Annotated in this window: 65 protein-coding genes (1 of these 65 cut by a window edge); 5 read left to right on the top strand and 60 right to left on the bottom strand. The window is 69.8% G+C overall.

The features are described from left to right. The 4 genes in view from ACFWUQ_RS13630 to tsaB are tightly spaced (at most 29 nt apart) and all read right to left on the bottom strand, a layout consistent with a single transcriptional unit that may run on beyond the window. Positions 1 to 75, bottom strand: the start of a protein-coding gene (locus ACFWUQ_RS13630; protein WP_384537145.1) for a hypothetical protein. Its footprint begins 204 nt before the window's first position; 75 of the gene's 279 nt are visible here — the first part of the coding sequence; it begins with the start codon at positions 73 to 75; its stop codon lies beyond the left edge, outside the window. Further along, positions 72 to 1,220 (bottom strand): tRNA (adenosine(37)-N6)-threonylcarbamoyltransferase complex transferase subunit TsaD, encoded by a 1,149-nt coding sequence (tsaD, locus tag ACFWUQ_RS13625; RefSeq protein ID WP_384537142.1) that lies wholly within the window; start codon positions 1,218 to 1,220, stop codon positions 72 to 74. Before tsaD ends, ACFWUQ_RS13630 begins: the two co-directional genes overlap by 4 nt. Then, entirely contained in the window at positions 1,213 to 1,692 is a 480-nt protein-coding gene (gene rimI, locus ACFWUQ_RS13620) for a ribosomal protein S18-alanine N-acetyltransferase (protein ID WP_384537183.1), read from the bottom strand. Before rimI ends, tsaD begins: the two co-directional genes overlap by 8 nt. Positions 1,693 to 1,721: 29 nt before the next feature. Next, positions 1,722 to 2,384, bottom strand: coding sequence for a tRNA (adenosine(37)-N6)-threonylcarbamoyltransferase complex dimerization subunit type 1 TsaB (tsaB, locus tag ACFWUQ_RS13615; RefSeq protein WP_384537139.1), 663 nt, complete (start codon positions 2,382 to 2,384; stop codon positions 1,722 to 1,724). A 191-nt stretch (positions 2,385 to 2,575) separates the two neighbouring features. Between tsaB and ACFWUQ_RS13610 the strand changes: the two genes are divergently transcribed. Next, positions 2,576 to 3,133, top strand: coding sequence for a hypothetical protein (locus ACFWUQ_RS13610; protein ID WP_384537137.1), 558 nt, complete (start codon positions 2,576 to 2,578; stop codon positions 3,131 to 3,133). 54 nt (positions 3,134 to 3,187) lie between these two features. On the opposite strand, the gene ACFWUQ_RS13605 is transcribed toward ACFWUQ_RS13610, so the two are convergent. The 8 genes from ACFWUQ_RS13605 to ACFWUQ_RS13570 form a co-directional block, all read right to left on the bottom strand. Next, positions 3,188 to 3,406 (bottom strand): hypothetical protein, encoded by a 219-nt coding sequence (locus ACFWUQ_RS13605; protein ID WP_384537134.1) that lies wholly within the window; start codon positions 3,404 to 3,406, stop codon positions 3,188 to 3,190. Positions 3,407 to 3,522: 116 nt separating this feature from the next. Beyond that, positions 3,523 to 4,071 carry a tRNA (adenosine(37)-N6)-threonylcarbamoyltransferase complex ATPase subunit type 1 TsaE gene (gene tsaE / locus ACFWUQ_RS13600; protein ID WP_384537131.1) on the bottom strand — a complete coding sequence of 183 codons (549 nt, stop codon included), beginning with the start codon at positions 4,069 to 4,071 and terminating at the stop codon, positions 3,523 to 3,525. After that, positions 4,022 to 5,149, bottom strand: coding sequence for an alpha/beta fold hydrolase (locus tag ACFWUQ_RS13595; protein ID WP_384537181.1), 1,128 nt, complete (start codon positions 5,147 to 5,149; stop codon positions 4,022 to 4,024). Before ACFWUQ_RS13595 ends, tsaE begins: the two co-directional genes overlap by 50 nt. A gap of 86 nt (positions 5,150 to 5,235) precedes the next feature. Continuing rightward, a complete protein-coding gene (gene alr / locus ACFWUQ_RS13590) occupies positions 5,236 to 6,372 on the bottom strand; it encodes an alanine racemase (protein ID WP_384537128.1) in 1,137 nt (378 codons plus the stop codon). Positions 6,373 to 6,649: 277 nt separating this feature from the next. Continuing rightward, positions 6,650 to 8,077, bottom strand: a complete 1,428-nt coding sequence (locus ACFWUQ_RS13585) for an NAD(P)H-hydrate dehydratase (RefSeq protein WP_384537126.1) — start codon at positions 8,075 to 8,077, stop codon at positions 6,650 to 6,652. 106 nt (positions 8,078 to 8,183) lie between these two features. After that, positions 8,184 to 8,552, bottom strand: a complete 369-nt coding sequence (locus ACFWUQ_RS13580) for a holo-ACP synthase (protein ID WP_384537123.1) — start codon at positions 8,550 to 8,552, stop codon at positions 8,184 to 8,186. Positions 8,553 to 8,568: 16 nt separating this feature from the next. Next, positions 8,569 to 10,416 carry a glutamine--fructose-6-phosphate transaminase (isomerizing) gene (glmS, locus tag ACFWUQ_RS13575; protein ID WP_384537120.1) on the bottom strand — a complete coding sequence of 616 codons (1,848 nt, stop codon included), beginning with the start codon at positions 10,414 to 10,416 and terminating at the stop codon, positions 8,569 to 8,571. Between the two features lie 107 nt (positions 10,417 to 10,523). Beyond that, on the bottom strand, positions 10,524 to 11,276 hold the full coding sequence (locus ACFWUQ_RS13570; RefSeq protein ID WP_384537118.1) for a hypothetical protein: 753 nt from the start codon (positions 11,274 to 11,276) through the stop codon (positions 10,524 to 10,526). Between the two features lie 212 nt (positions 11,277 to 11,488). Between ACFWUQ_RS13570 and coaA the strand changes: the two genes are divergently transcribed. Both coaA and ACFWUQ_RS13560 read left to right on the top strand, forming a co-directional pair. Continuing rightward, the gene (gene coaA / locus ACFWUQ_RS13565; protein ID WP_384537115.1) at positions 11,489 to 12,538 is read left to right on the top strand and encodes a type I pantothenate kinase; all 1,050 of its coding nucleotides are present in this window, start codon (positions 11,489 to 11,491) and stop codon (positions 12,536 to 12,538) included. 18 nt (positions 12,539 to 12,556) lie between these two features. Continuing rightward, positions 12,557 to 13,504, top strand: a complete 948-nt coding sequence (locus ACFWUQ_RS13560) for a DUF389 domain-containing protein (RefSeq protein ID WP_384537114.1) — start codon at positions 12,557 to 12,559, stop codon at positions 13,502 to 13,504. A gap of 83 nt (positions 13,505 to 13,587) precedes the next feature. On the opposite strand, the gene glmM is transcribed toward ACFWUQ_RS13560, so the two are convergent. The 44 genes from glmM to rfbB form a co-directional block, all read right to left on the bottom strand. After that, the gene (gene glmM / locus ACFWUQ_RS13555; RefSeq protein WP_384537111.1) at positions 13,588 to 14,946 is read right to left on the bottom strand and encodes a phosphoglucosamine mutase; all 1,359 of its coding nucleotides are present in this window, start codon (positions 14,944 to 14,946) and stop codon (positions 13,588 to 13,590) included. 135 nt (positions 14,947 to 15,081) lie between these two features. Continuing rightward, the gene (gene rpsI, locus ACFWUQ_RS13550; protein ID WP_384537109.1) at positions 15,082 to 15,603 is read right to left on the bottom strand and encodes a 30S ribosomal protein S9; all 522 of its coding nucleotides are present in this window, start codon (positions 15,601 to 15,603) and stop codon (positions 15,082 to 15,084) included. A gap of 42 nt (positions 15,604 to 15,645) precedes the next feature. Continuing rightward, positions 15,646 to 16,089: a 50S ribosomal protein L13 gene (rplM, locus tag ACFWUQ_RS13545; RefSeq protein ID WP_073912858.1), complete on the bottom strand. Its 444-nt coding sequence runs from the start codon at positions 16,087 to 16,089 to the stop codon at positions 15,646 to 15,648. A 232-nt stretch (positions 16,090 to 16,321) separates the two neighbouring features. Further along, the gene (locus ACFWUQ_RS13540) at positions 16,322 to 17,623 is read right to left on the bottom strand and encodes a glycosyltransferase family 87 protein (protein ID WP_384537107.1); all 1,302 of its coding nucleotides are present in this window, start codon (positions 17,621 to 17,623) and stop codon (positions 16,322 to 16,324) included. Positions 17,624 to 17,689: 66 nt separating this feature from the next. Continuing rightward, positions 17,690 to 19,309 carry an ATP-binding cassette domain-containing protein gene (locus ACFWUQ_RS13535; protein ID WP_384537104.1) on the bottom strand — a complete coding sequence of 540 codons (1,620 nt, stop codon included), beginning with the start codon at positions 19,307 to 19,309 and terminating at the stop codon, positions 17,690 to 17,692. A 67-nt stretch (positions 19,310 to 19,376) separates the two neighbouring features. Then, complete coding sequence (truA, locus tag ACFWUQ_RS13530) at positions 19,377 to 20,228, bottom strand: tRNA pseudouridine(38-40) synthase TruA (protein WP_384537101.1); 852 nt, start codon at positions 20,226 to 20,228, stop codon at positions 19,377 to 19,379. 124 nt (positions 20,229 to 20,352) lie between these two features. Beyond that, positions 20,353 to 20,832, bottom strand: coding sequence for a 50S ribosomal protein L17 (gene rplQ, locus ACFWUQ_RS13525; protein WP_384537100.1), 480 nt, complete (start codon positions 20,830 to 20,832; stop codon positions 20,353 to 20,355). Positions 20,833 to 20,931: 99 nt separating this feature from the next. Next, the gene (locus ACFWUQ_RS13520) at positions 20,932 to 21,954 is read right to left on the bottom strand and encodes a DNA-directed RNA polymerase subunit alpha (RefSeq protein WP_008739666.1); all 1,023 of its coding nucleotides are present in this window, start codon (positions 21,952 to 21,954) and stop codon (positions 20,932 to 20,934) included. Positions 21,955 to 22,103: 149 nt separating this feature from the next. After that, entirely contained in the window at positions 22,104 to 22,508 is a 405-nt protein-coding gene (rpsK, locus tag ACFWUQ_RS13515; protein ID WP_003956432.1) for a 30S ribosomal protein S11, read from the bottom strand. Positions 22,509 to 22,562: 54 nt separating this feature from the next. Then, positions 22,563 to 22,943 (bottom strand): 30S ribosomal protein S13, encoded by a 381-nt coding sequence (gene rpsM, locus ACFWUQ_RS13510; protein ID WP_214936437.1) that lies wholly within the window; start codon positions 22,941 to 22,943, stop codon positions 22,563 to 22,565. Between the two features lie 200 nt (positions 22,944 to 23,143). Beyond that, positions 23,144 to 23,257 (bottom strand): 50S ribosomal protein L36, encoded by a 114-nt coding sequence (rpmJ, locus tag ACFWUQ_RS13505; protein WP_003956441.1) that lies wholly within the window; start codon positions 23,255 to 23,257, stop codon positions 23,144 to 23,146. Between the two features lie 74 nt (positions 23,258 to 23,331). Beyond that, the gene (gene infA / locus ACFWUQ_RS13500) at positions 23,332 to 23,553 is read right to left on the bottom strand and encodes a translation initiation factor IF-1 (protein ID WP_003956442.1); all 222 of its coding nucleotides are present in this window, start codon (positions 23,551 to 23,553) and stop codon (positions 23,332 to 23,334) included. Positions 23,554 to 23,740: 187 nt separating this feature from the next. Next, the gene (gene map, locus ACFWUQ_RS13495) at positions 23,741 to 24,592 is read right to left on the bottom strand and encodes a type I methionyl aminopeptidase (RefSeq protein ID WP_384537097.1); all 852 of its coding nucleotides are present in this window, start codon (positions 24,590 to 24,592) and stop codon (positions 23,741 to 23,743) included. Positions 24,593 to 24,760: 168 nt separating this feature from the next. Beyond that, positions 24,761 to 25,408, bottom strand: coding sequence for an adenylate kinase (locus ACFWUQ_RS13490; RefSeq protein ID WP_384537095.1), 648 nt, complete (start codon positions 25,406 to 25,408; stop codon positions 24,761 to 24,763). After that, a complete protein-coding gene (secY, locus tag ACFWUQ_RS13485) occupies positions 25,408 to 26,721 on the bottom strand; it encodes a preprotein translocase subunit SecY (RefSeq protein ID WP_384537093.1) in 1,314 nt (437 codons plus the stop codon). The genes ACFWUQ_RS13490 and secY overlap by 1 nt, the downstream gene beginning before the upstream one ends. A 187-nt stretch (positions 26,722 to 26,908) precedes the next feature. Further along, entirely contained in the window at positions 26,909 to 27,364 is a 456-nt protein-coding gene (gene rplO / locus ACFWUQ_RS13480) for a 50S ribosomal protein L15 (RefSeq protein WP_053682613.1), read from the bottom strand. Position 27,365: 1 nt separating this feature from the next. After that, a complete protein-coding gene (rpmD, locus tag ACFWUQ_RS13475) occupies positions 27,366 to 27,548 on the bottom strand; it encodes a 50S ribosomal protein L30 (RefSeq protein WP_053682614.1) in 183 nt (60 codons plus the stop codon). Continuing rightward, on the bottom strand, positions 27,548 to 28,153 hold the full coding sequence (rpsE, locus tag ACFWUQ_RS13470; protein WP_030298218.1) for a 30S ribosomal protein S5: 606 nt from the start codon (positions 28,151 to 28,153) through the stop codon (positions 27,548 to 27,550). The genes rpmD and rpsE overlap by 1 nt, the downstream gene beginning before the upstream one ends. Before the next feature lie 45 nt (positions 28,154 to 28,198). Beyond that, positions 28,199 to 28,582 (bottom strand): 50S ribosomal protein L18, encoded by a 384-nt coding sequence (gene rplR, locus ACFWUQ_RS13465; protein ID WP_030008471.1) that lies wholly within the window; start codon positions 28,580 to 28,582, stop codon positions 28,199 to 28,201. Between the two features lie 2 nt (positions 28,583 to 28,584). Beyond that, the gene (gene rplF, locus ACFWUQ_RS13460) at positions 28,585 to 29,124 is read right to left on the bottom strand and encodes a 50S ribosomal protein L6 (RefSeq protein WP_384537090.1); all 540 of its coding nucleotides are present in this window, start codon (positions 29,122 to 29,124) and stop codon (positions 28,585 to 28,587) included. Between the two features lie 20 nt (positions 29,125 to 29,144). After that, on the bottom strand, positions 29,145 to 29,543 hold the full coding sequence (rpsH, locus tag ACFWUQ_RS13455; protein WP_007265911.1) for a 30S ribosomal protein S8: 399 nt from the start codon (positions 29,541 to 29,543) through the stop codon (positions 29,145 to 29,147). A gap of 222 nt (positions 29,544 to 29,765) precedes the next feature. After that, positions 29,766 to 29,951: a type Z 30S ribosomal protein S14 gene (locus tag ACFWUQ_RS13450; protein WP_003956452.1), complete on the bottom strand. Its 186-nt coding sequence runs from the start codon at positions 29,949 to 29,951 to the stop codon at positions 29,766 to 29,768. Positions 29,952 to 29,956: 5 nt separating this feature from the next. Next, positions 29,957 to 30,508 carry a 50S ribosomal protein L5 gene (gene rplE / locus ACFWUQ_RS13445; RefSeq protein ID WP_030388859.1) on the bottom strand — a complete coding sequence of 184 codons (552 nt, stop codon included), beginning with the start codon at positions 30,506 to 30,508 and terminating at the stop codon, positions 29,957 to 29,959. Then, entirely contained in the window at positions 30,508 to 30,831 is a 324-nt protein-coding gene (gene rplX, locus ACFWUQ_RS13440) for a 50S ribosomal protein L24 (protein ID WP_214946845.1), read from the bottom strand. Before rplX ends, rplE begins: the two co-directional genes overlap by 1 nt. 2 nt (positions 30,832 to 30,833) lie before the next feature. Continuing rightward, positions 30,834 to 31,202: a 50S ribosomal protein L14 gene (gene rplN, locus ACFWUQ_RS13435; protein WP_008739701.1), complete on the bottom strand. Its 369-nt coding sequence runs from the start codon at positions 31,200 to 31,202 to the stop codon at positions 30,834 to 30,836. 106 nt (positions 31,203 to 31,308) lie between these two features. Further along, positions 31,309 to 31,614, bottom strand: a complete 306-nt coding sequence (rpsQ, locus tag ACFWUQ_RS13430) for a 30S ribosomal protein S17 (RefSeq protein WP_384537088.1) — start codon at positions 31,612 to 31,614, stop codon at positions 31,309 to 31,311. Beyond that, positions 31,614 to 31,838: a 50S ribosomal protein L29 gene (gene rpmC, locus ACFWUQ_RS13425; protein ID WP_008739703.1), complete on the bottom strand. Its 225-nt coding sequence runs from the start codon at positions 31,836 to 31,838 to the stop codon at positions 31,614 to 31,616. Before rpmC ends, rpsQ begins: the two co-directional genes overlap by 1 nt. Next, the gene (gene rplP, locus ACFWUQ_RS13420; protein WP_008739704.1) at positions 31,838 to 32,257 is read right to left on the bottom strand and encodes a 50S ribosomal protein L16; all 420 of its coding nucleotides are present in this window, start codon (positions 32,255 to 32,257) and stop codon (positions 31,838 to 31,840) included. Before rplP ends, rpmC begins: the two co-directional genes overlap by 1 nt. 5 nt (positions 32,258 to 32,262) lie before the next feature. Next, on the bottom strand, positions 32,263 to 33,105 hold the full coding sequence (gene rpsC, locus ACFWUQ_RS13415; RefSeq protein ID WP_008739710.1) for a 30S ribosomal protein S3: 843 nt from the start codon (positions 33,103 to 33,105) through the stop codon (positions 32,263 to 32,265). Beyond that, a complete protein-coding gene (rplV, locus tag ACFWUQ_RS13410; protein ID WP_136213228.1) occupies positions 33,105 to 33,452 on the bottom strand; it encodes a 50S ribosomal protein L22 in 348 nt (115 codons plus the stop codon). The genes rpsC and rplV overlap by 1 nt, the downstream gene beginning before the upstream one ends. A 43-nt stretch (positions 33,453 to 33,495) precedes the next feature. Further along, on the bottom strand, positions 33,496 to 33,777 hold the full coding sequence (gene rpsS, locus ACFWUQ_RS13405; RefSeq protein ID WP_008739713.1) for a 30S ribosomal protein S19: 282 nt from the start codon (positions 33,775 to 33,777) through the stop codon (positions 33,496 to 33,498). A gap of 12 nt (positions 33,778 to 33,789) precedes the next feature. Continuing rightward, a complete protein-coding gene (gene rplB, locus ACFWUQ_RS13400) occupies positions 33,790 to 34,626 on the bottom strand; it encodes a 50S ribosomal protein L2 (protein ID WP_008739715.1) in 837 nt (278 codons plus the stop codon). Between the two features lie 40 nt (positions 34,627 to 34,666). Continuing rightward, on the bottom strand, positions 34,667 to 34,990 hold the full coding sequence (gene rplW, locus ACFWUQ_RS13395; RefSeq protein WP_383917702.1) for a 50S ribosomal protein L23: 324 nt from the start codon (positions 34,988 to 34,990) through the stop codon (positions 34,667 to 34,669). Next, positions 34,990 to 35,640: a 50S ribosomal protein L4 gene (gene rplD / locus ACFWUQ_RS13390; protein WP_384537085.1), complete on the bottom strand. Its 651-nt coding sequence runs from the start codon at positions 35,638 to 35,640 to the stop codon at positions 34,990 to 34,992. Before rplD ends, rplW begins: the two co-directional genes overlap by 1 nt. Before the next feature lie 4 nt (positions 35,641 to 35,644). Continuing rightward, positions 35,645 to 36,289, bottom strand: a complete 645-nt coding sequence (gene rplC, locus ACFWUQ_RS13385; RefSeq protein WP_007265899.1) for a 50S ribosomal protein L3 — start codon at positions 36,287 to 36,289, stop codon at positions 35,645 to 35,647. A gap of 14 nt (positions 36,290 to 36,303) precedes the next feature. Next, positions 36,304 to 36,612 (bottom strand): 30S ribosomal protein S10, encoded by a 309-nt coding sequence (gene rpsJ, locus ACFWUQ_RS13380; protein WP_003948644.1) that lies wholly within the window; start codon positions 36,610 to 36,612, stop codon positions 36,304 to 36,306. Positions 36,613 to 37,213: 601 nt separating this feature from the next. Then, a complete protein-coding gene (locus ACFWUQ_RS13375) occupies positions 37,214 to 39,826 on the bottom strand; it encodes a peptidoglycan recognition protein (protein ID WP_384537082.1) in 2,613 nt (870 codons plus the stop codon). A gap of 143 nt (positions 39,827 to 39,969) precedes the next feature. After that, positions 39,970 to 41,775, bottom strand: coding sequence for a hypothetical protein (locus ACFWUQ_RS13370; protein ID WP_384537081.1), 1,806 nt, complete (start codon positions 41,773 to 41,775; stop codon positions 39,970 to 39,972). Between the two features lie 30 nt (positions 41,776 to 41,805). Then, positions 41,806 to 42,705 carry a glycosyltransferase family 2 protein gene (locus ACFWUQ_RS13365; protein WP_384537079.1) on the bottom strand — a complete coding sequence of 300 codons (900 nt, stop codon included), beginning with the start codon at positions 42,703 to 42,705 and terminating at the stop codon, positions 41,806 to 41,808. Positions 42,706 to 42,710: 5 nt separating this feature from the next. Continuing rightward, on the bottom strand, positions 42,711 to 43,169 hold the full coding sequence (locus tag ACFWUQ_RS13360) for a DUF2304 domain-containing protein (protein ID WP_384537077.1): 459 nt from the start codon (positions 43,167 to 43,169) through the stop codon (positions 42,711 to 42,713). After that, positions 43,166 to 43,855, bottom strand: coding sequence for a glycosyltransferase family 2 protein (locus ACFWUQ_RS13355; protein ID WP_384537074.1), 690 nt, complete (start codon positions 43,853 to 43,855; stop codon positions 43,166 to 43,168). Before ACFWUQ_RS13355 ends, ACFWUQ_RS13360 begins: the two co-directional genes overlap by 4 nt. A gap of 68 nt (positions 43,856 to 43,923) precedes the next feature. Next, positions 43,924 to 45,255: a hypothetical protein gene (locus ACFWUQ_RS13350; RefSeq protein ID WP_384537071.1), complete on the bottom strand. Its 1,332-nt coding sequence runs from the start codon at positions 45,253 to 45,255 to the stop codon at positions 43,924 to 43,926. Further along, positions 45,252 to 46,172, bottom strand: coding sequence for a dTDP-4-dehydrorhamnose reductase (gene rfbD, locus ACFWUQ_RS13345; RefSeq protein ID WP_384537069.1), 921 nt, complete (start codon positions 46,170 to 46,172; stop codon positions 45,252 to 45,254). The genes ACFWUQ_RS13350 and rfbD overlap by 4 nt, the downstream gene beginning before the upstream one ends. Then, the gene (rfbB, locus tag ACFWUQ_RS13340) at positions 46,169 to 47,146 is read right to left on the bottom strand and encodes a dTDP-glucose 4,6-dehydratase (protein WP_384537066.1); all 978 of its coding nucleotides are present in this window, start codon (positions 47,144 to 47,146) and stop codon (positions 46,169 to 46,171) included. Before rfbB ends, rfbD begins: the two co-directional genes overlap by 4 nt. Before the next feature lie 82 nt (positions 47,147 to 47,228). Between rfbB and rfbA the strand changes: the two genes are divergently transcribed. Both rfbA and rfbC read left to right on the top strand, forming a co-directional pair. Then, positions 47,229 to 48,104 (top strand): glucose-1-phosphate thymidylyltransferase RfbA, encoded by an 876-nt coding sequence (gene rfbA, locus ACFWUQ_RS13335; protein WP_384537063.1) that lies wholly within the window; start codon positions 47,229 to 47,231, stop codon positions 48,102 to 48,104. Further along, positions 48,101 to 48,700: a dTDP-4-dehydrorhamnose 3,5-epimerase gene (gene rfbC / locus ACFWUQ_RS13330; RefSeq protein ID WP_384537062.1), complete on the top strand. Its 600-nt coding sequence runs from the start codon at positions 48,101 to 48,103 to the stop codon at positions 48,698 to 48,700. Before rfbA ends, rfbC begins: the two co-directional genes overlap by 4 nt. Positions 48,701 to 48,919: 219 nt before the next feature. Here rfbC and tuf read toward each other — a convergent pair whose 3' ends face one another. The 4 genes from tuf to rpsL form a co-directional block, all read right to left on the bottom strand. Continuing rightward, positions 48,920 to 50,113 (bottom strand): elongation factor Tu, encoded by a 1,194-nt coding sequence (gene tuf, locus ACFWUQ_RS13325; RefSeq protein WP_031146566.1) that lies wholly within the window; start codon positions 50,111 to 50,113, stop codon positions 48,920 to 48,922. A 154-nt stretch (positions 50,114 to 50,267) separates the two neighbouring features. Beyond that, entirely contained in the window at positions 50,268 to 52,400 is a 2,133-nt protein-coding gene (fusA, locus tag ACFWUQ_RS13320) for an elongation factor G (RefSeq protein ID WP_384537059.1), read from the bottom strand. Positions 52,401 to 52,439: 39 nt separating this feature from the next. After that, entirely contained in the window at positions 52,440 to 52,910 is a 471-nt protein-coding gene (gene rpsG, locus ACFWUQ_RS13315) for a 30S ribosomal protein S7 (protein ID WP_007265894.1), read from the bottom strand. A 2-nt stretch (positions 52,911 to 52,912) separates the two neighbouring features. Beyond that, complete coding sequence (rpsL, locus tag ACFWUQ_RS13310) at positions 52,913 to 53,284, bottom strand: 30S ribosomal protein S12 (RefSeq protein ID WP_007265893.1); 372 nt, start codon at positions 53,282 to 53,284, stop codon at positions 52,913 to 52,915. Positions 53,285 to 53,683: the final 399 nt, after the last annotated feature.

Below are 53,683 nucleotides of genomic sequence, written 5' to 3'. Positions count from 1 at the left end.
ACGGGCCCACTCCAGCAGTTCGTTGCCCCGGCCGTCCGCGGCGCGGGCCTCCCACATCAGCGCGACGGTGCTCATGAGTACAGGTTGTCCTTGCTCAGCTCGTGCACGTGGTCGTGATCGTGGCTGTGGCCGTGCCCGGGACCGTGCTCGTGGCCGTGCTGCTGGCCCTGGGCCCGCGTGCCGGGCACGTGCGGGTCGGTGACCGGCAGGGAGGAGTCCGCCGACAGGTCCCAGTCCGAGGCCGGACGGTTGCGCTTGACCATCTCCGCGCCCAGCGCCGCCACCATCGCGCCGTTGTCCGTGCACAGCTTCGGCCGCGGCACGCGCAGGATGATCCCCGCGTCGTCGCACCGCTCCTGCGCGAGCGAGCGCAGCCGCGAGTTGGCCGCCACGCCGCCGCCGATCATCAGGTGGTCGACTCCCTCGTCCTTGCACGCCCGGATCGCCTTGCGCGTCAGCACGTCGACCACGGCCTCCTGGAAGGACGCCGCCACGTCGCGCACCGGCACCTCCTCCCCCGCCTTGCGCTTCGCCTCGATCCAGCGGGCGACGGCGGTCTTGAGCCCGGAGAAGGAGAAGTCGTACGGGGCGTCGCGCGGCCCGGTCAGCCCGCGCGGGAAGGTGATCGCCGCGGGGTCGCCCTCCCGTGCGAGCCGGTCGATGACCGGGCCGCCGGGGAAGCCGAGCTGGAGGACTCGCGCGATCTTGTCGAAGGCCTCGCCCGCCGCGTCGTCGATGGTCGCGCCGAGCGGCCGTACGTCGGAGGTGATGTCCGGCGCCAGCAGCAGCGAGGAGTGCCCGCCGGACACCAGCAGCGCCATCGTCGGCTCGGGGAGCGGCCCGTGCTCCAGCTGGTCCACGCAGATGTGCGAGGCCAGGTGGTTCACGCCGTACAGCGGCTTGCCGAGGGCGTACGCGTACGCCTTGGCCGCCGAGACGCCGACGAGCAGCGCGCCCGCCAGCCCGGGGCCGGCGGTGACCGCGATGCCGTCGAGGTCGCGGGCGCTGACCCCGGCTTCCTTCAGGGCGCGCTCGATGGTCGGGACCATCGCCTCCAGGTGGGCCCGCGAGGCGACTTCCGGCACCACTCCGCCGTACCGCGCGTGCTCGTCGACGCTCGACGCGATGGCGTCCGCGAGCAGGGTGGTGCCGCGGACGATGCCGACGCCGGTCTCGTCGCAGGAGGTCTCGATGCCGAGGACGAGCGGTTCGTCAGCCATTGCTCTCACTGCTTCCACTTCTTGCTTGTGCGGGGTCGGTCAGTCGCATCACGAGAGCGTCGATGTTGCCGGGCTGGTAGTAGCCCCGGCGGAAGCCGATGGGCTCGAAACCGAAGCGCTCGTACAGCTTCTGGGCGCGGGTGTTGTCCACCCGGACCTCCAGCAGCACTTCGGCGCACTCGAATGCGGTGGCGGCGCGCAGCAGGTCGGTCAGGAGCCGGGCGCCGAGCCCGGTCCCCCACTGGTCGCGGGCGGCCGCGATGGTCTGCACGTCGGCCAGGTCTCCGGCGGCGGCCAGTCCGGCGTAGCCGACCAGGCGGCCGGCGGCGTTCTCGGCGACGACGTACCTGCGGGTGGCCCGCGGGCCGCGGGCGTGGGCCAGTTCGGACCAGAACATGCCGGCGGACCAGGCGTCCTCCGGGAACAGCTCGTGCTCCAGTTCCAGCACGGGTTCGATGTCCCACCAGCGCATCTCGCGCAGCACGACGTCGGTCGTGGAGGTCACTGCGGGGTGACCACCTTGTAGTTCTTGGGCACCTGCGCGTCGGGGCGGCGCAGGTAGAGCGGGGTCGCGGGCAGGAACTCCCGCCCGGCCGCGAGGCGTTCGGCGGCCAGGGCCGCCAGGGCGCCGGCCGACTGGTGCTCGGGGGCCCGCGCGTCCGTGAACACCTCGGGGTAGAGGAACGCGCCCTGGCCGACCGACGGCACTCCGGCGACGCGCTCGGCGATGTCCGCCGGGCGGTCCACGGCGGGCTCGCCGACGCGGGTACGGGGGTCCTCGTACCGGGCCCAGTACACCTCCTTGCGCCGCGCGTCGGTGGCGACGGTGAACGGGCCCTCGATCCCGGCGCGGCCCGCGGCGTACGCGAGCCCGTCGAGGGTGCACAGGCCGTGCACGGGCACGCCGAGTACGGCGGCGAAGGTGGAGGCCGTGACGAGCCCGACGCGCAGCCCGGTGTAGGGGCCCGGTCCGACCCCGACGACGATGCCGGTGACGGCTTCGAGGCGCAGTCCCGCCTCGGCGAGCACCTTGTCCACGGAGGGCAGCAGCAGCTCCCCGTGGCGGCGGGCGTCGACCTGGTTCGACTCGGCGACGACGGACTCGCCGTCGTGCAGGGCGACGGTGACGGCGGGCGTGGCGGTATCTACAGCGAGCAGGAGCACGCGAACAGCCTACGACTCCGGGGCCGGTCGGGGCACCGCCCGGCCGGCGCACGGGAGGGGTGCGGGACCGGGCGACACCCCCCGGCGCCGCGCGGACCGTCAACGCGGGGCCCGGCTGCTACCTTTCGATGCGGGCACTCGGCGAGTGCCCGCACAGGTGTACCGGGGCAGACGCGGAGAGGTGGAGCAAGGTGGCACGCAGCAGCTCGGGAATCGTGGCCGGGCTCACCGCCGCGGCGATCGCGGCCGTGGGCTTCCTCGGCTACCAGGCGTCCGCGACGGCGCCGGTGCGCCCGCCGCAGGCCTCCGCGCAGGAGCCGGCGCCCGCCCCGAGCCAGGCCGCCGTCCAGCAGGACCCGGCGAAGCCCGTACCGGTGCCGGAGGGCTCCGGTACCGGCGTGCGCGTCGTGTACTCCGTGGGCCAGAAGCGGGTGTGGCTGGCGGGCGACCCGGCGCAGCCGGTGAAGTCGTTCCCGGTGATGCCGAGCACGGTGCACCCGAAGGCCGGCAGTTACCTGGTCACCTCGCGCTCCGGCGCGGTCACGGGCTCGGACGGCGTGCCGATCGAGCACGTCGTGCGGTTCGCGAGTGCGGGCGGCGTGGCGATCGGCTTCAGCGCCCGCTCCGACGGCGCCCTCCCGGAACCCGACCCGGCCAAGAAGACCGGCGGCATCCGTATGACGCGCGCGGACGGTGACGCGATGTGGGCCTTCGCGACGATCAGCGCGAAGGTCGTCGTCGTCCCCTGACCCCGCGCCGCTCCCCCGGCGGACCGGGGGCGCGGATTCACCCGTACGTGCGACTCAGGCCGCTTCGGATCCCGGAGCGGCCTCTTCGCGCACCCCGTCCTCGCGCAGCCCGTCCTCGCGCGCCCCGTCCCCCTCGGGCCCGGCCGCCTCCCCCGCCCGGCGGCGTACGGGGGGCGTGGAGACGGCTGTGGCCGCCACGCCCGCGGCGAGCAGTGCCCGCATGGACACGGCGGAGGGGCGGGGGTCGCGCTGCGCTCCTGCGGGTGCCGGCATGGCTCCTCCTGGGGGCCCGGTACACAGAACTTAGGCATACCTAAGAAACTCTCGGTACCATGTCACCACGAGCGCGCCCGGCAGCGCAATATCTTGCCGACGGGTTGTCGGTACGTTTACCCCGAGAGGGCGCCCGCCAGGGAGTCCGTCCCGGCTCCCGCGGCCCAGCGCGCCCCCACGCCCCGCACGGAGACCTCGCGCACGTCGTCCAGCACCTGCTCGTGGCCGACGGCCCGCGCGATGACCACGTGCAGCCGGTCCTCGGAGAGCTCCTCCACCTTGCCGTCGCCCCACTCCACGACCACCACGGACTCGGGCAGCGAGACGTCGAGGTCCAGGTCCTCCATCTCCTCCAGCCCGCCGCCCAGGCGGTACGCGTCCACGTGCACCAGCGCCGGCCCGCCGGACAGCGGCGGGTGCACCCGGGCGATCACGAAGGTCGGCGAGGTCACGGCCCCGCGCACGCCCAGGCCCTCGCCCAGCCCCCGGGTCAGCGTGGTCTTGCCCGCGCCCAGCTCCCCGGTCAGCAGTACGAGGTCCCCGGGGCGCAGCAGGCCGGCGATCCTGCGGCCCAGCTCCCGCATGGCGTCCGGGGAGTCGACGGTGATCCGGGTCTCAGCGGCCGGTGCCGGGCCGCGCTGCGTTTCCAGCGGTACTTCGTCCATGCCGACCCACGTTAGCCGGTGCCGGGACCGCTCCGGCGCGCGCCAGCAGCTCGGTCAGCAGCCGCGTGACGGCCTCCGGCTGCTCCAGCATCATCAGGTGCCCGGCGGACTCCAGGACGGTCAGTTCGGCGCCCGGCAGAAGGTCCTTGATGGCCTGGCTGTGCCCGGCCGGCGTGATCATGTCGCTGGCCCCGGCGACCACGGTGACCGGGATGTCGGCGAACCGCTGGAGGGCGGCCGTCTTGTCGTGGGTCTGGAAGGCCGGGTAGAACTCGGCGACCACGTCGATCGGCGTGGCCTCGATGAGCCGTTCCGCGAAGCGCGCCACGCCCGGGTCCACGTCCCGGGACCCGAACGAGTACATCTTGATCATGCCTGCGAAGAGGTCGGCAGTGGCCCGGCGCCCCTTCTCCACCAGCTCCACCTGTGAGCCGAGCGCCTTGAGCACGCCCGGCAGGAGCCTGCGGACGGCGACCGTGCCCACGGACGGCAGCCCGTACGTGACCTCGCCCAGGCGTCCGCTGGAGGTACCGATCAGGGCCACGCCGGTGACCCGCTCCCGCACGAGGTCGGGGAACTGGTCGGCCAATCCCATGATGGTCATACCGCCCATCGAGTGACCCACCAGGATCAGCGGGCCCTCGGGGGCGGCGGCGTCGATGACGGCCTTCAGGTCGCGGCCGAGCTGGTCGATGGTCACCGGCTCGCCGTCCGCCCGCACCGGCCCGCGCGCGCTGCGGCCGTGGCTGCGCTGGTCCCAGTAGACCGAGCGGACCACTCCGCGCAGGGCCGCCCGCTGGAAGTGCCAGGAGTCCTGGCCGAGGCAGTAGCCGTGGCAGAACACGACGGTCGCGGGCGGCGCCGCCTCGCGCCGCGGCCGCCGCCCGGCGGCGTCCTCGGGCAGCTCGTCGACCTCGTAGTAGAGCTCGGTGGAGTCCTCGGCCCGGCAGGTGCCCTGCGTCCCGCGCAGCGACCCGTAGTCCCCGGCCGCGTCCAGCGCGAGGCGCGCCCTCATCCGTATGCCGCGCCCGACAGTGATCCGCTCCACCGCGACACCGGCCGCGGCGCCCGCCGCCATCACTCCGATCGCGGCTCCGGCCCAGCCGGCCCTGCGCCAGTTCTCGCTCACGCCGCCGCCCTCACTCCGCTGGTCCGCGTCCGGGCTCAGGCTCCCAGGTACACCCGGGGCACGCGCCCTCCGATACGGGTGACGATCTCATACGCGATGGTGTCCGACGCCCTGGCCCAGTCCTCGGCGGTGGGCTCGCCGCGCTCGGCGTCCCCGAAGACCACGGCCTCGTCGCCGGCCCGGGCCGGGTCGCCGCCGAGGTCGACGACGAACTGGTCCATGGCCACCCGGCCCGCGACGTGCCGGATCTTCCCGCCGACGAGCACGGGCCCGCGGCCGGACGCGTGGCGCGGAATGCCGTCGGCGTAGCCGGCCGGGATCAGCGCGAGGGTCGTCTCGGCGTCGGTCACGTAGTGGTGCCCGTAGCTGACGCCGTGGCCCGCCGGGACGGTCTTGACCAGCGCGAGCGAGGCCCGGAGGGTCATCGCGGGACGCAGGCCCAGCTCGGCCGGGGTGCCGAGCTCGGGGGCGGGCGAGACCCCGTAGACGGCCAGCCCGCAGCGCACCAGGTCGAAGTGCGACTCGGGCAGGGTGAGGGTGGCGGGCGAGTTGGCGATGTGCCGGACCTCGGGCTCGGCGCCCTCCTTCTCGGCGTACGCGAGCATGTCGCGGAAGGCGGCGAGCTGGAGCTGGATGGACGGGTGCCCGGGCTCGTCGGCGCAGGCGAAGTGCGACCAGACGCCGGTGACCCGTACGGTGCCCTCCGCCTGGGCGGCGACGGCCGCCCCGACCAGTTCCTCCCAGTCGGCCGGCTGGCAGCCGTTGCGGCCGAGGCCGGTGTCGGCCTTGAGCTGGATCCGCGCGGTCCGGCCGGCGGCGCGCGCGGCGGCCCGCACCTCGTCCAGGGCCCACATACCGCTGACGGAGACGTCCACGTCGGCCTCGACGGCCTCTCGCCACGGCCCGCCGGGGGTCCACAGCCAGCACAGGATCCGTCCCTCGATCCCGGCGGCGCGCAGCGCGAGCGCCTCCTCCGGCGTGGCGGTCCCCAACCAGGAGGCGCCCGCCTCCTGAGCGGCCCGGGCGCAGGCGAGGGCGCCGTGGCCGTAGGCGTTCGACTTGACCACGGCCATCAGCGCGGCCCGGGGTGCCCGCCGGCGCAGCGCGCGCACGTTCTCCCGCACGGCGTCAAGATCGATCTCGGCGTACACGCGGGTGGGTGTCTCGTTCATCGGCCCCAGTCTCTCAGACCCCGCGACGCCCCCGACCGTGCCGCGACCGCCGGCGCGGGCGAGTGACGGGCAGGGGTCCGCCGCACTCCCCCGACCGCGATCGGTGGCCTGCGGGAGACCACCCCCGGGGGCGGCCCCGCGCGCTCGCGCCCCGAACGGCGGCGAGGCGCTACGCGCCCCCCGGGGGCCAAGCGCTACCGCGCGACAGCCCGCGCGCCCGTCCGCGGCGCCCCGGGCTACCGCGCCACAGCCCGCGCGCCCGTCCGCGGCGCCCGGGCTACCGCGCGACGTCCCGCCAGGCCGCCGGCAGGGCTTCCGCGACCTCGTGCGCCAGGACCGGCGCACCGTCCGCGGCCCGGCGGCCCGCCAGGCCGTGCAGGTAGGCGGCCGCCGACCCCGCGTCCAGCCCGGACAGCCCGGCCGCCAGCAGCGCCCCCGCCAGCCCCGACAGCACGTCCCCGCTCCCGGCGGTCGCCAGCCACGGCGTCCCCGTCGGATTCACCCGCACCGCACCGCCCCCGCCGGAGGCGACCAGCGTCGTGGAGCCCTTGAGCAGCACCGCCGCCCCGTACCGCCCCGCCAGCTCCTGTACCGCCGCCAGCCGGCCCGCCTCCACCTCCTGCCTCGGCACCCCGAGGAGCGCCGCCGCCTCACCGGCGTGCGGGGTCAGCAGGGTCGGGGCCGACCGGGCCCGCAGCACCGCCGGGTCCAGCCCGCGCAGCCCGTCCGCGTCCACGAGTACCGGCACGTCCTGGGCCAGGAGCGCGGCGACCTCCCCGGCCCGGCCGTCCCCCAGTCCCGGGCCGACCACCCACGCCTGCACCCGCCCCGGACCGATCAGCGTCTCGGGGTACCGGGCGAGGACGGCGTCCGCCGCCGGCCCCACGTACCGCACCGCGCCCGCGCCGCCGCGCAGCGCTCCGGCCACGGCCAGCACGGCCGCGCCGGGGTACTGTCCGGATCCGGCGACGATCCCGGCCACGCCCCGGCGGTACTTGTCGCTGGAGGCCGTCGGCACCGGCAGCAGCGCCGCCACGTCCGCGTGCTGCAAGGCCTCGACCTGCGGCGACGGGAGGTCCAGCCCGATGTCCACCAGGTGCACCGCGCCGGTCAGCGACGCCCCCGGGTCGATGAGCAGCCCCGGCTTGTACGCCCCGAAGGCCACCGTCACCTCGGCCCGTACGGCCGGCCCCGCCACCTCGCCGGTGTCCGCGTCCACCCCGCTCGGCAGGTCCGCGGCGACGACGGGCACCCCCGGCGGGAGCTGCTCCAGCAGCGCGGCGGCGGCCGGCCGCAACCCGCCCCGCCCTCCGATCCCCAGCAGCCCGTCCAGCACCAGGTCCGCGCCGCCCGCGGACCCGTCCGGCCCGGCCGGAACCCGCTCCGCCACCCGCCCCCCGGCGGCCCGCAGCGCGGCGAGTCCGCCCGGGTGCATCCGCGCCGGGTCCATCGGCACCGCCGTGACGCCGGCCCCGCGCCGGGCCAGGCGCGCGCCGGCGTACAGCGCGTCCCCGCCGTTGTCCCCGGGCCCCACCAGCAGCACGACCCGGGACCCGTACACCCGCCCCCGCCGCCGCGTCAGCAGCGCCGCGCACACGGCGGCCAGCCCGGCGGCCGCCCGCCGCATCAGGGCGCCTTCGGGCAGTTCGGCCATGAGTCCGCGCTCGGCGGCCCGTACGGTCTCCACGCTGTAAGCAGTACGCATGGCTCCAGCCTGCCCGCCGGGGCGCCGCGGCACCGGCCGGGGCCGCGAGGCGCGAACCGTGGCGCAGCCCCCGCCCCCGGACCTCTGCCTCCAGCCCGCGGCCCCCTCAGCCCTCGGCGATCACCACGGCGGAGGCGACCCCGGCGTCGTGGCTCAGCGAGATGTGCCAGGACTTCACGCCCAGCTCCCGGGCCCGCGCCTCGACCGTCCCGGACACCCGCAGCCGCGGCTGCCCGGTGGGCTCGACGTACACCTCGGCGTCGGTCCACAGCATCCCCCCGGGCGCCCCCAGGGCCTTGGCCAGCGCCTCCTTGGCCGCGAACCGGGCGGCGAGCGAGGCGGTGCCCCGCCGCTCGCCGCTCGGCAGCGTCAGCTCCGAGGCGACGAAGAGCCGCCGCGCCAGGTGCGGCGTCCGCTCCAGTGCCGCGCCGAAGCGGTCGATCTCCGCGACGTCGATCCCCACGCCGATAATCACAACGAACCAGCCCTACTCACTCCACGGTCACCGACTTGGCGAGGTTACGCGGCTGGTCCACCTCGTTGCCCCGCGCGGTCGCCAGCTCGCACGCGAACACCTGCAGCGGCACGGTCGCCACCAGCGGCTGGAGCAGGGTCGGCGTCGCCGGGATGCGGATCAGGTGGTCGGCGTACGGGACGACCGCCTCGTCCCCCTCCTCCGCGATCACGATGGTCCGCGCGCCCCGCGCCCGGATCTCCTGGATATTCGAGACGATCTTGTCGTGGAGCACCGACCGGCCGCGCGGTGACGGTACGACCACCACGACCGGCAGGTCCTCCTCGATCAGTGCGATCGGCCCGTGCTTGAGCTCGCCCGCCGCGAACCCCTCGGCGTGCATGTACGCCAGCTCCTTGAGCTTGAGCGCGCCCTCCAGCGCCACGGGGTACCCGACGTGCCGCCCCAGGAACAGCACGGTGTCCTTGTCGGCCAGGGAACGCGCGAGCTCCCGTACCGGCTCCATGGTCTCCAGGACGGTGTCCACCGCGGCGGCGATGTCCGACAGCTCCCGGATCACCGCCTCGATCTCGTCGCCCCACTTCGTGCCGCGCACCTGCCCGAGGTAGAGCGCGACGAGGTAGCAGGCCACCAGCTGCGTCAGGAAGGCCTTGGTCGAGGCGACGGCGACCTCGGGACCCGCGTGCGTGTAGAGGACGGCGTCCGACTCGCGCGGGATGGTGGACCCGTTGGTGTTGCAGACGGCCAGCACCTTGGCGCCCTGCTCCCGGGCGTGCCGCAGCGCCATCAGGGTGTCCATGGTCTCGCCGGACTGGGAGATCGCGACCACCAGCGTCCGCTGGTCCAGGATGGGGTCGCGGTAGCGGAACTCGCTGGCCAGCTCCGTCTCGCACGGGATGCGGGTCCAGTGCTCGATCGCCAGCTTCGCGATCATGCCCGCGTGGTAGGCCGTGCCGCAGGCCACGATGACGACCTTGTCGACCTCCCTGAGCACCGAGACGGGGATGCGCACCTCGTCGAGGGTGAGCGAGCCGCTCGCGTCGATCCGGCCCAGGAGGGTGTCGGCGACGGCCTTCGGCTGCTCGGCGATCTCCTTGAGCATGAAGTAGTCATACCCCCCCTTCTCGGCCGCCGAGGCGTCCCAGTCCACGTGGTACGCCCGCACGGCGGCGGGCGAGCCGTCGAAGTCGGTCACGGTGACCCCGTTGCGGCGGAGCTCGACGACCTGGTCCTGACCGAGCTCGATCGCGGACCGGGTGTGGGCGATGAAGGCGGCGACGTCCGAGGCGAGGAAGTTCTCGCCCTCGCCGACGCCCACCACGAGAGGGGAGTTCCGGCGGGCGCCGACCACCACGTCCGGCTGGTCGGCGTGCACCGCGACCAGGGTGAACGCGCCCTGCAGCAGCCGGCACACCTGCCGCATCGCCTCGGCGAGGTCGCCCGCTCGGGCGAACCGCTCCGCCAGCAGGTGGGCCACGACCTCGGTGTCCGTCTCCGACTCCAACCGGTGTCCGCGCTCGGCCAGTTCGGCGCGGAGCGCGGCGAAGTTCTCGATGATGCCGTTGTGCACGACGGCCACCCGGCCCGAATTGTCCAGGTGGGGGTGGGCGTTGACGTCGGTGGGCCCGCCGTGGGTGGCCCACCGGGTGTGTCCGAGCCCCGTGGAGCCCGCCGGCAGCGGGCGCCCGACCAGCTCCTTCTCCAGGTTGACGAGCTTGCCGGCCTTCTTGACGGCGACCAGATCGCCGTCGGCCAGCACGGCGACTCCCGCCGAGTCGTAGCCCCGGTACTCCAGCCGCTTGAGTCCGGCGATGACCACATCGAGCGCAGACTGCGCTCCCACGTAACCCACAATTCCGCACATAGGCGGCAGGGTACGCCTCGGTCGGCCTCCTGACCCGTACCTGAACAGGACGAAACCCCCGCCCCGGCGAACACGCCGGGACGGGGGTTGACGCTCGGGGACCTGACTCAGCCGAGCTTCGCGACCTGGGCGGCGACGACGGCCTCCGGCTTGTCCGCGACACCCGTGAAGCTGGACGCGGTGTGCGTGGCCAGGGTGTTGCCCTTGCGTACGACGACGGTCTCGCTGGTCACCTTCACCCCCTCCACGTCCGCCTCCAGCGTGAGGGCGAGGGCCTCGTCGCCACCGGCCGCGGCGGCGGAGACCACCTTGTCGATCTTGGTGCTCTCGCCCTCCATGGTCAGCGTGAAGCCTCCCGCACAGGCCTTCGCGGCAGCCTTGACGGCCGCGAGAGCCTCCTCCGCGCCCTTGCCCTCGTACGAGGCGAGGGTGACCGAGGTGCGGGTGGCGCCGAGGGCCTTGAGCCCGGCGGCGATCTTCTCCTCCGGGGTGGCGCCCTCCTTCGGGAGGGCGATCACCTTGGTCCGCGCCACTCCGGCGGCCGTACCGACGGTGACCGTGCCCTGGGTCCTGACCACGGGCAGGCACTCGGCCCGGTCGCCCGTCGCGGCGGTACCGACCGCCACCTCGGTCGGCGGGACGGCGGCGAACTCGTACGCGGGGAGCTCGGCCTTGGTGACGAGCAGGGCGCTCAGCTCCGCGTCCGTCCTCGCCTTGGCCGCGGGCGCCGACGCGGCGGCCGAGGGCGTGGCGTCGGCCTTCGCGTCCTCGCTCCCGCCGGCGCCGCAGGCGGTGGCCAGCAGGGTCAAGGACACCGCCGAGGCGGTCAGGACACAACGGCGGACAAGAGTGGAACGCATGGCGGATCTCCCCCGGAAAGCACGACGACAGCAGAGCGGCCCGACAAGGAGACCGGGCCGCGGTGATCAACAATCTACGGGTCCGCTCGCGCACGCGATCGACATCCCGTCCGCATTCCGCCGATCGTGACCTCGGCGATACCGCGCGGCCGGTCCCGATACGTGACCGACCACACCACCCACAAGTGCCGCCGAGCCCCGACAATGGCCGTGTGATCACTTCGCCGCCACGAAGCAGCACGCCGGACAGCGCGAAGGAGCGCACCGGTGAGGACGGGCCGTCCCCGCGGCCCGCCCACCGCCGGGGCCCCGACGCCTCGCCGTACGTCGACCTGTCCCGGGCCGAGTGGAGCGCGCTGCGGGAGCGGACCCCGCTCCCGCTCACGGCCGAGGAGGTCGAGCGGCTGCGCGGCCTCGGCGACGTCATCGACCTGGACGAGGTCCGCGACGTCTACCTCCCGCTCTCCCGCCTGCTCAACCTGTACGTCGGCGCCACCAGCAACCTGCGCGGCACCCTCAACACCTTCCTCGGCGACGCGGGCAACGGGCACGGCGCCCAGCAGGGCACCCCCTTCGTCATAGGGGTCGCCGGCTCCGTCGCCGTCGGCAAGTCCACGGTGGCCCGCCTGCTCCAGGCGCTCCTCGCCCGCTGGCCCGAGCACCCGCGCGTGGAGCTGGTCACCACCGACGGCTTCCTGTACCCGATGAAGGAGCTCCAGCGGCGCGGGCTGACCTCCCGCAAGGGCTTCCCGGAGTCCTACGACCGCCGGGCGCTCACCCGCTTCGTCGCCGACATCAAGGCCGGCAAGGACGAGGTCAGGGCGCCCGTCTACTCGCACCTGATCTACGACATCGTGCCGGGCGAGGAGCTCGTCGTACGCCGCCCGGACATCCTCATCGTCGAGGGTCTCAACGTCCTCCAGCCGGCCCTGCCCGGCAAGGACGGCCGTACGCGCGTCGGCCTCGCCGACTACTTCGACTTCAGCGTGTACGTGGACGCCCGGCCCGAGGACATCGAGCGCTGGTACCTCAACCGCTTCCGCAGGCTGCGCGAGACCGCGTTCCAGAACCCCTTCTCCTACTTCCGCAAGTACACCCAGGTCTCCGAGGAGGAGGCCCTGGAGTACGCCCAGACCATGTGGCGGACGATCAACAGGCCCAACCTGCTGGAGAACGTCGCGCCCACCCGGGGACGGGCCACCCTCGTCGTGCGCAAGGGGCCGGACCACAAGGTTCAGAAGCTCAGCCTCCGCAAGCTCTGAGCGCATTAGGGTGCGGCCATGCTTCACATGCGGATGATCACACCGAGCGATCGTACGGACGCGGTGGTGGCCATCGTCGAGAAGACGGTCGGCACCACGCACCTCGTCGTGCTGAGGGACGCGGCCCGGGTCCCCCGGGGCGACCTCGTCCTGTGCGACGTGGCGCGCGAGGCCGGGGACGAGCTTCTGCGGGAGCTCCGCGCGCTGGGCATCGACGAGGACGGCTCCATCACGGTCGATGACATCGACCTGTCCCTGTCGAAGCGTGCCGAGGCCGCCGAGGAGGAGGCGCCCGGCGAGGCCGCCGATGCCGTGCTGTGGGAGCAGCTGACGGAGGCGACGCACGAGGAGTCGACGCTCACCTTCACCTACGCCGCGTTCATGGTCCTGGCGACGATGATCGCGGCCTGCGGCGTGGTCCTCGACAACGCCATCCTGATCGTGGGCGCGATGGCGGTCGGCCCGGAATTCGGGCCGCTCGCCGGTGTGTGCACCGCCGCGGTACGGCGCAGCCTGAAACCGGCCGCGCGCTCGCTGCTGGCGCTGATCGTCGGGTTCACCGTCGCGATAGCCGCCACGACGCTCTTCACCCTGGTGATGGACGCGTTCGGGCTGTTCGACCGCGGCATGCTGGAGAACCCCCGGCCGAACACCAGCTTCATCTGGCAGCCCGATCCGTTCTCGTTCGTCGTGGCCCTGCTCGCGGGCGTGGCCGGGGTGCTGTCCCTGACCTCCGCGAAGTCGGGCGCGCTCGTCGGCGTCGCCATCTCGGTGACCACCGTCCCGGCCGCCGCCAACGCCGCGGTGGCCCTCGGGTACGGCGAGATCGCGCAGATGTGGGGCTCTGCGGTGCAGCTGCTGCTGAACCTCGTCGGGATCATGCTGGCGGGCGTGGCGACCCTCCTCGCGCAGAAGCTCCTCTGGCGCACCCAGCGCGGCCGCTGGCGCCGCGCGCCGAGCTCCTGAGGGCCCATCTACCGGGAACGCCCCGGCCCCGCCGCCCCGGAGATCCGGGGCGACGGGGCCGAGGGGATGCCGAAAGAGACGGACTAGCCCAGCGCCGACTTCACGACGTCCGCGAGCCGGCCGGCGACCGCGCGGGCCTGCTCGATGTCGGCGGCCTCGACCATCACCCGTACGAGCGGCTCCGTGCCGGACGAACGCAGCAGCACCCGTCCGGTGGTGCCCAGCTCGCGCTCGGCCTCGTTGACCGCCGCGGCCAGCTCGGCGGAGGTGGCCACCCGGGACTTGTCCACGTCGGGGACGTTGACCAGGACCTGCGGCAGCCGCTGCATGACGCCCGCGAGCTCGGCCAGGGACTTGCCGGTGGCCGCGACCCGCGCCGCCAGCAGCAGGCCGGTCAGGGTGCCGTCGCCGGTCGTCGCGTGGTCGAGGATGATCACGTGGCCGGACTGCTCGCCGCCGAGCGCGTAGCCGTGCTCCTTCATCGACTCCAGGACGTACCGGTCGCCGACCCCGGTCTGCACGACCTGGATGCCCTCGCCCTCCATGGCCAGCTTGAAGCCGAGGTTGGACATCACGGTGCCGACGACGGTGTTCCCGCGCAGCTGGCCGGCCTCGCGCATGGCGAGGGCCAGCACCGCGAGGATCTGGTCGCCGTCGATCTCCGCGCCGGCGCCGTCCACGGCCAGGCAGCGGTCCGCGTCGCCGTCGTGCGCGATGCCGAAGTCGGCGCCGTGCTCGACCACGGCAGCCTTGAGCAGGCCGAGGTGGGTGGAGCCGCAGCCGTCGTTGATGTTGAGGCCGTCCGGCTCGGCGCCGATGGTGACGACCTCCGCGCCCGCCCGGGTGAAGGCCTCGGGCGAGACGTACGCGGCGGCGCCGTGGGCCTCGTCAAGGACGATCTTGAGGCCTTCGAGGCGGTTGGGGAGGACGCCGATGAGGTGCGCGACGTACTTGTCGAAGCCCTCCGTGTAGTCGGAGATCCTGCCGACGCCCGAGCCCGTGGGGCGGTCCCAGGGAGCGCCGGTGCGGTGCTCCTGGTAGACGGACTCGATCCGGTCCTCCAGCTCGTCGGCGAGCTTGTGGCCGCCGCGCGCGAAGAACTTGATCCCGTTGTCGGGCATGGCGTTGTGGCTGGCGGAGAGCATCACGCCGAGGTCGGCACCCAGCGCACCGGTGAGATACGCCACCGCCGGGGTGGGCAGCACACCGACGCGCAGGACGTCCACGCCCGCGCTCGCCAGACCGGCCACGACCGCGGCCTCCAGGAATTCGCCGGAGGCACGGGGGTCCCGGCCGACCACGGCGGTCGCCCGATGACCGGCGAACGTACCCGCCTCGGCCAGTACGTGGGCAGCCGCCACGGAGAGGCCGAGCGCGAGCTCCGCCGTCAGATCCGCGTTGGCGACGCCGCGTACACCGTCCGTCCCGAAGAGTCGTCCCACTGTTGTCCTCCCGAGTTTCCGCTTCGCTTATGACCGCGTGTGAAAGGTATGTGCCGCTTGTGGCGGTAAACGAACCGCCCCGGCAGCACAGAGAGTGCTGCCGGGGCGGTTTCGTTGCAGAACAGCAGGCGCAGATTAACGCTTGCTGTACTGCGGAGCCTTACGGGCCTTCTTGAGACCGGCCTTCTTGCGCTCGACCGCACGGTCGTCGCGGGAGAGGAAGCCGGCCTTCTTGAGCGCCGGGCGGTTGTTGTCCACGTCCGCCTCGTTCAGCGCACGGGCCACGCCGAGGCGCAGGGCGCCGGCCTGGCCGGAGACGCCGCCACCCGAGATGCGGGCGATGATGTCGTAGCGGTTGTCCAGCTCAAGGAGCTTGAACGGCTCGTTGACTTCCTGCTGGTGCACCTTGTTGGGGAAGTAGTCCTCAAGGGTGCGACCGTTGATCTTCCACTTGCCGGTGCCCGGAACGATCCGGACGCGGGCGATGGCGTTCTTGCGGCGGCCCAGGCCGGCGGCCGGCTGGGGGTCGCCGAAGCGGCCGGCAAGGGACTCGGAGGTGTAGTCGCCCTCGACTACGGCCTCGGACTCGCTGGTGTACTCCTCGACGTTGCCCTCGAACTCGTCGACGGGGGTCGTCTCGGCGGTGGTCTCGGCCACGATGCTCCTCAGAATTTTCTACGTCTTAGGGGGTGGCCGGAACTACTGCGCGACCTGGGTGATCTCGAACGGCACCGGCTGCTGGGCAGCGTGCGGGTGCTGGTCGCCCGAGTAGACCTTCAGCTTCGAGAGCATCTGACGGCCCAGGGTGTTCTTGGGGAGCATGCCCTTGATGGCCTTCTCGACGGCCTTCTCCGGGTTGTTCGCCAGGAGGTCGTCGTAGCGCACCGAGCGGAGACCGCCCGGGTAGCCCGAGTGGCGGTAGGCCATCTTCTGCGTCGCCTTGTTGCCGGACAGGTGAACCTTGTCGGCGTTGACGATGATGACGAAGTCGCCCATGTCCATGTGGGGGGCGTAGGTCGGCTTGTGCTTACCCCGCAGGAGGGCAGCGGCCTGGGTCGCCAGACGGCCGAGGACTACGTCCTGGGCGTCGATGACGAGCCACTGGCGCGAGATGTCGCCGGGCTTGGGGCTGAACGTACGCACGCGTATGCCTTCGCTTCTTCAGTGGTGGTATCCCAAGGGCGCAAGCCCTGCGGGAAGGTCCTGACAGGGTCACCACGGACGATCACGACAGCCCTCGTCCACATCGGGGGACGCAACCCGTGTGAACCGCTGGTCATCGGTCCGGTGGACCGGCGCAAGGCCCTTTCACGTGAGAATGAGAAAGCCAATACGCATAACAAACCAGCAGAGTACCCAAGCAGACCCGTATGGGTCAAAACGCGGTCCGCGATGCCGATTCTGCTGGCGTCGCGGCGCACTCCGGTTCGGTCCTGGGTGGGGACCCCGCAGTTGTTACAGGACCCAGAGTAACCCGAGTGGAGACCAGTGCACGACGCGCCAGCAAGATCGCGAGCCCGCAGAGGGTGGCGCAGTCCTTGAAGGCGCGCCGCTTGGCGTCCAGTTCCGACGGCCACGGGATCCCCGCCGTCTGGGGGGCCAGGGCCGCCCAGAACCAGGGCGAACGCGGCATCGAGCCGGGCCGCACCGCCGACGCCAGCAGCAGCGGGAGCACCACCAGCAGGTAGTGGTCGAAGGACGGCCGCGAGACCAGGAATGCGGCGAGCATCACCATGCAGGTCGTCTCCGCCAGCCGCAGCTCGCCGCCGTCCGCGTCCCCGCCCGCGCGGCGCCAGCGCGTCCAGGCCGCCCACAGCCCCGCCGCGGCCCCCGCGAAGGCGATCAGCACGGCCACCGGCTCCGGCACCCCCAGCCGCGGCAGCACCGCGATCGGAGAGGCGTCCCAGGGCAGCGCGTAGGCGTCCTGCCCCTGGAGCAGGAACGGCAGGGTCTTGGTGAAGAACAGCGTCGGGCTCGGCATCAGCAGCGCCCCCGCCAGCGAGACGCCCAGCGGCACCAGCACGGCCGCGGCCAGGGCGCGCCACTGCCGCGCCATCAGGAAGAGCAGCCCGATCGGCACCAGCATGGGCTTGCAGGCGATCGCCAGCCCCACCACCAGGCCGGCCGCCCCCCACGCCCGGCGCCGCGCCAGCAGCAGCGCCACCGGCAGCGCGGCCGCGCTGATCGCCGTCCAGTTGCCGATCAGCACGAGGTTCTCGTACGGCTTGTAGGCGAGCGCGAACACCGCGAACCCACCGACCGCGAAGCGCGACCGCAGCGGCACCGAGAACAGCCGCAGCGCGGCCAGCCAGCCGATGCCCAGCAGCCCCGTCATCCCCACCGGCAGCACCCAGCGCAGCACCGCCTGCGGCAGCAGCGCCTCCGGAACGGCCATGATCACGGCGCTCGGGAGGTAGAGGAAGCGCTTGTCCTCGTAGGGGGACCCGCCGTCCAGCAGGGTCCGCGCGGCCTTGACCACGAAGGCGTTGTCCGAGCCCCAGTTCGCGTGCAGGCTCGTGGAGACGGCGATCCCCAGGACCACCGCGAGGGAGGCGAACGCCAGCAGCCGCGACGCCGGCTGCACCAGCCACTCGACGAGCCGGTTGCCGGGGGCCGGGGGGCCTGATCCGGGAGCTCCGGGGGCCGGACTCCCGAAGGTCTGGTTCTCCCACTTCATGAGCCAGATGCTAGGCCGCAGGCCCACAACGCCTCCCCCTCACTCCGGCCGAGGGGGAGGTTCCCCCTAACGCGCGCGTTCGACTCTACGTTCGTCCCAGACGGGCTCCTGAGTCTCCCGCACAACACCGTCCGAACCGAAGACCAGGTAACGGTCAAATGTGCGCGCGAACCAGCGGTCGTGCGTGACGCACAGCACAGTGCCGTCGTACGCCTCCAGCCCGTCCTGGAGCGCCTCCGCCGACTCCAGGTCCAGGTTGTCCGTCGGCTCGTCCAGCAGCAGCGCGGTGGTGCCCGCCAGCTCCAGCAGCAGGATCTGGAAGCGCGCCTGCTGACCGCCGGAGAGCTTGTCGAAGGGGAGGTCGCCCTGCCGCTCCAGCTCGTACCGGCGCAGTACGCCCATCGCCGCGCCCAGCGGCTTGGCCGCCTCCGTCCACAGGATGTCGACGAGGGTGCGCCCGAACAGCTCCGGATGGGCGTGGGTCTGCGCGAAATGGCCGGGAACCACCCGGGCGCCCAGCTTCCACGTGCCGGTGTGCCCGACGTCCTCGCCCGCCAGCAGCCGCAGGAAGTGCGACTTGCCGGAGCCGTTGGAGCCGAGCACCGCGACCCGCTCGCCGTAGAAGACCTCCAGCGAGAAGGGCTTCATCAGACCGGTGAGCTCCAGGTTCTCCACCGTGAGCGCGCGCACGCCCGTACGGCCGCCCTTGAGCCGCATCCGGATGTCCTGCTCGCGCGGCGGCTCCGGCGGCGGCCCGGCCTCCTCGAACTTCTGGAAGCGGGTCTGCATCGCCCGGTACCGCGAGGCCATGTCCGGACTGCTCGCGGCCTGGTTGCGCAGCCGCAGCACCAGGGCCCTCAGCCGGGCGTGCTCCTCGTCCCAGCGCCGCTTGAGCTCCTCGAAGCGCGCGAAGCGCTCCTTGCGGGCGTCGTGGTACGTCCCGAAGCCCGCGCCGTGCACCCACACGTCGGTGCCCGTGGGGCTCGGCTCCAGGCTGATGATCTTCTCGGCGGCCCGGGACAGCAGCTCGCGGTCGTGCGACACGAACAGCACGGTCTTGCGGGTGGCCTTCAGCTGCTCCTCCAGCCACCGCTTGCCCGGGACGTCCAGGTAGTTGTCCGGCTCGTCGAGCAGCAGCACCTCGTCCGGCCCGCGCAGCAGCGCCTCCAGCACGAGCCGCTTCTGCTCACCGCCCGACAGCGTGCGCACCTCGCGGAACTGCGCGCTGTCGTACGGGATCGCCAGGGCGGCCGTGGTGCACACGTCCCACAGGGTCTCGGCCTCGTAGCCCTGGACGTCCGCCCAGTCGCTGAGCGCCTGCGCGTAGGCCATCTGCGCGGCCTCGTCGTCGACGGCGAGGATCCGCTCCTCGGCGCGGTCCACGGCCCGCGCCGCCTCCCGGATACGCGGCTGGGACACCGACACCAGCAGGTCCCGCACGGTCGTCCCGTCCCGTACGGAGCCCACGAACTGCGACATCACGCCGAGGCCGCCGCTCACGGTGACCCCGCCGCCGTGCGGCTGGAGCTCTCCCGAGATCAGCTTCAGCAGGGTGGTCTTGCCGGCCCCGTTCGCCCCCACCAGGGCGACCACCGACCCCTCCCCCACCCGGAAGGAGACGTCGGGGAGCAGGACCCGCCCGTCCGGCAGGTAGTACTCCAGATGGCTGGCTTCGAGATGTCCCATGCCCGGCATTCTCCAGGTCCGCCGCGCTCCGCCCAAACGGATTGGCCCCGGTCTGGGCGGGCCGGGATCAGCAGCAGCCCGCGCCCGGCAGGGTGCGCATGTTGCGCGCCTCCTTGCTGCGCGCGGCCAGCAGCTCGTCCGCCGGGTAGCCGACCTCCTCCAGCGTCAGCCCGTGCGGCTTGACCACGTGCACCGAGGAGTCCCGTACCGCCGCGGCGAGCACCTTGCCGGGCCAGTCGGTCGGCCGGTGGCCGTCGCCGACGTGCAGCAGCGCTCCCACCAGCGAGCGGACCATGTTGTGGCAGAAGGCGTCGGCCCGGACGGTCGCGGTGACGATCCCGTCCTCGCCGCGCTCCCAGCTGAGCTGCTGGAGCGTGCGGATGGTCGTGGCGCCCTCGCGCTTCTTGCAGTACGCGGCGAAGTCGTGCTCGCCGACCAGCGCGGCGGCCGCCTCGTTCATCGCGTCCACGTCCAGGGGCCACTGGTGCCACAGCACGTGGCCGCGGCGCAGCGGGTCCACACCGGCCTGGTGGTCGCCGACACGGTAGGCGTAGCGGCGCCAGATGGCCGAGAAACGCGCGTTGAACCCCGCGGGGGCCTCCGCGGCCCTCCACACCCGCACGTCGTGCGGCAGCCGGCCCGCGAGCCGGCGCAGCAGCTTGTCGTGGTGCTCGGCCCACACCTCCGCGGCCACGTCGAACTGCGCGACCTGGCCGCGGGCGTGCACGCCCGCGTCCGTGCGTCCGGCCACGGTCAGCTCCACCGGGTCCGGCAGCCGCATCACGGTCCGCAGCGCGGACTCCAGCTCGCCCTGGACGGTCCGCAGCACGCGCTGCTTGGCCCATCCGGAGAAGTCCTTGCCGTCGTAGCTCAGGTCCAGCCGCACCCGGACGTGCCCGGACTCCACCTCGTCACTCACGTGAGCGATCCTCTCAGCTGTGTCTTTCGGGCGAACGCCAAACGGGCCCGCCCCGGAGGGGGCGGGCCCGTTCAGAGCCGTTCAAGCAGACGAGATCCCGGAGGATCAGGCCTCCTCGACCAAACTACTTGGCCGACTCGTCGGCGGGCTCGGCGGGGGTCTCGGTGGCCTCGGCCTTGGCCTCCGCCTCCTTGACCGCGCGCTTGGTGGCGGCCTCGGCCTCACCGGTGGCCTGCTGGGCGACCGTCAGGGCCTCGACCAGCTCGATGACCGCCATCGGGGCGTTGTCGCCACGACGGTTGCCGATCTTGGTGATGCGCGTGTAACCACCGGGGCGGTTCTCGTAGCGCGGGGCGATCTCGGTGAACAGCGTGTGCACGATGCTCTTGTCCGTGATCGTCTGCAGCACCAGGCGACGGTTGTGGATGTCGCCCTTCTTGGCCTTGGTGACCAGACGCTCGGCGTAGGGACGCAGGCGGCGGGCCTTGGCCTCGGTGGTGGTGATGCGGCCGTGCTCGAAGAGCGCCTTCGCGAGGTTCGCGAGGAGGTGCTTCTCGTGCGCGGCGCTGCCGCCCAGACGGGCACCCTTTGCGGGACGCGGCATGGTGTTACTCCTTCATATCTGCACCGGCCGTGTCAGGTACCGGTGTCAGTTCCCCCGGGGCGGATGCCGCGGGAAAGTTCTTGCGGGGCGAGCCGGGGCTCAGTACTGCTCGGTCTCGACGAAGCCGGCGTCCGCGTCGTCGTCGGCGCCGAAGGCGTCGGCGGCGGCGGTCGGGTCGAATCCGGGCGGGCTGTCCTTGAGGGCCAGGCCCATGCCGGCCAGCTTCGCCTTGACCTCGTCGATCGACTTCGCACCGAAGTTGCGGATGTCGAGCAGGTCGGCCTCGGAACGCGCCACGAGCTCACCCACGGAGTGGATGCCCTCGCGCTTGAGGCAGTTGTACGAGCGGACCGTGAGCTCCAGCTCCTCGATCGGCAGCGCCAGGTCGGCGGCCAGGGCGGCGTCCGTCGGGGACGGGCCCATGTCGATGCCCTCGGCGTCGATGTTGAGCTCGCGCGCCAGACCGAACAGCTCGACCAGGGTCTTGCCGGCGGACGCCATGGCGTCGCGCGGGCGCATGGCCTGCTTGGTCTCGACGTCGACGATCAGCTTGTCGAAGTCGGTGCGCTGCTCGACTCGGGTCGCCTCGACCTTGTAGGTGACCTTGAGGACCGGGCTGTAGATGGAGTCGATCGGGATGCGACCGATCTCCTGGCCCAGCTGCTTGTTCTGCACGGCGGAGACGTAGCCGCGACCGCGCTCGACGGTCAGCTCCATCTCCAGCTTGCCCTTGCCGTTGAGCGTGGCGAGGACCAGGTCCGGGTTGTGCACCTCGACACCGGCCGGGGGCGCGATGTCGGCGGCGGTGACCAGGCCGGGACCCTGCTTGCGCAGGTACATCACGACCGGCTCGTCGTGCTCCGAGGAGACGACCAGCTGCTTGATGTTCAGGATGATGTCGGTGACGTCTTCCTTCACACCCGGCACGGTGGTGAACTCGTGCAGGACGCCGTCCACGCGGATGCTGGTGACAGCGGCACCCGGGATCGAGGACAGGAGCGTGCGGCGCAGGGAGTTGCCGAGGGTGTAGCCGAAGCCCGGCTCCAGCGGCTCGATCACGAACCGCGAGCGGTACTCGTCGACGACCTCTTCGGTCAGCGAAGGACGCTGAGCGATAAGCATGTCTGTGTTCCTTCATTCGTGGACGCCCACTATTTGACGCCCGACGGAGTGCAGCCGGAGCTGCGGACTACAAGGGTACGGGCGGTACGTCCCCCGCGAGGGGTTCGTACCGCCCGGACACTCAAGAACGCACAGGTGCGTCCGCTGCGTCAGACGCGGCGGCGCTTCGGCGGGCGGCAGCCGTTGTGCGGGGTGGGGGTGACGTCCTGGATCGAGCCGACCTCAAGGCCGGTGGCCTGGAGGGAGCGGATCGCGGTCTCGCGGCCGGAGCCCGGACCCTTCACGAAGACGTCGACCTTGCGCATGCCGTGCTCCTGCGCGCGGCGGGCGGCCGACTCAGCGGCCATCTGCGCGGCGAAGGGGGTGGACTTGCGCGAGCCCTTGAAGCCGACGTGGCCGGCGGAGGCCCAGGAGATCACGTTGCCCGAGGGGTCGGTGATCGAAACGATGGTGTTGTTGAACGTGCTCTTGATGTGGGCGTGCCCATGAGCGACGTTCTTCTTTTCCTTGCGGCGCACCTTCTTGGCAGCGCCCTGACGACCCTTGGGGGGCATCTAAATCTCCTACGGGAGGTGGTCGGTCCTACAGCGCAAGACCGCTGAACAGGACTACTTCTTGCCCGGCTTCTTCTTACCGGCGATCGCGCGACGCGGGCCCTTGCGGGTACGCGCGTTCGTGCTGGTCCGCTGACCGTGCACCGGGAGGCCACGACGGTGGCGAATACCCTGGTAGCACTGGATCTCGACCTTGCGGCGGATGTCGGCCTGGATCTCGCGGCGGAGGTCACCCTCGGTGCGGAGGTTGGCGTCCACGTACTCGCGGATCTTGACCAGGTCCTCTTCGGCCAGGTCACGAACGCGGGTGTTCGGGTTCACACCGGTGGCCTCAAGGATTTCCTTGGACCGGGTGCGCCCGACACCGAAGACGTAGGTGAGTGCGATCTCCACGCGCTTTTCGCGCGGGATGTCGACACCGGAAACGCGTGCCATTCAATGGCTCCTGTGTGTTCGGGGGTCTTCCGCAGAACCGACCCCGACCGCCGACCACCCTGACTGGGTGAGTGGTACGTCCGGGTCCCCGGCCCCCGCCGGAGGTGCCGCCGGCCCCTCGCAGGGCTGGGCGGGTTCTGCGTATGTACGTTTACTTACGTCGCGCGAAGAACTGCGAAAGGCAGGTCGGTCGGCGTGCGTCAGCCCTGGCGCTGCTTGTGGCGCAGGTTGTCGCAGATGACCATGACCCGACCGTGACGGCGGATCACCTTGCACTTGTCGCAGATCTTCTTGACGCTCGGCTTGACCTTCATGTTGGTGAGGTTCTCCGGGTCAGTGCCACCACCCGCGCCGGGACAAGACGCCCAGGCGGGAGTGAAGACAAGATCTACTTGTATCGGTAGACGATCCGGCCACGCGTGAGGTCGTACGGAGAGAGCTCCACGACAACCCGGTCATCAGGGAGGATGCGGATGTAGTGCATGCGCATCTTGCCGCTGATGTGCGCGAGGACTTTGTGACCGTTCTGGAGTTCCACCTTGAACATCGCGTTCGGGAGGGACTCGATCACGGTGCCCTCGATTTCGATGGCACCTTGCTTCTTGGCCACGCTTCGCCTTTCGAATCGGCTACCTTGGTCGGCTCCGTGCGCCATGCAGGCATGGGAGTGCACGGGAGTCGACGAGTCAGTCTACGTCAGGGCACCCGGAAAGACGAATCCGGAAAGTTTGTCCCAGAGTCTAGATCACCGGCCCGACGGGGCGGGCGCGCCGCGGCCCGAGCACGGGCCCCGGCGGTCAGCCCAGCGGGTCCGGCGCGGTGGTGACCCCGTACTCCGCCAGCTTCGCCTTGCCGCAGTCGGGGCTGGTCAGGACGATCGGGCCGGCCTCCGTCAGGGCGATGGAGTGCTCCCAGTGCGAGGACCAGGTGCCGTCCGTGGTGATGACGGTCCAGTCGTCCGCGAGCACCTCCGTCTGGGCCGTGCCCAGGGAGACCATGGGCTCGATCGCCAGGCACAGGCCCGGGACCAGCTTGATCCCCTTGCCCCGCTTGCGCGAGACGTAGTTCAGCAGGTGGGGGTCCATGTGCATCTCGGACCCGATGCCGTGGCCGCCGTAGTCCTCGATGATCCCGAACTTCCCCAGGCTGTGCTCGCCCGTGGTCGGCCGCGGCTGGCGCCTGATGTACGTCTCGATCGCCTTCGAGATGTCCACGAGGCGGTTGCCGAGCCTCATCGCGGCGATACCGGCCCACATGGACTCCTCGGTCACCCGGGAGAGCTCCACGAGCTCAGGGGCGTGCCCCGTGCCCACGAAGGCGGTGTAGGCGGCGTCGCCGTGCCAGCCGTCGACGATCGCGCCGGCGTCGATCGAGATGATGTCGCCGTCCTTGAGGACGGTCTTGTCGTCCGGGATGCCGTGGACGACGACCTCGTTCACCGAGGTGCAGATCGTCGCGGGGAAGCCCCCGTACCCGAGGAAGTTCGACTTGGCCCCGGCGTCGGCGATCACCTTGCGGGCCACCATGTCCAGATCGCGCGTCGTGGCGCCCGGTACGGCCGCCTCGCGCGTCGCCGCGTGGATGGCGGCGACGACCAGCCCCGCCTCGCGCATCTTCGCGATCTGCTCGGGGGTCTTGATCTGCACCATGGGGGCGTGCCTTCCTTTTCTCGCGGCTCGACCGCCGCCGCTGTCGCGGACATGATCGATGTCCGCTGTGGTTCCTCAATTATTGGCTGATGTCGCGCCGCGGCGCGTCATGCGGACGGCCGCGGCGCCCCGAGGGACACCGCGGCCGTCTGCATGACCAGGGTCTTGCTACTTCTTGAGGGCTTCCATCGCGCGGCGCGTGATCTCCGCGACCTCGCCGAGAGCCGGGATCGTCGACACGAGGCCCTGGGCCTTGTAGTAGTCGATGATCGGCTCGGTCTCCGCGTGGTAGACCGCGAGCCGGTTGCGCACCGTGGCCTCGGAGTCGTCCCCGCGCTGGTACAGCTCGCCGCCGCAGGTGTCGCAGACACCCTCGGCCTTCGGCGGGGCGTACGTGACGTGGAAGACGTGCGCGGAGTCCTTGCGGCAGGTCCGGCGGCCGGCGATGCGCTTGACGACCTCGTCCTCCTCGACCTCCAGGTCGAGCACGGCGTCCAGGTTCAGGCCGGCCACCTTGAGGATCTCGTCGAGCGCCTCGGCCTGCGAGAGGTTGCGCGGGAAGCCGTCGAGCAGGAAGCCGTTCGCGGCGTCGGGCTGCCCCATCCGGTCCTTGGCCATACCGATGGTGACGGAGTCCGGCACGAGCTCGCCCGCGTCCATGTACGACTTGGCGCTCTTGCCGAGCTCGGTGCCCTGGCTGATGTTGGCCCGGAACAGGTCGCCCGTGGAGATGTGCGGGATCGACAGGTTCTTGGCAAGGAACGCGGCCTGCGTTCCCTTGCCCGCACCGGGCGGTCCGACGAGGACGATTCGCATCAGCGGAGGAACCCTTCGTAATTACGCTGCTGGAGCTGGCTCTCGATCTGCTTCACGGTTTCCAGACCCACACCCACGATGATCAGGATGCTCGTCCCGCCGAACGGGAAGTTCTGGTTCGCTCCGAAGCCCGCCAACGCCATCGTCGGCACAAGAGCGATGAGACCCAGGTACAGCGACCCCGGCCAGGTGATCCGGTTGAGTACGTAGCTCAGGTACTCGGCGGTGGGTCGGCCGGCGCGGATGCCCGGGATGAACCCACCATACTTCTTCATGTTGTCTGCAACTTCCTCGGGGTTGAACGAGATCGCCACGTAGAAGAACGCGAAGAAGACGATCAGGAGGAAGTAGACCGCGATGTAGTACGGGTGGTCGCCCTTGACGAAGTGCTTCTGGATCCAGGTGGCCCAGCCCGCGGTGGAGCCGCTGAACTGTACGACCAGGGCCGGGATGTAGAGCAGCGACGAGGCGAAGATGACGGGGATGATGCCCGCCTGGTTCACCTTGAGCGGGATGTACGTCGAGGTACCGCCGTACGAACGGCGGCCGATCATGCGCTTCGCGTACTGGACCGGGATCCGGCGCTGCGCCTGCTCGACGAAGACCACGAGGCCGACCATCGCGAGGCCGACGAGCATGACCACGCCGAACTCGACCCAGCCGTCCGCGATCTTGCCCTGCTCCTTGATGGCCCACAGGGCACCGATGAAGCCGGCGGCGATCGAGATGAACATGAGGATCGACATGCCGTTGCCGATGCCGCGGTCGGTGATGAGCTCACCGAGCCACATGACGACGCAGGTACCGGCGGTCATGGTGACGACCATGACGACGGTGGTAAAGATCGACCGGTCGGGGACGATCTGGCTGGCGACCTGGCAGCCCTGGAACAGGGCACCAGTGCGGGCAGTGGCGACGAGGCCGGTGCCCTGCAGGATCGCGAGTGCGACCGTCAGATAGCGCGTGTACTGAGTGATCTTCGCCGTGCCGGACTGGCCCTCTTTCTTGAGGGTCTCCAGCTTCGGGATGACCACGGTCAGCAGCTGCAGGATGATGCTCGCCGTGATGTACGGCATGATGCCGAGCGCGAAGATCGTGATCTGCAGCAGCGCACCGCCGCTGAACATGTTGACGAGACCGAAGAGGCTGTTGCTGCTCCCGGCCTGGTCCACACAGATCTGAACGTTCTTGTAGCTCACGCCGGGGACCGGGATGTGGGACCCGAGCCGGAACAGCACGATGATGGCGAGCGTGAAAAGCAGCTTCTTGCGCAGGTCGGGCGTCTTGAACGCCCGGGCGAACGCGGTGAGCACGGTGCCTCCTGCGACCCCCGCGCTACTGCGTCAGAGGTGACGGTCTGAGGGATCGACGAATACGTACAAGCAAAGGTGCTGGCCACCTTACCGGCGACTGTGCCCCCCATGGAACGACCAACCGGGGATGCCCCATATGTGAGGCATCCCCGGTCGGGTTTCTAGCTATTCAGCCACCGGATTCGTCTTAGACGAGCTCGGTGACGGTGCCACCAGCGGCGGCGATCTTCTCCTTGGCGGAGCCGGAGACGGCGTCAACCGAAACCTGCAGCGCCACGGAGATCTCGCCCTGGCCGAGGACCTTGACGAGGCTGTTCTTGCGAACCGCGCCCTTGGCGACCAGGTCGGCCACCGTGACCTCTCCACCCTCGGGGTAGAGAGCGCCGAGCTTGTCCAGGTTCACGACCTGGAACTCGGTGCGGAACGGGTTCTTGAAGCCCTTGAGCTTCGGCAGACGCATGTGGAGGGGCATCTGCCCGCCCTCGAAGCGCTGCGGGATCTGGTAACGGGCCTTCTGGCCCTTCGTACCACGACCGGCCGTCTTACCCTTCGACGCCTCACCACGACCGACACGGGTCTTCGCGGTCTTGGCACCGGGGGCGGGACGGAGGTTGTGGGCCTTCAGCGGGCTGTTCTCAGCCATGTTAGTCAACCTCCTCAACCGTCACGAGGTGGCGGACGGTCTGCACCATTCCGCGGAACTCGGGGCGGTCCTCCTTGACGACCACGTCGTTCAGGCGCTTGAGCCCGAGCGAACGCAGAGTGTCGCGGTGGTTCTGCTTGCTGCCGATGTACGACTTGGTCTGCGTGATCTTGAGGCGAGCCATTACGCAGCCCCCGCCCCGGCACGCGCACGCAGCAGAGCCGCGGGAGCGACGTCCTCAAGGGGCAGACCGCGGCGGGCCGCGATCTCCTCGGGACGCTGCAGGCCCTTGAGCGCAGCAACGGTCGCGTGCACGATGTTGATCGCGTTCGACGAGCCGAGCGACTTCGACAGGATGTCGTGAACGCCGGCGCACTCCAGAACGGCGCGCACCGGGCCACCGGCGATAACACCGGTACCGGGGGAAGCCGGCTTCAGGAGCACGACGCCCGCGGCACGCTCGCCCGTGATCGGGTGAGGGATGGTGCCCTGGATGCGCGGAACCTTGAAGAAGTTCTTCTTGGCTTCCTCGACACCCTTGGCGATGGCCGCGGGAACTTCCTTGGCCTTGCCGTAACCGACACCTACCGTGCCGTCACCGTCGCCCACCACGACCAGCGCGGTGAAGCTGAAGCGGCGACCACCCTTGACAACCTTGGCGACGCGGTTGATCGCGACAACGCGCTCAACGTAAGCGGTCTTCTCGGCGGCAGGGCCACCGTCGCGACCCTTCCGGTCCCGCCGCTCGCCGCCACCGGCACCGCTTCCGCGGCGCTGGGGTCCAGCCATTGGATTACCTCTCTCTGTTACGTCCGTGAGTCCCGGAACCGGGGCTTAGAACTTCAGCCCGGCTTCGCGGGCGGCGTCAGCCAGAGCGGCAATGCGCCCGGCGTATCGGTTGCCACCGCGGTCGAACACGACGGTCTCGACACCCGCGGCCTTGGCACGCTCGGCGACGAGCGCGCCGACAGCCTGGGCCTGCGAGCTCTTGTCGCCTTCGCCACCGCGGATCGAAGCGTCCAGGGTCGACGCCGACGCCAGGGTGTGGCCCTGGAGGTCGTCGATGACCTGAGCAACGATGTTGCGGTTGGAACGCGTCACGACGAGGCGCGGACGCTCCGCCGTACCCGAGACGTTCTTGCGGATGCGGATGTGGCGGCGAGCCTTGGCCGCGCGCTTGTACGCGTCGCCCTTGGCGATCTTCACACCGTATGCCATGGCTACTTACCAGCCTTTCCGACCTTGCGGCGGATGACTTCGCCGGCGTACTTGACACCCTTGGCCTTGTACGGGTCGGGCTTCCGCAGCTTGCGGATGTTGGCGGCGACCTCGCCGACCTTCTGCTTGTCGATGCCCTCGACCGAGAACTTGGTCGGCGACTCGACCTTGAAGGAGATGCCCTCGGGCGCCTCCACCAGGATCGGGTGGCTGTAGCCGAGCTGGAACTCCAGGTTGGAGCCCTTCGCGGCCACGCGGTAACCGACACCGCTGATTTCGAGAGCCTTGACGTACCCCGTGGTCACACCGGTGATCATGTTCGCCACCAGCGTGCGGGACAGGCCGTGCAGGGCCTTGTTCTGACGCTCGTCGTTCGGGCGGGTGACGTTCAGAACGCCGTCCTCGCCCTTGACGACTGCGATGGGCGCCTTAACGGTGTGCGCCAGGGAGCCCTTGGGGCCCTTCACTGCAACCGTGTTGCCATCGATGGTGACGTCCACACCGGCGGGAACCTGGATGGGGAGCTTGCCGATTCGCGACATTGCTTTTCCTCCGTTCCCGACTACCAGACGTAGGCGAGGACTTCCCCACCTACGCCCTTCTTGCCTGCCTGCTGGCCGGTCAGGAGACCGTGGGACGTGGAGATGATCGCCACGCCCAGGCCACCGAGGACCTTCGGCAGGTTGGTGGACTTCGCGTACACACGCAGACCGGGCTTCGAGATCCGCTTGATGCCCGCGATGGAGCGCTCACGGTTCGGCCCGAACTTCAGCTCAAGGACGAGGTTCTTGCCGACCTCGGCGTCCTCGACCTTCCAGCCGGTGATGAAACCCTCCTGCTTGAGGATCTCTGCGATGTGCGACTTGATCTTGCTGTGCGGCATCACGACAGTGTCGTGGTACGCCGAGTTAGCGTTACGCAGACGCGTGAGCATGTCTGCGATCGGGTCAGTCATGGTCATGAAGTGGCCTTCGGCCTCTCTCGCCGGGGTTTCCTGTATGCGCCATCCCTCTCCCCGCTCAGTGGCGGGACGGGTGCGGTGCGGGGACCTACGGCGTAGTAAGTCGTTATGGGCGGCGGACGCCCAACCACACAAGCCTAAGGCATGCGCGGCTGGGCACCCACCGTCCAGATGCTTACCGAGAGTGCCTGGTAGTGCCCAAGTCCTTGCGGACGAGGGTGTTTACCAGGAGCTCTTGGTCACGCCCGGCAGCTCGCCACGGTGAGCCATCTCACGAAGGCAGACGCGGCACAGGCCGAACTTGCGGTACACGGAGTGGGGGCGACCGCAGCGCTGGCAGCGGGTGTACGCACGCACACCGAACTTGGGCTTGCGGGCAGCCTTCGCGATGAGAGCCTTCTTCGCCATCTCGCTTACGCCTCCTTGAAGGGGAAGCCGAGGTGACGAAGGAGGGCGCGGCCCTCGTCGTCGTTGGTCGCCGTGGTGACCACGGTGATGTCCATACCCCGGGTACGGTCGATCTTGTCCTGGTCGATCTCGTGGAACATGACCTGCTCCGTGAGACCGAAGGTGTAGTTGCCACGGCCGTCGAACTGCTTCGGCGACAGACCGCGGAAGTCACGGATACGCGGCAGCGCGAGCGACAGCGTACGGTCCAGGAACTCCCACATGCGGTCACCACGGAGGGTGACGTGGCAGCCGATCGGCTGACCCTCGCGCAGCTTGAACTGCGCGATGGACTTCCGGGCCTTCGTGACGGCCGGCTTCTGACCGGTGATCGTCGTCAGGTCCTTGATGGCGCCGTCGATCAGCTTGGAGTCGCGGGCGGCGTCGCCCACACCCATGTTGACCACGATCTTCACGAGGCCGGGGATCTGCATGACGTTCTCGTAGGAGAACTCCTCACGCAGCTTGCCCGCGATGTCCTCGCGGTACTTCGTCTTGAGACGCGGAGTGGTAGCCATCAGATGTCCTCACCCGTCCGCTTGGCAACGCGGATCTTGTTGCCCTCGTCATCGAAGCGGAAACCGACGCGGGTAACGACCTTCTGGCCGTCCTTCTCCACAACCAGCTGAACGTTGCTGACGTGGATCGGCGCCTCGACGATCACGATGCCGCCGGTCTGCGAACCACCAGCGGTCTGACCGGCCTTGGTGTGCTTCTTGACCCGGTTGACACCCTCGACGAGGACACGGTTCTCAGTAGGGATGGCCATGATGACCTTGCCCTGCTTGCCCTTGTCCTTACCGGTGATGACCTGAACCAGGTCGCCCTTCTTGATCTTCATGCTTACAGCACCTCCGGCGCGAGCGAGATGATCTTCATGAACTTCTTCTCGCGCAGCTCACGGCCCACCGGGCCGAAGATACGGGTGCCGCGAGGGTCGCCGTCGTTCTTGAGAATGACGGCGGCGTTCTCGTCAAAGCGGATGTACGAGCCGTCCTGGCGGCGACGCTCCTTGACGGTGCGAACGATGACAGCCTTGACGACGTCACCCTTCTTCACGTTGCCACCGGGGATCGCGTCCTTGACGGTGGCGACGATGACGTCACCGATGCCCGCGTAGCGGCGACCGGAACCACCGAGAACACGGATGCAAAGGATTTCCTTGGCACCAGTGTTGTCGGCGATACGCAGTCGCGACTCCTGCTGGATCACGTGTATCTCCTGATTGTCTGCCGGTTCCCGGCGGGGGCCTCGCTCCTAAGAGCTACCGCCCCCACCGAGCCTGGCGGAACGAACCTGAGGGAAACCCCTCAGGTGCTTACTTGGCCTTTTCGAGGATCTCGACGATGCGCCACCGCTTGCTCGCCGACAGCGGACGCGTCTCCATGATGAGGACGCGGTCGCCGACGCCGGCAGCGTTCTGCTCGTCGTGAGCCTTGAGCTTGTTCGTACGGCGGATGACCTTGCCGTACAGGGCGTGCTTGACGCGGTCCTCGACGGCGACGACGACAGTCTTGTCCATCTTGTCGCTGACGACGAGACCCTCACGGGTCTTGCGGAAACCGCGCTCGCCCGCGGCGGAGCCGCTGTTCGCTGCGTTGTCAGTCACGTTGTTCTCGCTCATCAGGCGCTCTCCACCGTCTCGATACCGAGCTCACGCTCGTGCATCAGGGTGTAGATGCGAGCGATGTCCTTACGGACGGACTTGAGCCGGCCGTTGTTCTCCAGCTGACCCGTGGCCGCCTGGAAGCGGAGCTTGAACAGCTCCTCCTTGGCCTCGCGCAGCTTGCCAACGAGCTCCTCGTTGCCGAGCTCACGCAGCTCGGACGCCTTGGTTCCCGTCGCCATCACGACTCACCTGCCTCGCGCCGAACAATCCGGCACTTCATCGGAAGCTTGTGAGCAGCGCGGGTGAGCGCCTCACGAGCAATCTTCTCGTTCGGGTAGGACAGCTCGAACATGACCCGACCCGGGTGCACGTTGGCGATCCACCACTCGGGAGAACCCTTACCGGAACCCATGCGGGTCTCGGCAGGCTTCTTCGTCAGCGGGCGGTCCGGGTAGATGTTGATCCAGACCTTGCCGCCACGCTTGATGTGGCGGGTCATCGCAATACGAGCCGCCTCGATCTGGCGGTTCGTCACGTACGCCGGGGTCAGCGCCTGGATGCCGTACTCGCCGAACGTGACCTCAGTACCGCCCTTCGCCATACCACTGCGCTTGGGGTGGTGCTGCTTGCGGTGCTTGACCCTACGAGGGATCAGCATGTCGGTCAGGCCTCCGTTCCGGTGCTCTCGGCCGGAGCGGCGGCGGGAGCGTCGGCCTTGGGGGCCTCGGCACCAGCAGCCTGCTGCGGCTTGCGGCCACCACGGCCGCCGCGCTCGCCACCACGGCCACCACGGCCGGCGGGACGGTCGCCAGCGCCCTGCGCGCCACGGGCCGGGCGGTTACCCGCACGGGCCGCAGCGTTCTCGGCGCGAACCTCGGCGATGTTCTTGACGTCGCCCTTGTAGATCCAGACCTTCACACCGATACGGCCGAAGGTGGTCTTGGCCTCGAAGAAGCCGTAGTCCACGTTCGCGCGCAGCGTGTGCAGCGGCACACGGCCCTCGCGGTAGAACTCGGAGCGGGACATCTCGGCGCCGCCGAGACGGCCACCACACTGGATCTTGATGCCCTTGGCGCCGGCCTTCATCGTGCCCTGCATGCTCTTACGCATGGCGCGACGGAAGGAGACGCGGGAGGAGAGCTGCTCGGCAACGGCCTGGGCAACCAGCTGAGCGTCGAGCTCGGGGTTCTTGACCTCAAGAATGTTCAGCTGGACCTGCTTGCCCGTGAGCTTTTCGAGGTCGCCGCGAATGCGGTCGGCCTCGGCGCCACGGCGGCCGATGACGATGCCCGGACGAGCGGTGTGGATGTCCACACGCACGCGGTCACGGGTGCGCTCGATCTCAACCTTCGAGATGCCGGCGCGCTCCATGCCGGACGTCATCATCCGACGGATGGCCACGTCTTCCTTGACGTAGTCCTTGTACAGCTTGTCGGCGTACCAACGCGACTTGAAGTCGGTGGTGATGCCGAGCCGGAACCCGTGCGGGTTTACCTTCTGGCCCATTACCGGGAACCTTCCTTGCTGCTGACGACCACGGTGATGTGGCTGGTCCGCTTGCGGATCCGGTAGGCACGGCCCTGGGCACGCGGACGGAACCGCTTCAGGGTCGGACCCTCGTCCACGAACGCCTCGCTGATGAACAGCGAAGAGGCGTCCGGGTGGTTGTAGTTGTGTGCGGCGTTGGCAATGGCGCTGTCCAGCACCTTGCCGACCGGCACGCTCGCGGCCTGCGGGGCGAAACGCAGGACCGCCTGAGCCTCCGTGGCATCCATGCCACGGATAAGGTCCACCACTCGGCGGGCCTTCATGGGCGTGACGCGGATGTACCGCGCCTGGGCCCTGGCTTCCATGGTTGTCCCTTCGGTGTAAGTCATAGTCGTAACCACCCCGCCTTTAGCGGCGCTTCGACTTCCGGTCGTCCTTGACGTGGCCGCGGAAGGTGCGAGTCGGCGAGAACTCGCCGAGCTTGTGGCCGACCATCGACTCGGTGACGAACACCGGGACGTGGGTCTTGCCGTTGTGCACCGCGATGGTGTGACCCAGCATGCTGGGGATGATCATCGAGCGACGGGACCAGGTCTTGATGACGTTCTTGGTGCCGGCTTCGTTCTGGACGTCCACCTTCTTTACGAGGTGGTCGTCGACGAAGGGCCCCTTCTTGAGACTGCGCGGCATCTAAACCCGCTCCTAGCGCTTCTTGTTCGTCTTGCGGCGGCGGACGATGTACTTGCTCGAAGCCTTCTTCGGCGAGCGAGTACGACCCTCCTTCTGACCCCACGGGGAGACCGGGTGGCGACCACCACTGGTCTTGCCCTCACCACCACCGTGCGGGTGGTCAACCGGGTTCATCGCGACACCGCGGACGGACGGGCGAACGCCCTTCCAGCGCATGCGGCCGGCCTTGCCCCAGTTGATGTTCGACTGCTCGGCGTTGCCGACCTCGCCGACCGTGGCGCGGCAGCGCGCGTCGACGAGACGGATCTCACCGGACGGCATACGAAGGTGGGCCATGGTGCCCTCCTTCGCCAGCAGCTGCACGGAGGCACCAGCGGAGCGGGCGAACTTGGCGCCACCACCGGGACGGAGCTCGATCGCGTGGATCGTGGTACCGACCGGGATGTTGCGGAGCGCCAGGTTGTTACCGGGCTTGATGTCGGCCGTGGGGCCGTTCTCAATCCGGTCGCCCTGCTTCAGAGCCTTCGGCGCGATGATGTAGCGCTTCTCGCCGTCCGCGTAGTGCAGGAGCGCGATGCGCGCGGTGCGGTTGGGGTCGTACTCGATGTGCGCGACCTTGGCCGGCACGCCGTCCTTGTCGTGACGACGGAAGTCGATCACGCGGTAGGCGCGCTTGTGTCCACCACCCTGGTGGCGAACGGTGATCCGACCGGTGTTGTTACGGCCGCCCTTGCTGTGCAGGGGGCGAACCAGCGACTTCTCCGGCGTGGACCGCGTGATCTCGACAAAGTCGGCGACGCTGGAGCCACGACGGCCCGGGGTCGTCGGCTTGTACTTGCGGATACCCATTTCTCAGTCCTCGTCCGATTCCGGACGACTCAGGACTCCGTTAGGAGCCCTGGCCGCCGAAGATGTCGATTCGGTCGCCCTCAGCGAGGGTCACGATGGCGCGCTTGGTGTCAGCGCGCTTGCCGAAACCGGTCTTGGTGCGCTTGCGCTTACCCTGACGGTTGATCGTGTTGACCCCGGTGACCTTGACCCCGAAGACCGCCTCGACGGCCTGCTTGATCTGGGTCTTGTTGGAGCCGGGCGCGACGATGAACGTGTACTTGTTCTCGTCCAGCAGCGCGTAGCTCTTCTCCGAGACAACCGGCTTGATCAGCAGGTCGCGCGGGTCAGTGAAGGTCTTGCTGGTAACGGTCGCCTCAGACATCAGGCGTCGCTCCCTTCGGTCTCATCGGCCTTGGGGCCAGACACGAAGGACTCGAAAGCGGCCTGAGTGAAGACCACGTCGTCAGAGACGATCACGTCGTACGTGTTCAGCTGGCCCGGCTCCAGGATGTGGACCTGGGGCAGGTTGCGGGCGGACAGCCACGCGGCCTCGTCGGCGCGCTCGACGACCAGGAGCAGGTTCTTGCGCTCCGAGATCTTGCCGAACAGCGTCTTGGCGGCCTTCGTGGAGGCGGAACCCTCGACCACGCCGGTGACGACGTGGATGCGGGAGTGACGCGCACGGTCCGAGAGGGCACCGCGGAGGGCGGCGGCCTTCATCTTCTTCGGGGTCCGCTGGGAGTAGTCACGCGGCTGCGGGCCGTGGACGACGCCACCGCCGACGAACTGCGGCGCACGGGTCGAACCCTGGCGCGCGCGGCCGGTGCCCTTCTGGCGGTACGGCTTGCGGCCACCACCACGGACTTCGCCGCGACGCTTGGTCTTGTGCGTGCCCTGACGGGCAGCAGCCAGCTGGGCGACAACGACCTGGTGGATCAGCGGAACGCTGGTCTTCGCGTCGAAGATCTCCGCGGGGAGATCGACGGTACCGGCCTTGTCGCCTGCCGGCGAAAGGATGTCAATGGTGCTCATTACCTCAAGCCCCCTTGGCCGCGGTACGGACCAGGACGAGGCCGCCGTTCGGACCGGGGACCGCACCCTTGATGAGGAGCAGACCCTTCTCCGCGTCAACCGCGTGGATGGTCAGGTTCTGGGTGGTGACACGCTCGTTACCCATGCGACCGGCCATGCGCATGCCCTTGAAGACACGCCCAGGGGTGGCGCAGCCACCGATCGAACCGGGGGAGCGGTGCTTGCGCTGCACACCGTGACCGGCGCCGAGGCCCCGGAAGTTGTGCCGCTTCATGACACCGGCGAAGCCCTTGCCCTTGCTGTTGCCCGTGACGTCGACCTTGACGCCGGACTCGAACACCTCAGCAGTGATCTCCTGGCCGAGCGTGTACTCGCTGGCGTCGGAGGTGCGGAGCTCCACCAGGTGGCGGCGGGGGGTCACGTCGGCCTTGGCGAAGTGGCCCTTGAGGGGCTTGTTCACCTTGCGCGGGTCGATCTCGCCGAAGGCGATCTGGACCGACTCGTAGCCGTCGATGTCGTTCGTACGGACCTGGGTAACGACGCAGGGTCCGGCCTTGACCACGGTTACCGGGACGACACGGTTGTTCTCGTCCCAGACCTGGGTCATGCCGAGCTTCTCGCCCAGGACGCCCTTGATCTGCTTTGCCATCTTCTCGACGCCTCTCAGAGCTTGATCTCGATGTCAACGCCGGCCGGAAGGTCCAGGCGCATCAGCGAGTCAACGGTCTTGGGGGTCGGGTCGAGGATGTCGATCAGGCGCTTGTGCGTGCGCATCTCGAAGTGCTCGCGCGAGTCCTTGTACTTGTGCGGCGACTTGATGACGCAGTACACGTTCTTCTCAGTGGGCAGCGGCACCGGGCCCGCGACCGACGCACCAGTGCGCGTCACCGTCTCGACGATCTTCTTCGCCGAGGAATCGATGACCTCGTGGTCGTAGGCCTTGAGCCGGATGCGGATCTTCTGTCCCGCCATGGCTACTCCGTAGTCCTGTCTGTATGTGAAAACGCTCTGGCCCCCGGCCGGCTGCGGGACGGATGTCCCGCGGCCCCTCCTCCGACCCACGCGGTCGGGCGTGTCGCACTCCCTCTACAGAAAATTCCCATACGGAAATTCCCTCTCCAAGGGGGTGCGGTCCCTGGACCGCGGTTCGGGGGAGAAACACCCACCGAGTGCCTGGTGTGCACCGTGCTGACACTTCCCAGAAGATTCCCGTACGTCCGTCCCCATTGCTGCCCCGAAAGGCAGATTAAGGACGACGAGTACTGTGGGACTCGCTTCCGGTCCTCCCGGCGGGAGGCGCGCAGCATCGGCACTCAACCGAGCAACTTGAGTAGTCTGCCATACGAGGCACGTATGGCGCCAATCGGGCCGAAGAGAATACCCCGCCACGCTGCGTGGTCAAGCCGGACGCCGCGTGTCCCTCCCGCGGCCCGGCGGCGGCCCGTCCGGGGCCGGGCGCCCCGCCCGGTCCCGCGGGCCCGCGCCGGTCCGCGCCCGCCGCCGCGATACGCGCGAGAGGCCCCGCACCCTGGGGTGCGAGGCCTCTCACCTGCGTAAGGGCGTGCTCAGGCGGCTAGCTGAAATAGCCGGTGATGTCCGCGATGAGATCCACGTCGCCCGAGTTGTTGTAGAAGCTGACCTTCCCGTCCACGACCGGGACCACCACCAGGTTCGGGATCGTCAGACCCCGGGTGAAGTTCAGGTTCGAGGCGCTGGAGCGGGTCGTGCCGCTCGGGAAGACCGAGACGTGGCTCGACTCGGTCGGGTTGGTCGCCGTCACGTTCAGGATCACGGCCTTCACGCCGGTCGCGGGGACGCCCTGGACGCCGGCGACCGGCAGGGTCACCACGCCCTGGCCGCCGACCGGGCCCTTGCGGACGCCGAGGCCCGAGCGGGTGTCCATCAGACGGGTCGGCGCCAGGTTCGCGTGCTCGGCGCCGCCGGCGTCGTCCGAGAAGTAGCCGGTGATGTCCGCGATCAGGTCCACGTTGCCCGAGTTGTTGAAGAAGCTGACCTTCCCGTCCACCACGGGCACGATCACCAGGTTCGGGATCGTCAGACCGGGGGTGAAGTTCAGGTTCGAGGCGCTGGAGCGGGTCGTGCCGCTCGGGAAGACCGAGACGTGGCTCGACTCGGTGGGGTTGGTCGCCGTCACGTTCAGGACGACGGCCTTCACACCGGTCGCGGGAACGCCGTCGACGCCCGCCACCGGCAGGGTCACCACGCCCTGGCCGCCGACCGGGCCCTGGCGGACGCCCAGACCCGAGCGGGTGTCCATCAGGCGCTTGGGGCCGAAGTTGACCTGCTTCGCGCCGCCGCTGCCGGCGGTGAAGTAGCCGGTGATGTCGGCGATCAGGTCGACGCTGCCCGAGTTGTTGAAGAAGCTGACGCTTCCGTCCACGACGGGCACGACCACCAGGTTCGGGATCGTCCGGCCGGGAGTGACGTTCAGGTTCGAGGCGCTGGAGCGGGTCGTACCGCTCGGGTAGGCGGCCACGAAGCTCGACTCGGTCGGGTTCGTCGCGGTGACGTTGAGGACGACGGCGGTGACGGTCCCCGGCGCCGCTCCGGTGGCGGCGGACACCGGCAGGGTGACGACGCCCTGGCCGCCGACCGGGCCCTGGCGGACGCCCAGACCCGAGCGGGTGTCCATCAGGCGCTTCGGGGCGAGGGGCACGAAGGTGGCGCCGTCGACGTCCGCGTCGACGGTGACAGCGAGGCTCGTGGAGACCTTGCCGTTGGCGGCGGTGGCCCGGACCTGGACCTGGTGGCTGCCCTCGGACACGATGGCGCTCGCCCTGCGGTCCCCCGCGCCGGTGACCGCGGCCGGCCGGCCGTCCACCAGCAGCTCGAACCTGGTGAGCCGGCCGCTGATCGTGCTGGTGGTCCAGTCGACCGTCAGGGCCGCGCCGGACGGGAGCACGGCGCCCGGCTGGGCCGCCTTGCCGTTCACCGAAGCGATCTTCAGCTGGGCCGCGGGGCCGGACGTGCGGATCGTGTCCAGCTGCGGGTACAGCGCGGTGCCGGGGCACTCGGTGTTGAAGCCGTCCCGGTGGCCCGAGACCGTCTTGAACGTGTACGTCTGCCCGGCGGTGAAGTTCTCGCGGTGGTGGTTGGACTGGGTGGCGCCGGCGGTGAGCGTCGTGGTGCCGTTCATGTCGCCGTCGTACTGGCCGAGCTTGTAGGCCGCGACCTTGGATATGGACTCCAGGGCGGCGGCGGAGGCCCCCGCGTTGGTGTAGTCGCCGAGTACGGAGACGCTCGTCGACTCGGAGTTCCAGCCGTAGGTGTGGGCGCCCAGCACGGGCTGGTCCACACCGCCCTGGCGGCCCTCGAAGATCGTCCCGCACTTGTCGACGAGGAAGTTGTAGCCGACGTCGCGCCACTTGTTGGTGTTCACGTGGTAGACGTGGATGCTCCGCACGATCGCGGCGGACTCGGAGCACTCGTACGGCGCGGTGGCCGCGGTGTGGTGGACGAAGACGGCCTTGACCTTGGCCCCGGGCAGGTAGATCGGGCCCTCGTTGTTCAGGGACTCGTCGGCGCCCCACTGCACGCGCGAGACGACGTCCGGCCGCGGCGCCGTCGACTCCGGTCCCGGAGTCGTGGGCGGTGCGGCGGGGGTCGGCGGGACCGGGTCGGCGGCGAAGGCGGCGGGCCCCAGGCTCAGGCCGCCCTTCTTCTTGGCGGACGCCCCGGCGCCCGGGTCCACCAGGGTGAGCTCCATGCCCGCGGGCAGAGCGGCGCCCTCACCGGTCACCCGTACCTCGGCGCCGTCCGACGGGCCGACCCAGACGGGCTCGGTGGCGCCGCGCAGGCCCGGCCGCTTGCCGTCGAGACCCGACTCGGCCTGCTCCAGGGTGACCCACTTCGACCACGTGCCGGAGTCGGCGTCCCGGGTCCGGGCCTCGATGGCGCCCTTGACCTCGGCCTCGGGGTCCTTCCAGGACACTCCGAGGAGCCCGAAGGGCTCGGTGTCCCGCTTGGAGAGGACGGCCTCGTCGCTCGCCTTCACCTCCAGGGCGAGCTTGTGCACCTCCCCCTCGACGGGGCCCCTCTCACGGGCGGACGCGCTGTACGGCGACACCTCGTCCTCACCGCCGAACACCCCGGTGCCGTTGGCGACGCCCTGTATGCCCAGGACCGCCACGGCGGCGAGCGCGGCGGCCATCGCCGTGCCGCGCACACGACCTATTCTCAAGTTGTCCCCAACCCCTATGACTGAACGCCCAGATGACAGCACTGGTCGGCGGGATCCTACTGGCTCGTAGTGACGGCCGGTGAGGGTGGGGCGGGTGACTCAGGAGTGACGGACGTCGCACACGGGTGCTATTCCACCGACTTGTCCTTGAATGGCGCCCGACGGCCGCAGATCGCGGGCCAGTCGGCGGCCACGATGTTGGCGCACCAGATCTGGCCGTCGTCCGCGAACTGCTTCCAGCGCTTGATCTGGAGGTCCTCGCAGTCCTTGTTCGGCGCGAAGCGCGGGCACGTGCCGTCGGGGAGCTCGATGTCGTGCGCGCGCCAGGCGTCGAGGCCCATGAGGTTGGTGTCCTCGTGCGTCGGCATGTAGCGATTCGCCGACCAGGACGCCCCCATCGTGGCGAACAGCGCGACCGCGCACACCATGCCGGCCGAGAGCTGGCGGACCACCCGGCGCGGGACGACCCGCGACGAGGGGGAGGCGCCGGCCGGCCGCAGGGTCCGCTCGGTCCAGCCGGAGCCCCGCTGGACCGCCGCCATCACGCCGAGGACGGCCAGGATCATCAGCGCGTACATGATGATCCAGGTGGTCCGCGGGAACAGCTGGACCGCCTTGTCGTGCGCCATGTGCGAGGCGAACCAGAACCGGGCCAGCCAGGCGCCCGCGAGCACCGCGGCGGCGGTACGGACCATGATGCCGCGCAGGCCCAGGCCCACACCGAGGCCCACACCGAGGATCAGCAGCAGCGCGAAGCCGCTCTGGCCGGCCATCTCGCCCGACACCGGCCACTGGTGGTACTTGATGTAGCCGGTCCGGTCGGAGATCCAGCCCAGCACGTAGGCCGGGTCGACGTACACCCCGAGGTAGGCGTACCGGTCCGGGGTCTGCGAGCCGAGCCGCGCCATCTGGTAGAGCAACGGGGCGCCGACGATCCCGGCCGTGGCCAGGACGGACCCGACGAAGAGGGCCGCCTTCTTCACCGCCGGGGCGCCGGCCCGCCACGGGAAGAGGAAGAGGAACAGGACGGCGGCCCCGGGCGCGGCCCAGACGAACCAGCCGGAGTACCAGAGGAACAGCACGCCGAAGATCAGGCCGAGGCCCGCTCCGCGCAGTACGAGGGACTTGCCGGTACGGCCGCTCGCGCGCCGCAGCTCCTGGAAGCAGAACCCCAGGAGCGGCAGCAGCACGATCATCACGACGTGGCTGTACGGGCGGACCGGGTCGAGGAAGAGCACGGCGGCCGGGACGGCGATCAGCAGGGCCCAGAACGGGCGGAGCAGCAGCCGCCAGGCCAGGTACGCCATCGGGCCGACCAGGGCGCTGCAGATGATCTGGAGGTCGTGCAGGGCGAAGCCCGCCCCGCCGAGGCCGTCGTAGCGGACCTTGGCCCACAGGGCCATCAGCGCCGGGAACGCCGGCGGGTAGATGCCGGACACGCCCTCGCCCGACAGGAAGGAGTTGGCCATCTCCACGAGGACGCTCGGGTCGCCCTCCTGGCCGCCGAGCGGATGGGGCGTCCCGCGCAGCGCGACGACCACTCCCCCCGCCACCACTCCGGTGACCAGTCCGGCCAGAGCGGCGCAGACCAGCCGCTTGACGAGCTGGTGGCGGCGGGCCGAGCCCCGGTAGGCGGTGAGGAGCAGCAGCCCGAGCAGCGGCAGGCCGAGTACGGCCACGTACAGCTGGAGCTTGGCGAGACCGCTGACCTGGCCGATCCGGTTCATCGGGTTGACGCTGATGTGCCGGCTCAGCAGGGTGAAGCCGAGGGCCGCCACGACGGAGACCACGATCTCGGCCAGCGCGAGGACCCAGCGCCGGGACAGCCACGCGCGCATCCGCGGGACGGACGGGGGGCTCGTGTCCCGCGCCCTCTCGGCGGGGACGTGCGCCGGGCCGGCCTCGCCGATTTCCCCGGGGGCCAGATGTGTCATCTCAGTCCGTTCCGTGGTGTGCGGGATCGCTCAGCTCTGCCCGGAGGTGAAGGCGTGCCGCGCCAGGGTGCGGGCGCCTTCGCGGTGCCCGCGGCGCAGTGCGCCGGGAAGCATGGTGAGCGCGTGCAGCCGGGAGGCGCTGTGGAAACGCGCCGCGCGGGCCGCCTTGGGCCAGCCGCGGGCGTCCATGCGCGCGGCCACGGCGGCGAAGTACCGCTCGGCCTCGGCGAAGCGGGTGCCGGAGAAGGCCTGCACCGAGGACTCGCTGACGGCGTGCCGGCGGTACTGGAAGACGGTGGTGGAGTGGTCGATCACCATCCGCTCGCCGCTTTCGAGCAGGTCGACGACGAGCGCGAGGTCCTGGATGACGGAGTAGTCGTCGCGGAAGTTCACCTCGCGCAGGGCCTCGCCGCGCCAGGCGATCGACGGGAAGTACAGCCAGTTGCCGCGCAGCACGCTCGCGGCCAGTTCCTCGCCGCCCATCACCCGGCGTCCCTGGACCTGGGGTGCGTAGAGCCGCTTCTTGGTGTGGTCCGCGAGGCCCTGGGTCACCCGGCCCTCGCCGTCGATGACGTCGACGCCGGGCTGGACCATGCCGATGCCGGGGTGGTCCCCGATGACGGCCCGGACGGTCTCCAGGTAGTGCGGGTGCAGCAGGTCGTCGCAGCCCATGATGACCACGTAGTCGGCCTCGGAGAGCCGGGCGCACTTCTGGAAGTTCTTGGTGATGCCGAGGTTCTGCTCGTTGCGCGTGTAGTGCACCCGGTCGTCGCCGAGCCGCTCGAACCAGCCCGGTACCTCGGGCTCCTTGCCGTCGTCGATGACGACGAGCCGGAAGTCCGGGTCGGTCTGCGCCAGGACACTGCGCACGGCGTCCTGCATCAGCCGCACGTCCCCGTAGTAGGGGAGCATGAAGTCGAAGGTCACCACGGGCGTCAGGCCTTCACTGAGTCGCCGGCGGGCGCGGGCTCCGCCGCCGCGGGCTCCGGGGTCGGTGCGGTGGCCGAGGGCGCGGGCAGCACCGGGGCGACGGCGTCCTGGGCCAGGCGCTCGTCGTTGTGCCGCATGCCCTCGTTGATCGCCACCGTCCGGGCCAGGTCGGTGATCTTCTTCTCCAGGGAGCGGAAGCGCAGGAAGGTGTTCAGGGTGAGGAAGCCCATCGCGAGCACCATCACGTAGAGCACCAGGTCGGTGCCGCGGCCGACGCCGAGCTGCTGGGCGAGCCAGGTGACGTCGGTCGGACGCAGTACGGCGTACACGTTGACGACGACGAACACCGAGAACGCGATCCGCTTCCAGGCGCGGTTCTTCGCCTGGCCCCAGGTCCGTATGAACATGAGGGCCATGGACACGGATCCGAGGATCAGCAGCAGCTGGATCCAGAAGTACTTCATCGACGCCCACGCTCCCGCAGCGAAATGTCAAAAAGGATGTTGACGCCGTTGATCAGGGACTGACCCTTGGCGCGTGAGTAGTCGGTGTACAGGATGTCCACCGGCACCTCGGTCACACGCAGCTCGGAGCCGGCCAGGAAGCCGACGAGCTCGGACGCGTGGGCCATGCCGTTCATCGTGATCTTCAACTGCTCGGCGGCCGCGCGGGACAGCACCCGCAGGCCGTTGTGCGCGTCGGTGAGCTTGAGCTTGCGCGCGGTCGGGCTGACGGCGGCGGCCGTGCGCAGCACGACCTGCTTGATCCACGGCACCTGGCCGTTCTGCTCGATGAACCGGGAGCCGAGGACGACGTCCGCCTCGCCGGCGCGCAGCACGGCGACCATGGTCTCGACGTCCTTGGTCTGGTGCTGGCCGTCCGCGTCGAAGGTCGCGAAGTACTGGGCCCCGGGCTGCGCGAGCGCGTACGTCAGGCCCGTCTGCAGGGCGGCGCCCTGGCCCAGGTTGACCGGGTGCCGGACCAGGTGGGCTCCGGTGGAGGCGATGTGCTCGGCCGAGTCGTCGGTGCTGCCGTCGTCGACGACGACGATGTTGGGGAACGTCTTGCGGGCCCCCTCGACCACCTCGGCGATCACCTGGCCCTCGTTATAGGCCGGTATGACCAGCCAGACATCGTCGTATTGGGACACGGTAGCTCCAGCGGAATGTGGCACGGACGCGTGCTCGGTGATGGGGGTGGCGTCGGGGGCGGGCAGCTTCATCTTCCGGTCGCACCGACACCCGGGCTGCCCGCGTCGACCGTCTGCCCGGGTCCTTCGGGGACCGCCGCAGTCGCTCCGGGAAAGCTCAGCCTCAGGGCTGCCAGCATAGCGAGCACGGTGGCGAGCGAGCCGAGGGCGTAGGCGACGATCACGCGCGTGGCCACGTCACCCGGTACGAGGGTGGTGCCCACGAGCACGGCGGTGCCGACCGCCCAGCAGAGCAACTGCAGGTTGTGCCGTTTGAATACCATGAGCGCCTGTCCGAGCACCATCGCGAACATGTACGCGACGGTGCCGGCGGACAGCAGGAAGAAGTCGAGGCAGCCGAGGACGGGTTGGGCGTCGAAGAGCACGCCGATCAGCCACGGCCCCAGCGCGGTGGCGGGCACGCCGCCGAGCAGGCCGAGCAGGCCGACGACGACGCCGATGCGGCGCAGCATCGCCCAGAACGCGAGGCGGTCTCCGGCCGTGAACGCGCCGCTGAGGCCGTTCAGCAGTGAGGCCTGCAGCGAGCCGAAGACGAAGAGCGGCACCCGCGCCAGGACGAGCGCGTTCAGGAGTGCGGCGATCAGCACGCTGTCCTCGGGGGCCAGCAGCTTGGTGCTCATGACGGCCGCGTTGACGACGACCTGGGACAGCAGGGTGGCGCAGATCAGCAGGCCGAGCCCGCTGTACAGCTCCCGCCAGGCGATCCGCTCGCCCGGTCCGACCGCCCGCAGCAGCGCGGGCAGGGTGACCAGGGTGGCGACGACCGGGGCGACGGCCAGGACCAGGCTGAAGGCGAGCGCCGAGTCCAGGCCGCCCAGCGCGCAGCCGAAGGCGAGCGCGATCCGCAGGCCCCCGTCGACGGCCAGCTGGGCGCCGTACGCTCCGAACCGGCCGAGGCCCGCGAGGACGCCCCGGGTGAGGTAGCAGACGGCCATGCCCGTGAACGCGCCGCCGAGCGCCGCGACCAGCGCGCGGTCGCCGCGGAAGAGCAGGTCGGCGATCGGGCCCGCGCCCACCGCGAGCACCAGCAGGGTCGCGCCGAGCACCGCGGCCGTCAGCAGGGTGGCCCGGCGCAGCACGGGGGCGGCGCCGTGGCCGAGTACCGCGCGGGCGGAGACGATCCGGGTCAGTTCCTGCTCGATGGGGAAGAACACGCCGATGCCGATGGACATGACGATCGTCCACAGCACCGAGACGTTGGCCATGTCCTGCGTGGACAGGCTGTGGCCGGCGACGCCCAGGTGGACGTACGAGGCCGCGCCGAGCACGACGGTGCCGCCGGCCACCGCGACGGTGCCCGGCGGCAGCGCCGCGGCCAGCTTGTTCAGCAGGGTCCTCATCCCGCTCGGCCGTCCCGGGCCGTACGGGAGAGGGCGGTGAAGCCGGGGGTGGCGAGCGCCTCGGTCAGCTGGTCGCGCCAGTCGGGCAGCGGGGGGAGGCCGGCCGCGGCCCAGCGGTCGTGGGCGAGCACGCTGAAGGAGGGTCGGACGGCGGGGCGCACGAACGCGGCGGAGGTGGTCGGCCGGATGCGCTCCGGGTCGAGCCCGCTGAGGCGGTAGCTCTCGCGGGCGAGCCCGAGCCAGGTGGTCCGGCCGCTCGCGGTGCCGTGGTAGACGCCGCCGGGGGCGCGGCCGTCGAGCGCCGCGAGGCCGAGCTCGACGAGCCGGCGGGCCAGCGCGTACGACCAGGTGGGCTGGCCGTGCTGGTCGTCGACCACGTCCAGGGTGTCCCGCTGGGCCGCGAGCTTGAGCATGGTGGCGACGAAGTTCGGCCCGTGCTCGCCGTACAGCCAGGCCGTGCGGACCACGTACCCGTCGTGCGGCAGCAGCTCGGCCACGGCCTGCTCGCCGACCAGCTTGCTGCGGCCGTAGGCGTTGACGGGGCTGGTCCGGGCGTCCTCGCCGTAGGGCTGCGAGGCGTCCCCGGGCAGCACGTAGTCGGTGGAGATGTGCAGCAGGCGCGCACCCGCCGCGGCGCAGGCCGCGGCCAGGACGCGTACGGCTGCGCCGTTGACGGCGGTGGCGGCGTCCTCGGCCGTCTCCGCGCCGTCGACGTCGGTCCAGGCGGCGCAGTTGACGACCACGCCGACACCGTCGACCGCGGCGCGGACGGCGGCCGGGTCGGTGATGTCGAGGTCGGCGCGGCCGAGGCCGGTGGCCTTGATGCCGGCGTCGGCCAGCACGGCCAGGACGTCCTGGCCGAGCATGCCCGCGGCGCCCGTGACGAGCCAGTGCGCGGCCCCGGAGTCAGCGGTCACTTCTGCAGCGCCGCCTTCGCCTTGAGCGGCTCCCACCAGGCGCGGTTCTCGCGGTACCAGTCGATGGTGGCCTTGATGCCGTCCTCGAAGGTGACCTGCGGGGCGTAGCCGAGCTCCGTGCCGATCTTGCTGATGTCGATGGAGTAGCGCAGGTCGTGGCCCTTGCGGTCCTCGACCCGCTCGACCATGTCCCAGCCGAGGCCGGCCGCTTCCAGCAGGACGCCGGTGAGCTCCTTGTTGGTGAGCTCGGTGCCGCCGCCGATGTTGTAGACCTCGCCGGCCCGGCCCTTGCGCATGGCCAGGTCGATACCGCGGCAGTGGTCGGAGACGTGCAGCCAGTCGCGGACGTTGCCGCCGTCGCCGTACAGCGGGACCTTCCTGCCGTCCATCAGGTTCGAGACGAACAGCGGGATGACCTTCTCCGGGAACTGGTAGTGCCCGTAGTTGTTGGAGCAGCGCGTGACCACCACGTCCATGCCGTGGGTGCGGTGGTAGGCCAGCGCCAGCAGGTCGGACGACGCCTTGGAGGCGGAGTACGGGGAGTTGGGCACCAGCGGCCACTCCTCGGTCCAGGAGCCCTCGCTGATCGAGCCGTAGACCTCGTCCGTGGAGATGTGCACGAATCGGCCGACGCCGTGCTTGCGGGCGGCGTCCAGGAGGACCTGGGTGCCGACGACGTTGGTCAGTACGAACGGGCCGGCGCCGGCGATCGAGCGGTCCACGTGGGACTCGGCGGCGAAGTGCACGACCACGTCGTGGCCGGGCATCACCTGGTCGACGGCCTCGGCGTCGCAGATGTCGCCCTGGACGAAGCGGTAACCGGGGTGGTCGGCGACCGGAGCCAGATTGGCCTCGACGCCGGAATAGGTCAGCTTGTCGAAGACGGTGATCTGCGCCGTGGCATCTGCGCCGAACTGCTGGCGGACGAATTCTGAACCGATGAAGCCGGCGCCGCCGGTCACGAGGATGCGCATAATACGAAGAGTCTAGCGGTCCGCCGAACGTCACATGCCCTGGGCTCGGCTCGCTCCCGGGCTCTCGCATAGGGTTCTCCCCATGCGTGGAATCCTCTTGGCCGGTGGCACCGGATCGCGACTCTGGCCGCTGACCCGGGCAGTCTCGAAGCAGCTGCTGCCCGTCTTCGACAAGCCGATGATCTATTACCCCCTCTCCACCCTGGTGATGGCGGGGATCAGTGAGATCCTGATCATCACCACTCCGGAAGACCGGGCCCAGTTCGAGCGGTTGCTCGGCGACGGTTCGCAGTTCGGCCTGCGGCTGGAGTACGCCGTCCAGGAGCGCCCGGAGGGCATCGCCCAGGCCTTCGTCCTCGGCGCCGACTTCATCGGCGACGAGTCCGTCGCGCTGATCCTCGGCGACAACATCTTCCACGGCAGCGGCCTCGGCACCCGCCTCGCCCAGCACACCGACGCCAAGGGCGGCCGGGTGTTCGCGTACCCCGTGGCCGACCCGACGGCGTACGGCGTCGTCGAGTTCGACGAGGAGGGCCAGGCCATCTCCATCGAGGAGAAGCCGGTCCAGCCCAAGTCGCGCTACGCCGTGCCGGGTCTGTACTTCTACGACAACCGCGTCGTCGAGATAGCCAGGGACCTCAAGCCCAGCGCCCGCGGCGAGCTGGAGATCACCGCCGTCAACGACGCGTACCTCCAGGCCGGCGAGCTGAACGTGACCAAACTGGACCGCGGTACCGCGTGGCTCGACACCGGCACCTTCGTCTCGATGGTGCAGGCCTCGGAGTTCGTGCGCGTGATCGAGGAGCGCCAGGGCTTCAAGATCGGCTGCATCGAGGAGGCCGTCTGGCGGGCCGGCCTCATCGACTCGGCGCAGCTGCGCGAGCTGGCCGAGCCGCTCGTCAAGAGCGGCTACGGCGACTACCTGCTGACCCTCCTCGACGAGGAGGTGGCGCGGTGAAGTTCCGCGAACTCTCCATCGGCGGCGCCTTCGAGGTCACCCCGCAGCTCCACGGCGACCCGCGCGGCCTGTTCACCGAGTGGTACCGCTTCGACCGGCTCGCCGAGGTCGTCGGCCACCCGCTGAACCTGGCGCAGGCGAACCTGTCGGTCTCCTCGCGCGGCGTGGTCCGCGGCATCCACTTCGCCGACGTACCGCGCGGTCAGGCCAAGTACGTGACCTGCGTGCGCGGCGCCGTGCTCGACGTCCTCGTGGACCTGCGGGTCGGCTCCCCGACCTTCGGCCGCTGGGAGGGCGTGCGCCTCGACGACGTGGACCGCCGCGCGGTCTACATCCCCGAGGGCCTCGGCCACGGCTTCTGCGCGCTGTCCGACGACGCCACGCTCTCGTACCTCTGCTCGGAGACGTACAACCCGACCGGCGAGCACTCCGTCCACCCGCTCGACGCCGACCTGGGCATCGAGTGGCCGGCCGACATCCCGCTGCTGTCCGCGCGCGACGAGGCCGCCCCGACGCTGGCCGACGCCATCGCGTCCGGTCTGCTGCCCGACTACGCCGTCTGCAACGAGTACACCGAGTCGCTGCGCGTGCGCTGACCAGCCGCCTGCGCCGAAGAGGGCCGTACCCCTGCCGGGGTGCGGCCCTCTTCCCGTACCCGCCCGCGTACCGCCCCGCCCGTACCGCCCTCGTACCGTCCGAGCCCCGCCGGCGGCCGGCAACGCCGAAGGGCCCCGCCCCACCGCCGAAGCGGTGGGCCGGGGCCCTCCAGTGGAACGTGGTGCCCGCGGACGGGCTACCGGGTCAGAACCCGAAGACTACTTCGAGATCTTGGTGACCTGGCCGGCGCCCACCGTACGACCACCCTCACGGATGGCGAACTTGAGGCCCTCCTCCATGGCGACCGGCTGGATCAGCGCGACCGTCATCTCGGTGTTGTCGCCCGGCATGACCATCTCCGTGCCGGCCGGCAGGGTGACGACACCCGTGACGTCCGTGGTACGGAAGTAGAACTGCGGGCGGTAGTTGTTGAAGAACGGGGTGTGACGGCCACCCTCGTCCTTCGACAGGATGTAGGCCTGGGCCTCGAACTCGGTGTGCGGCGTGACCGAACCGGGCTTGATGATGACCTGGCCGCGCTCGACGTCCTCGCGCTTGATGCCACGGAGGAGCAGACCGACGTTCTCGCCCGCCTGGCCCTCGTCGAGCAGCTTGCGGAACATCTCGATACCGGTGACCGTGGTGGTGGTCTTCTCTTCCTTGATACCGATGATGTCGACGGTCTCGTTGACCTTCAGGACACCACGCTCGATACGGCCGGTGACGACCGTACCGCGACCGGTGATCGTGAAGACGTCCTCGACGGGCATGAGGAACGGCTTCTCGGTGTCACGCGGCGGGGTCGGGATGGCCTCGTCGACGGCAGCCATGAGGCCGAGAAGCTTCTCGCCCCACTCCTTGTCGCCCTCAAGCGCCTTCAGCGCGGAGACGCGCACGACCGGAAGGTCGTCGCCCGGGAACTCGTACTCGGAGAGCAGCTCGCGGACCTCAAGCTCGACGAGCTCCAGGATCTCCTCGTCGTCCACCATGTCGGCCTTGTTCAGCGCGACGACGATGTAGGGGACGCCGACCTGGCGGGCCAGGAGCACGTGCTCCTTGGTCTGCGGCATCGGGCCGTCGGTGGCGGCGACCACGAGGATCGCGCCGTCCATCTGCGCGGCACCGGTGATCATGTTCTTGATGTAGTCCGCGTGACCGGGGCAGTCGACGTGGGCGTAGTGACGCGCCTCGGTCTGGTACTCGACGTGCGCGATCGAGATGGTGATACCGCGCTGGCGCTCCTCGGGAGCCTTGTCGATCTGGTCGAAGGCCGAGGCCTCGTTCAGGTCCGGGTACGCGTCGTGCAGCACCTTGGTAATGGCGGCCGTGAGGGTCGTCTTACCGTGGTCAATGTGACCAATGGTGCCGATGTTGACGTGCGGCTTAGTCCGCTCGAACTTCGCCTTCGCCACGGGGGTCCTCCTGGAGAGTGGTTCTGGTACGCCTTACAGATCGGCGCCAGGTGATCTTTGCTGGAAAGCCGGCCGGTCCCCGGGGCAACGGGAGTGTTGCTCCTGTTGCCCCAGAGGCTGCCGGTGACAAGCCTAAAGCGTGTACTCGGAAGAGTTACTCGCCCTTGGCCTTCGCGATGATCTCCTCAGCGACGTTCCGGGGAACCTCGGCGTAGGAGTCGAACTGCATCGAGTAGCTGGCGCGACCCGAAGTCTTGCTGCGGAGGTCTCCGACGTAGCCGAACATCTCCGAAAGAGGCACGAGGCCCTTCACGACGCGAGCGCCGTGACGCTCCTCCATGGCCTGGATCTGGCCACGGCGGGAGTTGATGTCGCCGATGACGTCACCCATGTAGTCCTCGGGCGTGGTGACCTCTACGGCCATCATCGGCTCAAGGAGCACGGGAGAAGCCTTGCGCGCGGCCTCCTTGAAGGCCTGCGAACCGGCGATCTTGAACGCGAGCTCGGAGGAGTCGACCTCGTGGTAGCCACCGTCGAGAAGCGTGACGCGGACGCCAGTCATCTCGTAGCCGGCCAGGATGCCGAACTGCATGGCCTCCTGCGCACCGGCGTCGACCGAAGGGATGTACTCCTTCGGGACGCGGCCACCGGTGACCTTGTTCACGAACTCGTACGCCGGGCCGTCCGACTCGGTGATCGGCTCGATCGCGATCTGCACCTTCGCGAACTGACCGGTACCACCGGTCTGCTTCTTGTGGGTGTAGTCGTGACGCTCGACGGCCTTGCGGATCGTCTCACGGTACGCGACCTGCGGCTTGCCGACGTTGGCCTCGACCTTGAACTCGCGCTTCATACGGTCGACCAGCACCTCAAGGTGCAGCTCGCCCATACCGCCGAGGATGGTCTGGCCCGTCTCCTCGTCCGAGTGAACGTGGAAGGAGGGGTCCTCCTCCGCGAGACGCTGGATGGCGACACCCAGCTTCTCCTGGTCACCCTTGGACTTGGGCTCGATCGCGACCTGGATGACCGGAGCCGGGAAGTCCATGGACTCCAGGATCACGGGCTTCTTGTCGTCGCACAGCGTCTCACCGGTGGTGGTCTGCTTCAGGCCCATGACGGCGACGATGTCGCCGGCGCCCACCGAGTCGATCTCCTCACGCTTGTTCGCGTGCATGCGGTAGATCTTGCCGATGCGCTCCTTCTTGCCCTTGACGGAGTTCAGCACCGCGGTGCCGGCCTCCAGGCGTCCCGAGTAAACCCGGACGAAGGTGAGCTTGCCCAGGTGCGGGTCGCTCATGATCTTGAACGCGAGGGCCGCGAGCGGCTCTTCGTCGGACGGCTTGCGCTTCACGACGACCTCGGCGTCACGGACGTCGTGACCCTCGATGGCCTCGATGTCCAGCGGCGACGGCAGGTAGCGGACGACGGCGTCGAGCAGGGGCTGAACGCCCTTGTTCTTGAACGCCGTGCCACAGAACACCGCGGTGATCGTCGGCTCGCCCTTGCCCTTGCCGGAGCCCAGGATGATGCGACGGACGGCGGCGTGCAGCTGCTCCACGGACGGCTCGTCGCCGTTCAGGAAGAGCTCCATGATCTCGTCGTCGTTCTCGGCGACGGTCTCGACCAGCTTCGCGCGCCACTCTTCAGCGGCCTCGGTGTGCGTGGCCGGGATGTCGACGATGTCGTACATCTCGCCCTTGGTCGCCTCGGCGGACCAGACGAACGCCTTCATGGTGACGAGGTCGACGACGCCCTGGAAGTCGGCTTCGGCACCGATCGGGAGCTGCATGACGATCGGGACCGCGCCGAGGCGGTCCTTGATCATCTCGACGCAGCGGTGGAACTCGGCGCCGGTGCGGTCCAGCTTGTTGACGAAGCAGATGCGCGGGACGCCGTAGCGGTCGGCCTGACGCCACACCGTCTCCGACTGCGGCTCCACACCGGCGACACCGTCGAACACGGTGACGGCACCGTCGAGGACGCGGAGCGAACGCTCCACCTCGACCGTGAAGTCGACGTGACCCGGGGTGTCGATGATGTTGATGGTGTGGTCGACGTCCGCGAGCGGCCAGTGACAGGTGGTCGCGGCGGACGTGATCGTGATGCCGCGCTCCTGCTCCTGCTCCATCCAGTCCATCGTGGCAGCGCCGTCGTGGACTTCACCGATCTTGTAAGACACACCGGTGTAGAACAGGATGCGCTCGGTGGTCGTCGTCTTGCCCGCGTCGATGTGGGCCATGATGCCGATGTTGCGCACCTTGGCCAGGTCAAGCGAAGTGGTAGCCATATCGGCTCAGTCTTCTCTCGGTCTCGATGTGGGTTGCGATTACCAGCGGTAGTGCGCGAAGGCCTTGTTGGACTCGGCCATCTTGTGCGTGTCCTCACGCTTCTTGACGGCGGCGCCCAGACCGTTCGACGCGTCGAGCAGCTCGTTCATGAGGCGCTCGGTCATGGTCTTCTCGCGACGGGCGCGGGAGTAGCCCACGAGCCAGCGGAGGGCCAGGGTCGACTGGCGACCCGGCTTGACCTCGACGGGGACCTGGTAGGTCGCGCCACCGACACGGCGGGACTTGACCTCAAGGGACGGCTTGACGTTCTCCAGCGCGCGCTTCAGCGTGATGACCGGGTCGTTGCCGGTCTTCTCGCGGAGGCCTTCCATGGCGCCGTAGACGATGCGCTCGGCGGTGGAGCGCTTGCCGTTCAGGAGGATCTTGTTGATGAGCGACGTCACCAGAGGAGATGCGTAGACCGGGTCGATGATGACCGGGCGCTTCGGGGCGGGGCCCTTACGAGGCATTCTTACTTCTCCTTCTTGGCGCCGTAGCGGCTGCGGGCCTGCTTGCGGTTCTTGACAGCCTGGGTGTCAAGCGCACCGCGGATGATCTTGTAACGAACACCCGGCAGGTCCTTCACACGGCCACCACGCACGAGCACGATCGAGTGCTCCTGCAGGTTGTGTCCCTCACCCGGAATGTAAGCGGTGACCTCGATGCCGGAGGTCAGACGCACACGCGCGACCTTACGGAGCGCCGAGTTCGGCTTCTTCGGGGTGGTCGTGAACACACGCGTGCAGACGCCGCGACGCTGGGGCGAAGCCTCAAGCGCGGGGGTCTTTGTCTTCTCGACCTTGTCCTGCCGGCCCTTCCGGACCAGCTGCTGGATCGTAGGCACTACTTCTCCGGTTTCTGTGTGCCGTGTAGTGAAACTAACCTGGAACTCGCCCGACCCACGCGGTCGGGTGTGTCGGATACTGCACGCCTTCACCGAAGCGAGAGAGGCGCAGATCGCGGTGTGGTCTTCTCGGCTCTCAGCGGGGTCTGATGCACACGCGAGAGCCCAGGGCACACCCCAGGCACAAGGTCAGAGCGTACCTACCTCACAGAGGTAGGTCAAAACAAATGCCCAGCACGAAAACACACCGGGCGCAAGCCGGGCGTACGACACCCCGCGCGCGACCGTGCGGACGGACGGCCGGATCACCCCCGCCGCCGGCCCGGGGCGCCGGCCGGGCGGCGGCCGGGCGGCGGTGGCCGGATCCGGCAGGCGGCGGCCGGCTGGGCGGCGCGGGGC

Origin of the sequence: Streptomyces sp. NPDC058662 (genome assembly GCF_042716255.1) — a bacterium.
In the GTDB taxonomy this organism is placed as follows: Bacteria; Actinomycetota; Actinomycetes; order Streptomycetales; family Streptomycetaceae; genus Streptomyces.
The sequence above is the reverse complement of the archived record's forward strand: the minus strand, read 5'-3'. Positions and strand labels throughout refer to the sequence as shown.

Excerpts from the sequence above, each read along its gene's own strand:
- tsaD (WP_384537142.1), bottom strand. The coding sequence starts at position 1,220 with ATGGCTGACGAACCGCTCGTCCTCGGCATCGAGACCTCCTGCGACGAG.
- rimI (WP_384537183.1), bottom strand. The coding sequence starts at position 1,692 with ATGCGCTGGTGGGACATCGAACCCGTGCTGGAACTGGAGCACGAGCTG.
- ACFWUQ_RS13605 (WP_384537134.1), bottom strand. The coding sequence starts at position 3,406 with ATGCCGGCACCCGCAGGAGCGCAGCGCGACCCCCGCCCCTCCGCCGTG.
- tsaE (WP_384537131.1), bottom strand. The coding sequence starts at position 4,071 with ATGGACGAAGTACCGCTGGAAACGCAGCGCGGCCCGGCACCGGCCGCT.
- ACFWUQ_RS13595 (WP_384537181.1), bottom strand. The coding sequence starts at position 5,149 with ATGGCGGCGGGCGCCGCGGCCGGTGTCGCGGTGGAGCGGATCACTGTC.
- alr (WP_384537128.1), bottom strand. The coding sequence starts at position 6,372 with ATGAACGAGACACCCACCCGCGTGTACGCCGAGATCGATCTTGACGCC.
- ACFWUQ_RS13585 (WP_384537126.1), bottom strand. The coding sequence starts at position 8,077 with ATGCGTACTGCTTACAGCGTGGAGACCGTACGGGCCGCCGAGCGCGGA.
- glmS (WP_384537120.1), bottom strand. The coding sequence starts at position 10,416 with ATGTGCGGAATTGTGGGTTACGTGGGAGCGCAGTCTGCGCTCGATGTG.
- ACFWUQ_RS13570 (WP_384537118.1), bottom strand. The coding sequence starts at position 11,276 with ATGCGTTCCACTCTTGTCCGCCGTTGTGTCCTGACCGCCTCGGCGGTG.
- ACFWUQ_RS13560 (WP_384537114.1), top strand. The coding sequence starts at position 12,557 with ATGCTTCACATGCGGATGATCACACCGAGCGATCGTACGGACGCGGTG.
- ACFWUQ_RS13540 (WP_384537107.1), bottom strand. The coding sequence starts at position 17,623 with ATGAAGTGGGAGAACCAGACCTTCGGGAGTCCGGCCCCCGGAGCTCCC.
- ACFWUQ_RS13535 (WP_384537104.1), bottom strand. The coding sequence starts at position 19,309 with ATGGGACATCTCGAAGCCAGCCATCTGGAGTACTACCTGCCGGACGGG.
- rplQ (WP_384537100.1), bottom strand. The coding sequence starts at position 20,832 with ATGCCGCGTCCCGCAAAGGGTGCCCGTCTGGGCGGCAGCGCCGCGCAC.
- ACFWUQ_RS13520 (WP_008739666.1), bottom strand. The coding sequence starts at position 21,954 with ATGCTTATCGCTCAGCGTCCTTCGCTGACCGAAGAGGTCGTCGACGAG.
- rpsK (WP_003956432.1), bottom strand. The coding sequence starts at position 22,508 with ATGCCCCCCAAGGGTCGTCAGGGCGCTGCCAAGAAGGTGCGCCGCAAG.
- rpsM (WP_214936437.1), bottom strand. The coding sequence starts at position 22,943 with ATGGCACGCGTTTCCGGTGTCGACATCCCGCGCGAAAAGCGCGTGGAG.
- rpmJ (WP_003956441.1), bottom strand. The coding sequence starts at position 23,257 with ATGAAGGTCAAGCCGAGCGTCAAGAAGATCTGCGACAAGTGCAAGGTG.
- map (WP_384537097.1), bottom strand. The coding sequence starts at position 24,592 with ATGGTGCAGATCAAGACCCCCGAGCAGATCGCGAAGATGCGCGAGGCG.
- ACFWUQ_RS13490 (WP_384537095.1), bottom strand. The coding sequence starts at position 25,408 with ATGCGAATCGTCCTCGTCGGACCGCCCGGTGCGGGCAAGGGAACGCAG.
- rplO (WP_053682613.1), bottom strand. The coding sequence starts at position 27,364 with ATGGCTGAGAACAGCCCGCTGAAGGCCCACAACCTCCGTCCCGCCCCC.
- rpmD (WP_053682614.1), bottom strand. The coding sequence starts at position 27,548 with ATGGCTCGCCTCAAGATCACGCAGACCAAGTCGTACATCGGCAGCAAG.
- rpsE (WP_030298218.1), bottom strand. The coding sequence starts at position 28,153 with ATGGCTGGACCCCAGCGCCGCGGAAGCGGTGCCGGTGGCGGCGAGCGG.
- rplR (WP_030008471.1), bottom strand. The coding sequence starts at position 28,582 with ATGGCATACGGTGTGAAGATCGCCAAGGGCGACGCGTACAAGCGCGCG.
- rplF (WP_384537090.1), bottom strand. The coding sequence starts at position 29,124 with ATGTCGCGAATCGGCAAGCTCCCCATCCAGGTTCCCGCCGGTGTGGAC.
- rpsH (WP_007265911.1), bottom strand. The coding sequence starts at position 29,543 with ATGACCATGACTGACCCGATCGCAGACATGCTCACGCGTCTGCGTAAC.
- ACFWUQ_RS13450 (WP_003956452.1), bottom strand. The coding sequence starts at position 29,951 with ATGGCGAAGAAGGCTCTCATCGCGAAGGCTGCCCGCAAGCCCAAGTTC.
- rplE (WP_030388859.1), bottom strand. The coding sequence starts at position 30,508 with ATGGCTACCACTCCGCGTCTCAAGACGAAGTACCGCGAGGACATCGCG.
- rplX (WP_214946845.1), bottom strand. The coding sequence starts at position 30,831 with ATGAAGATCAAGAAGGGCGACCTGGTTCAGGTCATCACCGGTAAGGAC.
- rpsQ (WP_384537088.1), bottom strand. The coding sequence starts at position 31,614 with ATGAGCGAGAACAACGTGACTGACAACGCAGCGAACAGCGGCTCCGCC.
- rpmC (WP_008739703.1), bottom strand. The coding sequence starts at position 31,838 with ATGGCGACGGGAACCAAGGCGTCCGAGCTGCGTGAGCTCGGCAACGAG.
- rplP (WP_008739704.1), bottom strand. The coding sequence starts at position 32,257 with ATGCTGATCCCTCGTAGGGTCAAGCACCGCAAGCAGCACCACCCCAAG.
- rpsC (WP_008739710.1), bottom strand. The coding sequence starts at position 33,105 with ATGGGCCAGAAGGTAAACCCGCACGGGTTCCGGCTCGGCATCACCACC.
- rplV (WP_136213228.1), bottom strand. The coding sequence starts at position 33,452 with ATGGAAGCCAGGGCCCAGGCGCGGTACATCCGCGTCACGCCCATGAAG.
- rpsS (WP_008739713.1), bottom strand. The coding sequence starts at position 33,777 with ATGCCGCGCAGTCTCAAGAAGGGGCCCTTCGTCGACGACCACCTCGTA.
- rplB (WP_008739715.1), bottom strand. The coding sequence starts at position 34,626 with ATGGGTATCCGCAAGTACAAGCCGACGACCCCGGGCCGTCGTGGCTCC.
- rplW (WP_383917702.1), bottom strand. The coding sequence starts at position 34,990 with ATGTCTGAGGCGACCGTTACCAGCAAGACCTTCACTGACCCGCGCGAC.
- rplD (WP_384537085.1), bottom strand. The coding sequence starts at position 35,640 with ATGAGCACCATTGACATCCTTTCGCCGGCAGGCGACAAGGCCGGTACC.
- rplC (WP_007265899.1), bottom strand. The coding sequence starts at position 36,289 with ATGGCAAAGCAGATCAAGGGCGTCCTGGGCGAGAAGCTCGGCATGACC.
- rpsJ (WP_003948644.1), bottom strand. The coding sequence starts at position 36,612 with ATGGCGGGACAGAAGATCCGCATCCGGCTCAAGGCCTACGACCACGAG.
- ACFWUQ_RS13370 (WP_384537081.1), bottom strand. The coding sequence starts at position 41,775 with ATGACACATCTGGCCCCCGGGGAAATCGGCGAGGCCGGCCCGGCGCAC.
- ACFWUQ_RS13360 (WP_384537077.1), bottom strand. The coding sequence starts at position 43,169 with ATGAAGTACTTCTGGATCCAGCTGCTGCTGATCCTCGGATCCGTGTCC.
- ACFWUQ_RS13350 (WP_384537071.1), bottom strand. The coding sequence starts at position 45,255 with ATGAGGACCCTGCTGAACAAGCTGGCCGCGGCGCTGCCGCCGGGCACC.
- rfbB (WP_384537066.1), bottom strand. The coding sequence starts at position 47,146 with ATGCGCATCCTCGTGACCGGCGGCGCCGGCTTCATCGGTTCAGAATTC.
- rfbA (WP_384537063.1), top strand. The coding sequence starts at position 47,229 with ATGCGTGGAATCCTCTTGGCCGGTGGCACCGGATCGCGACTCTGGCCG.
- fusA (WP_384537059.1), bottom strand. The coding sequence starts at position 52,400 with ATGGCTACCACTTCGCTTGACCTGGCCAAGGTGCGCAACATCGGCATC.
- rpsG (WP_007265894.1), bottom strand. The coding sequence starts at position 52,910 with ATGCCTCGTAAGGGCCCCGCCCCGAAGCGCCCGGTCATCATCGACCCG.